At 67.8% G+C, this 53,824-nt stretch carries 59 protein-coding genes and 1 tRNA gene (2 of these 60 running past the window's edge); 33 read left to right on the top strand and 27 right to left on the bottom strand.

Translation table 11 applies throughout. The features are described 5' to 3' along the window. On the bottom strand, positions 1–286 hold the start of the coding sequence (locus RMP06_RS01660; RefSeq protein ID WP_310460039.1) for an MBL fold metallo-hydrolase. The gene continues 638 nt to the left of window position 1, outside the view; the window shows 286 of its 924 coding nt (coding positions 1–286); its start codon is at positions 284–286; its stop codon lies beyond the left edge, outside the window. Positions 287–408: 122 nt separating this feature from the next. Here RMP06_RS01660 and RMP06_RS01665 point away from each other — a divergent pair, with 122 nt between their 5' ends. Further along, the gene (locus RMP06_RS01665; protein WP_310460040.1) at positions 409–2,856 is read left to right on the top strand and encodes a hypothetical protein; all 2,448 of its coding nucleotides are present in this window, start codon (positions 409–411) and stop codon (positions 2,854–2,856) included. A 5-nt stretch (positions 2,857–2,861) separates the two neighbouring features. Next, positions 2,862–3,983 carry a hypothetical protein gene (locus RMP06_RS01670; protein ID WP_310460041.1) on the top strand — a complete coding sequence of 374 codons (1,122 nt, stop codon included), beginning with the start codon at positions 2,862–2,864 and terminating at the stop codon, positions 3,981–3,983. A gap of 22 nt (positions 3,984–4,005) precedes the next feature. On the opposite strand, the gene miaB is transcribed toward RMP06_RS01670, so the two are convergent. Beyond that, positions 4,006–5,403, bottom strand: a complete 1,398-nt coding sequence (gene miaB / locus RMP06_RS01675; protein WP_310460042.1) for a tRNA (N6-isopentenyl adenosine(37)-C2)-methylthiotransferase MiaB — start codon at positions 5,401–5,403, stop codon at positions 4,006–4,008. A gap of 533 nt (positions 5,404–5,936) precedes the next feature. On the opposite strand from miaB, the gene RMP06_RS01680 reads away from it, so the two are divergent. From RMP06_RS01680 to RMP06_RS01720, 9 genes are all read left to right on the top strand, one after another. Beyond that, on the top strand, positions 5,937–6,326 hold the full coding sequence (locus RMP06_RS01680; RefSeq protein WP_310460043.1) for a bactofilin family protein: 390 nt from the start codon (positions 5,937–5,939) through the stop codon (positions 6,324–6,326). A 35-nt stretch (positions 6,327–6,361) separates the two neighbouring features. Then, positions 6,362–6,985: a hypothetical protein gene (locus RMP06_RS01685; protein WP_310460044.1), complete on the top strand. Its 624-nt coding sequence runs from the start codon at positions 6,362–6,364 to the stop codon at positions 6,983–6,985. 92 nt (positions 6,986–7,077) lie between these two features. Next, positions 7,078–8,676 carry a hypothetical protein gene (locus RMP06_RS01690; RefSeq protein WP_310460045.1) on the top strand — a complete coding sequence of 533 codons (1,599 nt, stop codon included), beginning with the start codon at positions 7,078–7,080 and terminating at the stop codon, positions 8,674–8,676. A 5-nt stretch (positions 8,677–8,681) separates the two neighbouring features. Then, positions 8,682–9,218, top strand: a complete 537-nt coding sequence (locus RMP06_RS01695; RefSeq protein ID WP_310460046.1) for a GTP-binding protein — start codon at positions 8,682–8,684, stop codon at positions 9,216–9,218. Between the two features lie 21 nt (positions 9,219–9,239). After that, positions 9,240–9,881 carry a hypothetical protein gene (locus RMP06_RS01700; RefSeq protein WP_310460047.1) on the top strand — a complete coding sequence of 214 codons (642 nt, stop codon included), beginning with the start codon at positions 9,240–9,242 and terminating at the stop codon, positions 9,879–9,881. A gap of 53 nt (positions 9,882–9,934) precedes the next feature. Further along, positions 9,935–10,297 carry a roadblock/LC7 domain-containing protein gene (locus RMP06_RS01705; RefSeq protein ID WP_310460048.1) on the top strand — a complete coding sequence of 121 codons (363 nt, stop codon included), beginning with the start codon at positions 9,935–9,937 and terminating at the stop codon, positions 10,295–10,297. A 30-nt stretch (positions 10,298–10,327) separates the two neighbouring features. Beyond that, positions 10,328–10,822, top strand: coding sequence for a PAS domain-containing protein (locus RMP06_RS01710; protein ID WP_310460049.1), 495 nt, complete (start codon positions 10,328–10,330; stop codon positions 10,820–10,822). Continuing rightward, positions 10,819–11,568 carry a phosphate/phosphite/phosphonate ABC transporter substrate-binding protein gene (locus tag RMP06_RS01715; protein ID WP_310460050.1) on the top strand — a complete coding sequence of 250 codons (750 nt, stop codon included), beginning with the start codon at positions 10,819–10,821 and terminating at the stop codon, positions 11,566–11,568. Before RMP06_RS01710 ends, RMP06_RS01715 begins: the two co-directional genes overlap by 4 nt. Positions 11,569–11,576: 8 nt before the next feature. Further along, positions 11,577–12,623, top strand: coding sequence for a FimV/HubP family polar landmark protein (locus tag RMP06_RS01720; RefSeq protein ID WP_310460051.1), 1,047 nt, complete (start codon positions 11,577–11,579; stop codon positions 12,621–12,623). Between the two features lie 25 nt (positions 12,624–12,648). On the opposite strand, the gene RMP06_RS01725 is transcribed toward RMP06_RS01720, so the two are convergent. The 3 genes from RMP06_RS01725 to cysM all read right to left on the bottom strand — a co-directional run bounded on the left by RMP06_RS01725 (position 12,649) and on the right by cysM (position 15,732). After that, on the bottom strand, positions 12,649–13,407 hold the full coding sequence (locus tag RMP06_RS01725; RefSeq protein WP_310460052.1) for a hypothetical protein: 759 nt from the start codon (positions 13,405–13,407) through the stop codon (positions 12,649–12,651). Between the two features lie 4 nt (positions 13,408–13,411). Next, entirely contained in the window at positions 13,412–14,626 is a 1,215-nt protein-coding gene (locus tag RMP06_RS01730; RefSeq protein WP_310460053.1) for an ammonium transporter, read from the bottom strand. 200 nt (positions 14,627–14,826) lie between these two features. Continuing rightward, on the bottom strand, positions 14,827–15,732 hold the full coding sequence (gene cysM / locus RMP06_RS01735) for a cysteine synthase CysM (protein WP_310460054.1): 906 nt from the start codon (positions 15,730–15,732) through the stop codon (positions 14,827–14,829). 140 nt (positions 15,733–15,872) lie between these two features. Between cysM and RMP06_RS01740 the strand changes: the two genes are divergently transcribed. Continuing rightward, positions 15,873–15,960: transfer RNA gene (locus tag RMP06_RS01740), tRNA-Leu, on the top strand. 61 nt (positions 15,961–16,021) lie between these two features. Further along, positions 16,022–16,627 (top strand): rhomboid family intramembrane serine protease, encoded by a 606-nt coding sequence (locus RMP06_RS01745; RefSeq protein ID WP_310460055.1) that lies wholly within the window; start codon positions 16,022–16,024, stop codon positions 16,625–16,627. A gap of 25 nt (positions 16,628–16,652) precedes the next feature. Here the strand turns inward: RMP06_RS01745 and RMP06_RS01750 are convergent, their stop codons facing one another. Beyond that, entirely contained in the window at positions 16,653–17,585 is a 933-nt protein-coding gene (locus tag RMP06_RS01750; RefSeq protein ID WP_310460056.1) for an SDR family oxidoreductase, read from the bottom strand. A gap of 89 nt (positions 17,586–17,674) precedes the next feature. Here RMP06_RS01750 and RMP06_RS01755 point away from each other — a divergent pair, with 89 nt between their 5' ends. Beyond that, the gene (locus RMP06_RS01755) at positions 17,675–18,700 is read left to right on the top strand and encodes a CDP-6-deoxy-delta-3,4-glucoseen reductase (protein ID WP_310460057.1); all 1,026 of its coding nucleotides are present in this window, start codon (positions 17,675–17,677) and stop codon (positions 18,698–18,700) included. Between the two features lie 70 nt (positions 18,701–18,770). On the opposite strand, the gene rpsT is transcribed toward RMP06_RS01755, so the two are convergent. After that, positions 18,771–19,079 (bottom strand): 30S ribosomal protein S20, encoded by a 309-nt coding sequence (gene rpsT / locus RMP06_RS01760; RefSeq protein WP_310460058.1) that lies wholly within the window; start codon positions 19,077–19,079, stop codon positions 18,771–18,773. Positions 19,080–19,164: 85 nt separating this feature from the next. Between rpsT and murJ the strand changes: the two genes are divergently transcribed. From murJ to RMP06_RS01805, 9 genes are all read left to right on the top strand, one after another. Beyond that, complete coding sequence (murJ, locus tag RMP06_RS01765) at positions 19,165–20,724, top strand: murein biosynthesis integral membrane protein MurJ (RefSeq protein WP_310460059.1); 1,560 nt, start codon at positions 19,165–19,167, stop codon at positions 20,722–20,724. A gap of 48 nt (positions 20,725–20,772) precedes the next feature. Continuing rightward, entirely contained in the window at positions 20,773–21,513 is a 741-nt protein-coding gene (locus tag RMP06_RS01770) for a SirB1 family protein (protein WP_310460060.1), read from the top strand. Positions 21,514–21,518: 5 nt separating this feature from the next. Then, complete coding sequence (locus RMP06_RS01775) at positions 21,519–22,577, top strand: AI-2E family transporter (RefSeq protein ID WP_310460061.1); 1,059 nt, start codon at positions 21,519–21,521, stop codon at positions 22,575–22,577. 48 nt (positions 22,578–22,625) lie between these two features. After that, positions 22,626–23,309: a DnaA regulatory inactivator Hda gene (gene hda / locus RMP06_RS01780; protein WP_310460062.1), complete on the top strand. Its 684-nt coding sequence runs from the start codon at positions 22,626–22,628 to the stop codon at positions 23,307–23,309. 39 nt (positions 23,310–23,348) lie between these two features. Further along, positions 23,349–24,032, top strand: coding sequence for an HAD family hydrolase (locus tag RMP06_RS01785; protein ID WP_310460063.1), 684 nt, complete (start codon positions 23,349–23,351; stop codon positions 24,030–24,032). Then, a complete protein-coding gene (gene pcnB / locus RMP06_RS01790) occupies positions 24,029–25,627 on the top strand; it encodes a polynucleotide adenylyltransferase PcnB (RefSeq protein WP_310460064.1) in 1,599 nt (532 codons plus the stop codon). Before RMP06_RS01785 ends, pcnB begins: the two co-directional genes overlap by 4 nt. Continuing rightward, positions 25,611–26,132 carry a 2-amino-4-hydroxy-6-hydroxymethyldihydropteridine diphosphokinase gene (folK, locus tag RMP06_RS01795; RefSeq protein WP_310460065.1) on the top strand — a complete coding sequence of 174 codons (522 nt, stop codon included), beginning with the start codon at positions 25,611–25,613 and terminating at the stop codon, positions 26,130–26,132. The genes pcnB and folK overlap by 17 nt, the downstream gene beginning before the upstream one ends. A gap of 101 nt (positions 26,133–26,233) precedes the next feature. Further along, a complete protein-coding gene (locus RMP06_RS01800) occupies positions 26,234–26,881 on the top strand; it encodes a DUF47 domain-containing protein (protein WP_310460066.1) in 648 nt (215 codons plus the stop codon). Positions 26,882–26,900: 19 nt separating this feature from the next. Further along, on the top strand, positions 26,901–27,911 hold the full coding sequence (locus RMP06_RS01805; protein WP_310460067.1) for an inorganic phosphate transporter: 1,011 nt from the start codon (positions 26,901–26,903) through the stop codon (positions 27,909–27,911). 4 nt (positions 27,912–27,915) lie between these two features. Here the strand turns inward: RMP06_RS01805 and RMP06_RS01810 are convergent, their stop codons facing one another. Beyond that, on the bottom strand, positions 27,916–28,371 hold the full coding sequence (locus RMP06_RS01810; RefSeq protein ID WP_310460068.1) for an NINE protein: 456 nt from the start codon (positions 28,369–28,371) through the stop codon (positions 27,916–27,918). After that, on the bottom strand, positions 28,368–28,940 hold the full coding sequence (locus RMP06_RS01815) for a GNAT family N-acetyltransferase (protein WP_310460069.1): 573 nt from the start codon (positions 28,938–28,940) through the stop codon (positions 28,368–28,370). The genes RMP06_RS01810 and RMP06_RS01815 overlap by 4 nt, the downstream gene beginning before the upstream one ends. 224 nt (positions 28,941–29,164) lie before the next feature. Here RMP06_RS01815 and rpsP point away from each other — a divergent pair, with 224 nt between their 5' ends. From rpsP to RMP06_RS01845, 6 genes are all read left to right on the top strand, one after another. Next, positions 29,165–29,437 carry a 30S ribosomal protein S16 gene (gene rpsP / locus RMP06_RS01820; RefSeq protein ID WP_310460070.1) on the top strand — a complete coding sequence of 91 codons (273 nt, stop codon included), beginning with the start codon at positions 29,165–29,167 and terminating at the stop codon, positions 29,435–29,437. Between the two features lie 35 nt (positions 29,438–29,472). Then, entirely contained in the window at positions 29,473–30,066 is a 594-nt protein-coding gene (gene rimM, locus RMP06_RS01825; protein WP_310460071.1) for a ribosome maturation factor RimM, read from the top strand. Between the two features lie 16 nt (positions 30,067–30,082). Then, a complete protein-coding gene (gene trmD / locus RMP06_RS01830; protein ID WP_310460072.1) occupies positions 30,083–30,832 on the top strand; it encodes a tRNA (guanosine(37)-N1)-methyltransferase TrmD in 750 nt (249 codons plus the stop codon). 85 nt (positions 30,833–30,917) lie between these two features. Further along, the gene (gene rplS, locus RMP06_RS01835; RefSeq protein WP_179632712.1) at positions 30,918–31,271 is read left to right on the top strand and encodes a 50S ribosomal protein L19; all 354 of its coding nucleotides are present in this window, start codon (positions 30,918–30,920) and stop codon (positions 31,269–31,271) included. Between the two features lie 101 nt (positions 31,272–31,372). Further along, entirely contained in the window at positions 31,373–32,077 is a 705-nt protein-coding gene (locus tag RMP06_RS01840) for a CoA pyrophosphatase (protein ID WP_310460073.1), read from the top strand. Positions 32,078–32,136: 59 nt separating this feature from the next. Further along, a complete protein-coding gene (locus tag RMP06_RS01845) occupies positions 32,137–33,126 on the top strand; it encodes a CobD/CbiB family protein (RefSeq protein WP_310460074.1) in 990 nt (329 codons plus the stop codon). Here RMP06_RS01845 and RMP06_RS01850 read toward each other — a convergent pair whose 3' ends face one another. Beyond that, a complete protein-coding gene (locus RMP06_RS01850; protein WP_310460075.1) occupies positions 33,127–33,747 on the bottom strand; it encodes a LysE/ArgO family amino acid transporter in 621 nt (206 codons plus the stop codon). Between the two features lie 75 nt (positions 33,748–33,822). Between RMP06_RS01850 and RMP06_RS01855 the strand changes: the two genes are divergently transcribed. Next, on the top strand, positions 33,823–34,725 hold the full coding sequence (locus tag RMP06_RS01855; RefSeq protein ID WP_310460076.1) for a LysR family transcriptional regulator ArgP: 903 nt from the start codon (positions 33,823–33,825) through the stop codon (positions 34,723–34,725). Here the strand turns inward: RMP06_RS01855 and rsgA are convergent. Further along, positions 34,719–35,633: a ribosome small subunit-dependent GTPase A gene (gene rsgA / locus RMP06_RS01860; RefSeq protein WP_310460077.1), complete on the bottom strand. Its 915-nt coding sequence runs from the start codon at positions 35,631–35,633 to the stop codon at positions 34,719–34,721. The genes RMP06_RS01855 and rsgA overlap by 7 nt on opposite strands. Then, positions 35,620–36,888 (bottom strand): M48 family metallopeptidase, encoded by a 1,269-nt coding sequence (locus RMP06_RS01865; RefSeq protein ID WP_310460078.1) that lies wholly within the window; start codon positions 36,886–36,888, stop codon positions 35,620–35,622. Before RMP06_RS01865 ends, rsgA begins: the two co-directional genes overlap by 14 nt. Before the next feature lie 56 nt (positions 36,889–36,944). Between RMP06_RS01865 and orn the strand changes: the two genes are divergently transcribed. Beyond that, a complete protein-coding gene (orn, locus tag RMP06_RS01870; protein WP_310460079.1) occupies positions 36,945–37,529 on the top strand; it encodes an oligoribonuclease in 585 nt (194 codons plus the stop codon). Here orn and vapC read toward each other — a convergent pair. The 12 genes from vapC to RMP06_RS01930 form a co-directional block, all read right to left on the bottom strand. Next, positions 37,519–37,923: a type II toxin-antitoxin system tRNA(fMet)-specific endonuclease VapC gene (gene vapC / locus RMP06_RS01875; RefSeq protein ID WP_310460080.1), complete on the bottom strand. Its 405-nt coding sequence runs from the start codon at positions 37,921–37,923 to the stop codon at positions 37,519–37,521. The two genes, orn and vapC, sit on opposite strands and share 11 nt — an antisense overlap. 19 nt (positions 37,924–37,942) lie before the next feature. After that, positions 37,943–38,176 (bottom strand): type II toxin-antitoxin system VapB family antitoxin, encoded by a 234-nt coding sequence (gene vapB, locus RMP06_RS01880; RefSeq protein WP_310460081.1) that lies wholly within the window; start codon positions 38,174–38,176, stop codon positions 37,943–37,945. An 83-nt stretch (positions 38,177–38,259) separates the two neighbouring features. Further along, positions 38,260–39,168, bottom strand: coding sequence for a DMT family transporter (locus RMP06_RS01885; RefSeq protein WP_310460082.1), 909 nt, complete (start codon positions 39,166–39,168; stop codon positions 38,260–38,262). Then, positions 39,165–39,626: a MarR family winged helix-turn-helix transcriptional regulator gene (locus tag RMP06_RS01890; protein WP_310460083.1), complete on the bottom strand. Its 462-nt coding sequence runs from the start codon at positions 39,624–39,626 to the stop codon at positions 39,165–39,167. The genes RMP06_RS01885 and RMP06_RS01890 overlap by 4 nt, the downstream gene beginning before the upstream one ends. 35 nt (positions 39,627–39,661) lie before the next feature. Next, positions 39,662–41,458 carry an acyl-CoA dehydrogenase family protein gene (locus tag RMP06_RS01895; protein WP_310460084.1) on the bottom strand — a complete coding sequence of 599 codons (1,797 nt, stop codon included), beginning with the start codon at positions 41,456–41,458 and terminating at the stop codon, positions 39,662–39,664. A gap of 30 nt (positions 41,459–41,488) precedes the next feature. Continuing rightward, on the bottom strand, positions 41,489–42,238 hold the full coding sequence (locus RMP06_RS01900) for an ABC transporter ATP-binding protein (RefSeq protein WP_310460085.1): 750 nt from the start codon (positions 42,236–42,238) through the stop codon (positions 41,489–41,491). 4 nt (positions 42,239–42,242) lie between these two features. After that, a complete protein-coding gene (locus RMP06_RS01905; RefSeq protein WP_310460086.1) occupies positions 42,243–44,021 on the bottom strand; it encodes a branched-chain amino acid ABC transporter ATP-binding protein/permease in 1,779 nt (592 codons plus the stop codon). A gap of 3 nt (positions 44,022–44,024) precedes the next feature. Next, positions 44,025–45,062, bottom strand: a complete 1,038-nt coding sequence (locus tag RMP06_RS01910) for a branched-chain amino acid ABC transporter permease (protein ID WP_310460087.1) — start codon at positions 45,060–45,062, stop codon at positions 44,025–44,027. Positions 45,063–45,151: 89 nt separating this feature from the next. Beyond that, positions 45,152–46,288, bottom strand: a complete 1,137-nt coding sequence (locus tag RMP06_RS01915) for an ABC transporter substrate-binding protein (RefSeq protein ID WP_310460088.1) — start codon at positions 46,286–46,288, stop codon at positions 45,152–45,154. Between the two features lie 81 nt (positions 46,289–46,369). Next, positions 46,370–47,140 carry an SDR family NAD(P)-dependent oxidoreductase gene (locus RMP06_RS01920; RefSeq protein WP_310460089.1) on the bottom strand — a complete coding sequence of 257 codons (771 nt, stop codon included), beginning with the start codon at positions 47,138–47,140 and terminating at the stop codon, positions 46,370–46,372. 19 nt (positions 47,141–47,159) lie between these two features. After that, positions 47,160–49,016 (bottom strand): feruloyl-CoA synthase, encoded by a 1,857-nt coding sequence (locus RMP06_RS01925; protein WP_310460090.1) that lies wholly within the window; start codon positions 49,014–49,016, stop codon positions 47,160–47,162. Beyond that, positions 49,013–49,840, bottom strand: a complete 828-nt coding sequence (locus tag RMP06_RS01930) for a crotonase/enoyl-CoA hydratase family protein (RefSeq protein ID WP_310460091.1) — start codon at positions 49,838–49,840, stop codon at positions 49,013–49,015. The genes RMP06_RS01925 and RMP06_RS01930 overlap by 4 nt, the downstream gene beginning before the upstream one ends. Positions 49,841–50,034: 194 nt before the next feature. Here RMP06_RS01930 and RMP06_RS01935 point away from each other — a divergent pair, with 194 nt between their 5' ends. Both RMP06_RS01935 and RMP06_RS01940 read left to right on the top strand, forming a co-directional pair. Continuing rightward, positions 50,035–50,898, top strand: a complete 864-nt coding sequence (locus RMP06_RS01935) for an amidohydrolase family protein (protein WP_310460092.1) — start codon at positions 50,035–50,037, stop codon at positions 50,896–50,898. 194 nt (positions 50,899–51,092) lie between these two features. Then, positions 51,093–51,398, top strand: a complete 306-nt coding sequence (locus tag RMP06_RS01940) for a c-type cytochrome (protein ID WP_310460093.1) — start codon at positions 51,093–51,095, stop codon at positions 51,396–51,398. 144 nt (positions 51,399–51,542) lie between these two features. Here RMP06_RS01940 and RMP06_RS01945 read toward each other — a convergent pair whose 3' ends face one another. The 3 genes from RMP06_RS01945 to lptM form a co-directional block, all read right to left on the bottom strand. Beyond that, on the bottom strand, positions 51,543–52,313 hold the full coding sequence (locus RMP06_RS01945; protein ID WP_310460094.1) for a ferredoxin--NADP reductase: 771 nt from the start codon (positions 52,311–52,313) through the stop codon (positions 51,543–51,545). 79 nt (positions 52,314–52,392) lie between these two features. Continuing rightward, positions 52,393–53,679, bottom strand: a complete 1,287-nt coding sequence (lysA, locus tag RMP06_RS01950) for a diaminopimelate decarboxylase (RefSeq protein WP_310460095.1) — start codon at positions 53,677–53,679, stop codon at positions 52,393–52,395. Beyond that, positions 53,676–53,824, bottom strand: the 3' portion of a protein-coding gene (gene lptM, locus RMP06_RS01955; protein ID WP_310460096.1) for an LPS translocon maturation chaperone LptM. The gene runs 25 nt beyond the window's last position; the window shows 149 of its 174 coding nt (coding positions 26–174); its start codon lies off the right edge, out of view; the stop codon is at positions 53,676–53,678. Before lptM ends, lysA begins: the two co-directional genes overlap by 4 nt.

Genomic DNA, 53,824 nt, shown 5'->3' on the forward strand with positions numbered 1-53,824 from the left:
CGTCGGCGTGCCCCGGTGCGATCCAGACCGAAGCGCCGTGGGCCGCCTGCAGCGCGGCGTTGCCGCCGCAGTGGTCGGAGTGCAGATGGGTGTTGACGATGCGCACGAGCGGCTCGCTGTCCAGCGCCTGCGCCACCAGCGCCACGGTCTGCGCGGCGTGGACGCTGTGGCCGGTGTCGATGACGGTGGCGCCTTCGCTCGGGGCGCCGTGCAGCACGAGGTTGTTGGCGGACAGCCAGCCGCGCTCCAGAAGGGTCAGGTCGTTGGGGAGGCGTTCGGTCGTCATGCCGCCGATTCTCGCCATGAAACGATCTGGCCGCTTATCCAGGCCAGTTGGCCGGATCGCATCCCGGGAGCGTCGATATGGTCGGAGGTTGTTCCGTCCCATCCCAACCTCCGGGAGTTCCCTTGAAAAACAGCCATTCCTTGCACCGCCTGGTGCTGCCGCTGACGTTCGTTGCCGCGGCTTGTCTGACCGCCTGTGGCGGCGGGGGCAGTGATGCCGTCACGCCGGCCACCACCACCAGCAGCATCTCCCTGGACGGCGTTGCTTCCAAAGGCCTGATGGCCAATGCCGACGTGAAGGTCCACCCGGTGCGGGCCGATGGCGGCGTCGATACCGCGAGCGTGCTGGCCTCGGCCACCACCGACACCTCCGGCCACTACAGCCTGAGCTTCAACGGCACGGCGGCCCAGCCCTACGTGATCCGCGTCTCGGCCAAGGCCGATGGCTCGACCACCCACCTCGACGAGGTGACCGGCACCGCCCAGCCGCTGCCGGTCGGATTTGCCATGCGCACGCTCTTCACGCCGACCCAGACCGGCACGGCCACGGCCAGCGCCAGCATCACCCCGTTCAGCGAGATGGCCGTGTCGGCCGCCGAACGCGCCACCGGCGGCGTGACGGCGGCCAACGCCGCGCAGGCGGTGTCGACCGTGACCCAGTTGCTCGGCTTCGACCCGACCACGGTCACCGCCAGGAGCGCCGGCACGGCCTCCACCGACGACGAGAAGAAGCTGGTCGTGATGCTGGCGGCGGTCTCGAAAATGGCGGCCAGCGACCAACTGGGCTGCACGACCGGTGACGGCGGCGACAAGACCACCTGCGTCGTCGGGAAGCTGGCCGCGTCCGCCAGCGCCTCGTCACTGAAGCTGTCGAGCAGCGGCGCGTCCTCGTCCGGCGATGTCTCCTCGGCGCTGAGCACGGCGCTGACGGCGGTGCTGACCGACAACAAGCTCAGTGGTTCGCTGCCGAGCACGGCGCTGGCCAGCATCGTCACCAACCTCGGCTGTGCGGCGACCGCCTGCACGCCCGCCGCGACCGGCACGACCCCCACCGCCGATCCGGTGGCCACCGCCATCGCCGCGGCCCGCCTGCTGTTCACGGAACTCAAGAGCGACTGGACCACGCTGTTCAGCCAAGGCGGCGCCAGCGCGCTGGCCTCGGGCGCGGCCAACGTCGAGGCCTACAAGTTCCGTACCGCGATGACCGACATCCAGGTGCCGGTGGACGTGCTGGCCAAGGACGCGGGCACGATGGTGCTGGGCATCGACCTCTACAACGACTTCAAGTCGGGTCGCACCACCCTGAACAGCCGGGGGCGCGGCGAGGACATGACCTCGAACAACGGGGCGGGCAACTTCTCCACCTACACCACTGCCAACTGCGGCCTCTACACCGACACCAGCAACACGACGCTGGCGACCACCGCCGCCGCCGTGGCGTCGATCGGCTGCAAGGCGGCGTACCACGTCACGCGCACCACCACGCCGACCGCGACGGTCACCACCGAGTGGCGCCACGGCTTCACGATCCTGCCCCAGGCGGACGGCTCCTTCTCGTACACGAGCCGGGCACGCAAGCGCGTGACGAGTTGCCCGACCGCCGGTGGTCTCTGCACGACCGACGCCAACGAAGCCCTGCAGTCCGAAGCGTCCGCCGGCAAGGTGACGGTCACGCTGGACGCGCCGCAGGGCAGTATCCAGGGGTTTGCGATCAATGGCGACCTGCCGGGGGCCTTCCGCAAGGGCGCCACTACGCTGTTCAACCACCACCACACCATCGCGGTCACCGGCACCAAGGCCACGGCAGCCGATGGCGTGACCGCGTCCAGCACCAGCGAGACGTCCTCGATCACCGGCACGCTGAAGGCCTACGCCGACGCGACCACCGAGACCGGCACGCTCACGCTCAAGAGCGGCAAGATCGCGATGTCCACTGCCCGGCTGGACAACAAGCCGGTCGGCACGCTGGTCGATCTGGACCTGGCCTGGACCACGCCGACCGCCGAGTTCGAGGGCGTGCTCAAGCTCGGCGACGTCGTGCTGACCAAGCCCGGCACCGACTACCGGCCCACCCGCGGCACGCTCAGCGGCGCGCTGCGCACAGTCGCCAGCGGCACGGTGACCGAGTTCCTGAAAGGCACGCTGACGGCCACGCTCACCGGCGTGGCCAACTACGATGAACGCCTGGACGACAGCACGACCAACTACCTCACCGGAGGGCTGACCTTCGTCGGCACCGTCACCGCCCCGAGTCGGCCGACGCTGGAGTTCACCATCGGCACGACCATGAAGAGCCACGAGAGCGACGCGGCATCGGTCAACTTCCAGTACCGCACGCTGGTCGCCGGCACGCCGCGCATGGTCATCTCCGGCTCGTCCACCCGCGCCGCCGATGGCACACGCCAGTTCGCGCTGAACGAGGCGACCAACCAGCTGTCGATGTCCTGGACCGGCTCGCCCACCACCGCCACCCTGAAGCGCAATTCGACTGTCATCGGCACGATCGATGCCAGCACGAAGATGCTGACCTTCTCCGACCAGTCCTTCCTGTCGCTCGACATGGGGCTCTGAGTCCGATGGGCCGCCGCTTCGGGGCGGCCGCCACCAGGGCGGCGGCTGCAGGTGCCGTATTCGCCGTGGCGGTGGCCTGCGCACAGGCGCAGGTGCCGGTGCCGGCGGGAGGCTGGACGGTGTCGGTGCAGTCGGACCGACACCTCGATGCGCTGCCGCTGCGCTATCTCGGCGACGCCGCCGCCTGGGAGCAACTGTCGGTGCGGCCCGGGCGCCAGCTCGGCTATCTGCTCGACGAAGTACGGCTGTCGCGCACCGACGCGGCGCAGTTCACCTGGACCCTGCTGGCCCGCCAGCGGGCGGTGGCCGTGGCCAGTGAAGGCGCGCTCGACCTCGCGCGCCTGGCCGCATCGTCCGCCGATCCGGCGGGGGATCGGCGCTGGCGGGTCGATCTCGACTACCTCGGGTTCTCGGGCATCGGCCTGGAGGCGGGGCGGCAGGTGGATCTGGGGCATGGCTGGCAGGTGGATCTGGCCGTGCAGGCGCTGTCGCTCCAGCGCCTGACGTCCCGCAGCGTGCACGGTCAGGCGGCCTACAGCGCCCCTGCGCAGACCTACAGCGCCGACCTGTCCTCGCACGAGGCCGACAGCCGGCTGGCGTTCCCGTTCCAGCAGCCGATGGCCGGTCGGGGGCTGGCGGTGCTGCTGCACGGGGGCGTGCGCTGGGAAGCGGATCGCTGGCAGGCCAGCCTGCGCTGGCGGGATGCGGGACAGTTGCGCTGGCGCGGTCTGCCGCAGCAGAACTCCGCGCTGTCCACCGACCTGCAGACGGTCGATGCCGACGGTTTCGTGGTCTACCGCCCGCTGGTCGAGGGGCACAATCGCCAGCCACTCTACCGCCGCACGCTCGCACCGGTCACCACGGTGGACCTTGCCTGGCGCGCGCCGTCGCTTGGGCGGTTCCATGCGGGGGCGGCTTGGCTGCCCGGCTGGGGGGCCTTGCCGGTCGTGGGGTGGCAGCAGCCGTTCGGCGGTGTCGTCGTGTCGCTGGACGGATACCTGCACGAGCGCCGTGTCGACATCGGCTTCGCCCACGGGGCCTGGCAGTGGCATCTGGCCACCGATGGACGCGCCGCTGCTTCGCGGTCCACGGCGTTCGGTCTGACCTGGCGCAGCGGCGCGAACTGACCCGCGCCGCGCGCTTGCTGCGTCAGCGCACGACCACTTCGCCCCGCAGCGAGTGCGGCATCGCGCTCACGATCGCCACGTCGAGCATCTGCCCGACCAGCCGCGCCGGGTTCGGTCCGCCGGGGAAGTTGACGATGCGGTTGCATTCGGTCCGCCCCATCAGCTCCATTGCGTCCTTGCGGCTCGGGCCTTCGACGAGGATGCGCTGCACGGTGCCGACCCGGCTGGCGCTGATGCGGCGCACGTTCTCTTCGATCGTGGCTTGCAGGTGCTGCAGACGCTTGAGCTTCACGTCGGCTGGCGTGTCGTCGTGCAGGGCGGCGGCGGGCGTGCCGGGGCGCGGGCTGAAGATGAAGCTGAAGCTCGAATCGAAGCCGATGTCCTCGATCAGCTTCATCGTGCGGGCGTGGTCGTCGTCGGTCTCGCCGGGGAAGCCGACGATGAAGTCGGTGGAGATGCTGATGTCCGGCCGCACCGCGCGGATCTTGCGGATCGTGCTCTTGTACTCCAGCGTCGTGTAGCCGCGCTTCATGCCGGACAGGATGCGGTCGCTGCCGTGCTGCACGGGCAGGTGCAGGTGGTTCACGAGCTGCGGCACCTTGGCGTAGACATCGACCAGGCGCTGCGTGAACTCGTTCGGGTGGCTGGTGGTGTAGCGGATGCGCTGGAGGCCGGGGATCTCGGCGACGTACTCGATCAGCATCGCGAAGTCGGCGATCTCGGCCGTGCCGCCCATCTTGCCGCGGTAGGCGTTGACGTTCTGGCCGAGCAGCGTCACTTCCTTGACGCCCTGGTCGGCGAGCCCGGCCACCTCGGTCAGCACCTCCTCGAACGGCCGGCTGAATTCCTCGCCGCGCGTGTAGGGCACGACGCAGTACGAGCAGTATTTGCTGCAGCCTTCCATGATCGAGACAAACGCCGAGGCGCCATCCACCCGCGCCGGGGGCAGGTGGTCGAACTTCTCGATCTCGGGGAAGCTGATGTCCACCTGCTGGCGACCCAGCGTCTTGCGGCGCTCCAGCAGTTGCGGCAGGCGGTGCAGCGTCTGCGGGCCGAACACCACGTCCACATAGGGTGCGCGCTCGATGATGGCGGCCCCTTCCTGGCTCGCCACGCAGCCGCCCACGCCGATCATCACGCCCTTGGCCTTCAGGTGGCGCACGCGGCCGAGGTCGCTGAACACCTTCTCCTGTGCCTTCTCGCGCACCGAGCAGGTGTTGAAGAGGATCAGGTCGGCTTCCTCAGGGTCATTGGTGGGCGTGTAGCCCTCGGCGGCGTGCATGACGTCGGACATCTTGTCCGAGTCGTACTCGTTCATCTGGCAACCGAAGGTGCGGATGTAGACCTTCTTGCCCGGCGACGACGGGGTGGCGACGGTGGAGGAGGGTGCAGGAATGGGGGCGAGGGTGTCGGTGGTCATGGTGTAGATCCAGCGGCCGAAAGGGACGCGATCTTACCGGCTGGGCCTGGGGTCGCCTGGGTCCGCGTGGTACTGCCACAAGTACCGGTTCGTTCCATGAAGGGGTCTTGATGGTACCAATTCGTGTCAAGGCGTAGCAAAAGTGACGATCAGGCTCAATAAGTGAGCCAGTCAGCGGTAGATTCGCGGACGCCGCATGTTCAAATCACGGCTGTATGTGGGATTTGATGCATATTTGAAAAAATCGGCAATGCGGGTCCGGATGATCTTGCAACCGCCTGTGGTATGGGTTGGTCGCATTTTTTCGCCGTGGAGTTTCCCCGGTTCGTGGGGCAGCAGGGTGTGATGGGCGGGTTGGGCCGACCGCCCATGGCTACCATCGGCCGCAGGCAACGGCATCCGCATTCCGTCCCATTGCGCCCGGTGGTGCTCTGGGGGCACCCTTGGTTCCAAACTCTGCAGTCCTGGATGAAGTTGCCGATATGAACAGGTCACACAACGCTCAGCAGCAGCCACGATGGGGGCACAGCGCCATGCGATTCGGTCGGACGAAACAGCGGGGCGACCCCGTGCAGGAACGCATCGACTGTCTGGTGGGCTCCGGCACCACCGTGACGGGCGACTTGACCTTCGCGGGCGGGTTGCGCATAGACGGACATGTCGAGGGGGACGTGATCGTTTCGCCCGCCATTCCGGGGACGCTGGTGATCGGAGATGGGGGCAGTGTCGCGGGCGATGTGCGGGTGTCGCACCTGATCGTGTTCGGTCGGGTGCTGGGCACGGTCTACGCCAGCGGATTGGTGGATCTGCGCATCAGCGCCCAGGTGGACGGGGACGTCCACTACGGCGCGATCGAGATCGAGAAGGGCGCGGTGGTCGAGGGCCATCTCGTCAAACACAAGACGGCGGGTGCAATGCAATGAGCGGTGTTCAGTCGGTGACCGGGGGATCGGACCCCATGTTCGTGTTCGCCCGCGCAGGGCGTCTGGACTGCCCGTCGAGCACGGATGTGCAGGACGCCTGGCGCCATTTCTCGACGCAGATCGCGCGCGATCCGCTCGACATCGAGGCCCACGCGCGCCGGGTGCTGCTGGCCAGTCGCCCGCCGCTGACGGACCGGGCCTTCGGGGCGCTGGTCGACCTGTTCCTGGCGCTCGGCGATAACGGCCGGGGCCTGCGTCGGCAATTGTTGGAACAGGCGGCGCCCTGGCTCGATCCCGACGACGCGCACTTTCTGCGTACACACCTTGACATCCGCCTGCCCCGTGGCGCGCAGTTGCCGACGCAGCGCTGGTCGATGCTCGACACCGCGGTGCTCGGTTCGCTGAACATGGTTGGATTGCAACGCCGGGAGGTTGCGCAGGAGACGCCGTTCCAGCAGGCCATGTCGTTACTGGAATATGGAGATCTGGCGGGCGCCCGTGGCATGCTTGAGGCCGCGCTGCTGGAAGAGCCTGACAATGAGGAGGTTAACCGCGAGTTGCTGGCCATCTACCAGCACAGCCGGGATGACGCAGGCAAGGCCGAAATGGCCGACAAGCTCGTGGCACGCCACGGCGCGCTGCCTTCGGGTTGGTCTTGAAACGTCTCCGGACGTTCCATGCAGACATCCCAGCCGATCGATCTATGACCTTGAGCCTGTAGTCAGTGGAAGCCACCAAGCTGCAAACCCGATTGAAGGTAGTCCTTCTTTCTCTACCTCCACGCACCCAGGCGGTGCTGGATTTCTTCTTTTCGAGCACAGGGCGCAGCAGCTTCGCGCCCTCGACTGAAGACACGGCCGACGTGGCCATCTTCGATTTCGACACGCTTGAATCCCGCCAGCACTGGGCAGCCTGGCATGGCCGCCGGGGTGGTCCGGGCATTGCGCTGTCGACCCAGTCGCAGGAGGTCGCCTCGGCGATCTGGGTGCAGAAGCCCGTGACGCCCGCCGCCTTGCTGGCTGCCGCGGCCGAGCTGCGCACGCGGCGCTGGAGCAGTCCGGTGGCGTCTGCTCCCGTCGCTGCACCGGTGGTCGTGCAGGCGCCGCCCGTGCCTGCGCCTGCCACCGCGCATGTCCCAGCCATCGCGGAGCCGTCCACCTGGACGGAAAGTCCCGCACCTTCGCCGGCATCTGCATCAGTTCCTGTAGCGGTCGTCCGACCTGCTGCGGCGCGTCCGGCGCCTGTGCCGATCCGCGCCCCCGTAACTGCGCCTGCATCCAGCGGGGGGCTGGGTGGGCTGATTCGGCGCTTCTTTGGCAAGGACGCACCGGCGCCTGCACCCGTGCCAGTGCCCGCGCCGACTGTCTTGGCTGCTGTGCCTGCACCCGCAGTTGCCCTCCCCGTGGTTGCGCCCGATCCAGCCCCTGCGCTTACCCCCGCTGCGCCCACCCCCGCTGCGGCTGTCTCCGTGAAACCCGTGGTCAAGGCTGCCCCGCCGCCCGCCCTGGCGCCCGTGGTCAAACCGGCTCCAGCGCCAGCGCCAACGCCAATGCCGGCCGCCTCGGTGCCCTTGCCTCCAGCGCCAGCGCCAGCACCCGCCGCGGTGGCTCCACCGGCCCATGACGCCCACGGCCACCGCCGTCCCCGGCCCGAGGAACTGGTGGACGAGGCCCGCTACTGCGGTACGCGCACCGATGTGGCAGACGCGGCGCAACTGGCCGATGGCAGTATCCGCTACGACCCGGCCCAGCACCTGGTCGGTGTCCTCAAGGATGCGTACCTGGTGAGCTGCAAGTGGCAGGTGCCGACGCACTTGGACAGCGCGGTCGGCCGCATCACCGTCGACGGCACCACCAACCTGATCTATTGCGAATTCACCGCCGACCAACTGGCCGGCCTGATGAACAAACCGCTCGACAAACGGCCCAAGACGCGTGCGTTCAGCCGTCAGGAGTTTGCCGATCTGCAGGGCACGCTGGAGCAGAAGGCGCTCGTGCAGCGGCTCGACCATGTGCTGTGGCAGACCGCGCTGGAAACCTCGGCGGGCCGGCTGCCGGTTGGCGTCGATCCGGTGGTACCGGTCTACCTCAAGCAGTGGCCGAACCTGACCCGGCTGCACCGCACACCGCACGCGCTGCGCATCGCGGCACTCTGGACCACCAAGGGCGCCGGGCTGCTGGAGACCGCCCAGACGCTCAAGATCGCCCAGCGGCATGTGTTCGCGTTCTACAACGCGGCATTGGCGCTGGACCTGGTCACGGAGGATGGCGCGCAGGTCCGCAGGGCACAGCGCAAGACCAAGAACAACCGCGGTCTGCTGACCCGCTTGTTCGGTTGGCTGAACAAATAAGCAACATGGCCCACACCGATCACAAAATCATCTTCACCGGCCCCGTCGGTGCAGGCAAGACCACGGCCATCGCTTCGATCAGCGACATCGAGCCGATCCGCACCGACGAACACGCGTCGGACATGACCCAGAAGCGCAAGTCCGCCACCACCGTGGCCATGGACTACGGAATGATCCGTCTGGGCCCGAAGGAGAAGGTTCACCTGTACGGCACGCCCGGCCAGGAACGCTTCGACTTCATGTGGGACATCCTGACCAAGGGCGGCATCGGTCTGGTGCTGCTGCTCGACAACACGCGCCCGACGCCGTTCGAGGACATGCGCTTCTACATCAAGGCGTTCAAGGAATTCATCGACGGTACCCGGCTCGTGATCGGCGTGACCCAGATGGATGCCCGCCCGACGCCCACCATCGACGAGTACGTGCGCCAGCTGGCCGAGCTGGACGTGTCCGCGCCCGTCTTCGAGGTGGATGCCCGCCAGCGTACCGATGTCTCGACGCTGATCGAGGCGCTGTTGCTCCAGATCGATCCGACCCTCTGACCCGGGAATACCGCGCCCTCCATGGACCACTACACGCTCACCGGCGAGTTCTTCCTCCACCCGACGCCGGCGGGTGCCTACTACGCCGCCAGCCGGCCCACCCGTGACCCGGCGCGCTTGTTCCTGCAGCGGCTGCTGCGCGAATCGGAGACACCGCGCCTGACCGCCGACCTCGTGCAGGACTGGATGTCGATGAGCCAGCAGGACGCGCTGGAGTTCATCTACCGCCTGCAGTCCTCCGGCTTCGTGCAGGGGTTGCCGATGCACGTGGAGGTGCCGCCCGATTCGATCGAGGCGATGCTGCCGCCGTTGCTGTCGCAGTTGTCCGACGAGGGCAAGGCGATCCTGGCCGACAAGCGCGGCCTGTACCTGGGCACCGCCGGCTTTGCGCACGAGACGGCCGAGGAACTCGCCGCACTCGGTGGTGACCTGGCCAGTGTCCACGAGCGCCACTCCCGTTTGCTCCACGGCAACATGCGCCTGCGCAGCGACGGCTGGGGCATGGTGAACGCCTCCGGCTATTGCGAGGTGGGGTTCTGGCCGCTGTACTTCGGCGACGACTACTTCATCCTGATCGTCAACGGCATGCCGCGCTTCAACCAGGAAGCCTTCACCACGTTGGTGTGGACCCTGGGTGTGCGCTACGGCAACACGGCCTTCTGACCTTCTGATTTCCCTCCCCCGATCTCCCCTTTTTCTCTCGAAGGAACTGCCCCATGCGTGAAGAGCTGCTGAACTCGATCCTGAGCGAACTCAACGGATCCACCGCCGACATCGAAGCCTCCGCCGTGCTGTCCACGGACGGTCTGATGATGGCTTCCATGCTGCCTGCTGGCATGGACGAGGACCGTGTGGGTGCGATGAGCGCCGCCATGCTGTCGCTGGGTGACCGCACCTCGCGTGAACTTGCCCGTGGCGAGCTGGAGCAGGTGCTGGTCAAGGGCGCCAAGGGCTATGTGCTGATGACCTATGCCGGCAGGGATTCGGTGCTGACGGCGCTGTGCAAACCGAATTCGCGCCTGGGCCTGATCTTTCTCGACGTCAAGCGTGCGGCGGACGCCATCAGCAAGGTCATCTGATCGGTCTGTCGAGATCGAGGGAAATCGATGATGACCGACATGAAAGAGGTGGATCTGGTCCCCACGGCCCCGCACCGCGAGCTGACACTGGGCTACCACGACGGACGCACCCGGCGTGTGCTGGTGATCGACGAGGAAGTACCGTATCCGGACGGCATGCTGATTGTTTCGCGCACCGATTCCACCGGCATCATCACGCACGCCAACCAGGCCTTCGTGGACCTGTCGGGCTACGAGCGTGATGAGCTGATCGGCGAGAACCACTGCATCCTGCGCCACCCGGACATGCCGGCGGCGGCGTTCCGCGATCTGTGGGACACGGTCGGCCGTGGCGCCAAGTGGCAGGGTTATGTGAAGAACCTGCGCAAGGATGGCGCCCACTACTGGGTCTTCGCGACAGCGATCCCCAATGTGCGCAAGGGCCGTGTCGTGGGCTACACCTCCGTGCGCCGCAAGCCTTCGCGCGCCAAGGTCAACGAATGTGCCGCGCTGTACGCACGGATGCGCGCCGAGGAGCTGAAGTGACCTTGGAACTGACCGTCAGCCCCGACTTCTCGCCCGAGCACATCGCCGGCTGGTATGTCTTCAATACCTGGCTGCAGCGCAAGCTCGGTGTGCGCATCCACCTGGAGCTGTACGAGGACTTCTCTGCCCAGCGCCAGGCGATTGCCGCCGACAAGGTGGACCTGATCTACGCCAATCCCTACGACGCCGCGATGCTGGTGCGCGAGAAGGGGTTCGTGGCCATTGCAGCGCCGCGCGACAAGCCGGACGAGGTGGTGATCGCCGTGCCGGTCGACTCGCCCGTGCAGTCGGTCGAGGATCTGCTGCCCGGCCTGCGGCTGGCCGTGACCCGTGATCCGGACGTCAACCTGATCGGCATGATTCTGCTGGAGTCGGCCGACCTGAACCGCGACAACACCCGGACGCAGCAGGTCTCGACCTACATCGTGCTCGCCCGAGCCTTGCTCCAGGGCAAGGCCGATTGCGGCTTCTTCCTCAAGGAGGCGTTCGATGACCTGAGCGCCCCGATCCGTCGGCAGCTGCGCCCGGTGATGACCAGCCAGATCAGTCTGGTGCACCACGTGCTGCTGGTCGGGCCGCGCTGTGCCGAGCTGCGCGAGTCGCTGCAGACGCTGGTCCTGGGCATGGCCGAGCCAGGCTCGGACGGTCGTGCCACCTTGCAGGCGCTGGGTCTGAGTGGCTGGGACAGGCAGGACCAGGAAGACACCGAATTCATGATCGACCTGATGGACACCTTGATGGTGTGAAAACGCACATGTTCCCACCTCCCCTGAAGCGTCATCTCCTCACCCTTGCGCTGGCCTTGTCGGCCGGGCCGGTCCTTGCCCAGACCGCGGCGGCAGTCGCGGGCGCGCCCCTGCCTGCGCAGCGCACGACGGTGGAGCAGGACAATCTCTGGGACATCGCCGGTCAGCAGGCTCCTGCGCTGGGTGCCACCCGCCAGCAGTACATGGTGGCGGTGCTGCGCCGCAATCCGGAGGCCTTCGTCAAGGGCAACATCCACCGCCTGCGCAAGGGTGTGCCGCTGACACTGCCCGGCCGGGACGACGTGCTGGCCGAGGACCGCGCCGGCGCCGTCGCGCTGGTGGCGGACCATCTGAAGGCCATGCGTGGCGGCACGGTGCTGGCGCCGCTGACGCCGCGTGCGGTTACCGCTGTAACGCCTTCCCCATCGGCTCCAGTTCCACCGGCACCTCCCCCGCCAGCTTCTGCACCGGTGATTGCTCCTGTGCCTGCCGTGCCGGCGTCGGTGCCTCCATCACCACCACCGCCGCCACCGGTAGAGAAACCAGCCTCGGCGGTCGAGCCTGTCGCGTCGTCGCCGGTTGTCGGTGCTTCCGACTCTGCCAGTGCGGCCGTTGGTGGTGCAGGGGGATCGGCGTCGCGGATCCTGCCCTGGCTGCTGGGGTTGGGTGGTGTGGCCGGTGGTGTGATCCTGTGGCGCCGTCGGCGTGCCGGGTTCCAGCCGGATGCTGCGCCGCAGGATTTCACCAATACGCTGAGTGCCACGCGCACGGGCGGCCCACGGGTGTTCGACATCTCGAACGCTGCGGCCGAGATGGCCCGTTCGGTGGAAACCTCGCAGGTGGCCACCCAGTTGGTGCGCAATGAGGCGGCACCTGACGATGATGTGGACGTGTCCCGTCTGGCGGAGCAGGCGGCGATCAAGCTTGACATTGCCCGCGCCAGCCTCGAACTCGGCCGCATGGACGCGGCAAGGACGCTGCTGCAGGCGGTGATGCGTGAGGGATCGGGTCGCCACGCGGCCGAAGCTGCGGAGATCCTCGCGCGCATGGGCTGACGCGCCAGGCGCCAGGGCCCATGGCTCAGATCAGTTTTCGAGGAGAAAACTGGCGGGCCGCGGGAATCTGCTCCGCCGCGCGCACAGCGCGGGTCAGCACCTGATCGGCGTCGACCGGCCCCAGCGCCTCGCACAGCGCCACATAGAACTGATGCACCAGTTGCGAGAGTTCCGCGGGCGTGCCGTCGATCACCCAGGTCGCCTGCATCGGCTGGCCCCAGGCTTCACGCGCCTGCTTGCGCACCGGTTGCGATAGGCCACCCTGGTCGATCTGCTGCAGCGCGCTGCTGCGCAGGTCTGTCATTGACGTGCTGTGAAAACGCTGCACCTCGGCCATTGCGCTGCGCAGCAGTTCCCCGCAGACCGCCCGGTCTGGCGTGGCGGGCGGTCCGGCAGGCGCCGCCGGCAATGTTGGCGCTGCGGCCTGCATCGCCGCGGCCACGGGCTCCAGGGCCGCGGCAGACACGGGTGCCGGCGCGACAGGTGCCGGCGCTGGCGCAGCGGGTGTGCCGATCTGCATCAGCGGCCAGGGGTCCATCGGCAGCTCGCCCTCGGGCTGCTTCAGGGCCTTGAAGTAGGCTTCGTAGAGCTTCTTGCGGCTGGCGGCGTCGATGTTGTGGCGTGCGGCCACCTGGTCGATGTAGCCGATGATGTCCGATACCGAATCACCCCGCATCGACAGGTGCTGCATCCGCAGGGCATCCAGCAGGGCGTCTTCTTCCAGCAGCGGCGACAGCACGGCGTAGGCGGCGCGGCGCCGCAGGGACAGGGCTTGGGTGGCCATCGGGTCAGGCTTCCTTGTGCAGCTGGCCCGGCGAGTTCTGGAACTCGGGGTAGCCGATCTCGTGGTGCTCGGTGTAGTCGAGGCCGCGCTGCTCGTTGAGCGTGGGGGCACGCAGGCCGATCAGCTTGTCCACCAGCTTGAAGCAGACGTAGGCCATCGGGAACGCCCAGGCGAAAGCCGCGACCGCGCCGAGCACCTGCACCATCACGCGGCTGCCGTTGAACAGGTCGCCCTCGAAGAACAGGCCCGCGGCGATCAGGCCCCAGGTGCCGCCGAGGCCGTGCACTGCGATGGCATCCACCGTGTCGTCGATGCGGCGCTTGCGCAGGGCTTCCGCACCCCAGGTGCACAGTGCGCCTGCGATCAGGCCAGTGACGATGGCGGTGACGGGGTTCAGCGTGGCGGCGCCGGCCGTCAGTGCGACCAGTCCGCACAGGCTGCCATTGACCGAAGCACTCATCAGGATCGGGCGACCCGTGAAATGCATGAAGGCCAGCGCGCCGATGCCACCGGCACAGCCGCCGAGGTAGGTGTTGAGCAGCACGGTGCCGAGCTGGCCGCTTTCCACGCCCGCGATCGAGCCACCGTTGAAGCCGAACCAGCCCAGCCACAGGATGAAGCCGCCGAGTGCCACCATCGGCAGGTTGTGGCCGGGGATGTCGCGCACCTCGCCGTTCTTGCCGAAGCGGCCCAGGCGCGGTCCGAGGGCCAGCAGACCCGCCAGTGAACACCAGGCACCCACCGAGTGCACCGCACCGTCACCCGCCAGATCGACGAAGCCCATGGTCTTGAGCCAGCCGCCCGGGTTCCAGGCCCAGTGGGCGTAGACCGGGTAGATCACCAGCGCCATCAGCGCTGCAAAGGTCAGGTAGGCCCCGTAGCGCATGCGCTCGGCCACCGCGCCGGAGACGATGGTCACTGCGGTCGTGGCGAACATCATCTGGTAGAGCAGACCAACCGCGTCGGTGGCGCCGAGTTTCTGTGGCGCGAAGCTGCCGCCGCCAATCAGGCCTTCGATGGAGGGGCCAAAGGCCAGACCGTAGCCGATCACCCAGAAGCTCACCCCGATGAAGCAGGTGCCGAGGTAGATCTTCATGATCACGTTGATCGAGTTCTTGGCGCGCGAGAGGCCGCCCTCGACCAGCGCGAAGCCGGCCTGCATGAAGAACACGAGGGCGGTGCAGATGCCCACCCAGACGAGGTTGATCAGTTCATTCATTGGCGCACGCCCCGCTATTTTGAGTGCCGGCAAGACGCAAGGGTGATGCCAGGAAGATCAGTGACTTGCTGCGGCTTGAAGTGAAAAAATCACGGCACAGGGGGTGCAAATAGTCACGACCGCACACGCCATGCAGCGGTTTGTCGCAGGCAAATGCACCATATGCGTGAGTCTGCATATGGTGCATGCACCAATGAAGATCAGGCTGGAAAGACGCCGGTTGACAGGTAGCGGTCGCCCCGGTCGCAAACGATGAAGACGATGGTGGCGTCGCGCACCTGCTGCGAGAGCTGCAATGCAGCCCAGCAGGCGCCTGCGGCCGAAATGCCAGCGAACAGACCTTCCTCACGGGCCATGCGGCGGGCCATGTCCTCGGCATCGGCTTGGCTGACCAGCACCAGTTCATCCACACGGCGTGGCTCGTAAATCTTTGGCAGATAGGCTTCTGGCCATTTGCGGATGCCCGGAATGCGCGAGCCCTCGGACGGCTGCGCCCCGATGATGCGCACCGCAGGATTCATCTCTTTCAGGTAGCGCGAGGTGCCGGTGATGGTGCCGGTGGTGCCCATGGCGCTGACGAAGTGGGTGATCTGGCCGTCGGTGTCCTGCCAGAGTTCGGGGCCGGTGGTCTCGTAGTGGACGCGCGGGTTGTCCGGGTTGGCGAATTGGTCGAGCACGCGGCCCTTGCCGTCGCGTGCCATCTGCTCGGCGAGGTCGCGGGCGTATTCCATGCCGCCCGCCTTGGGGGTGAGCACGAGTTCAGCGCCGAAGGCCTTCATGGTCTGGGCGCGTTCGATCGAGAGATCCTCCGGCATGATCAGCACCATGCGGTAGCCGCGCACCGCTGCCGCCATGGCCAGCGCAATGCCGGTGTTGCCCGAGGTGGCTTCGATCAGGGTGTCGCCAGGCTGGATCTCGCCACGCTCCTCGGCACGCCGAATCATGCTGATGGCGGGGCGGTCCTTCACCGAACCGGCCGGGTTATTGCCTTCGAGCTTGGCCAGGAGGACGTTGCCGCGCTCGGCGGCGTCGGAGCCGGGCAGGCGCTGCAGGCGCACGAGCGGCGTGCGGCCGATCACGTCTTCGATGGTCTGGTAAGCGGGCATGAGGGGTGTCTCCGGGGGTGGCACAGGACCGATGTGGCACATTTTGGCAGCATGGCGGCCCGCGTGCTGCCGACTGTCGACGCGGCGTTCACCCATGCCATAATCGCGGCTTCGCGCCGTACGCAGCGCGACACCCACCTGCCGGAGTGGCGAAATCGGTAGACGCAGCGGATTCAAAATCCGCCGCCCTCAACAGGCGTGCCGGTTCGAGTCCGGCCTCCGGCACCAGTGCTTCAACCGCTGAAGACACTGCAGACACTTCTCTCTCCCTCTGTCAGAGAGTTTCCCCATGCCCCAGATCCCACCCGTCACCAAGGCCTTGATGCTGATCTGCACGGCGATGTACTGCCTGCAGATGCTGGCGGGGTACTGGGTCGAGCTGTGGTTCGCCTTGTGGCCGGTGGGCAGCGGCCCGTTCATGCCTTGGCAGCTGATCACCTATGCCTTCCTGCACGGCAGCATCGGCCACCTGTTCTTCAACATGCTGGGCCTGTGGATGTTCGGCGCCGAGCTGGAATCTGTCTGGGGTCGCCAGCGCTACCTGCAGTTCCTGGCCGCCAGTGCGCTGGCCGGTGGGGTGGTGCAATTGCTTGTGGTCAGTCTGGGGTTCACCGGCGGAGGCCCTACGCTGGGTGCGTCGGGGGCACTCTACGGCCTGCTGATGGCCTTCGGGATGATGTTCCCGGACCGCACGATCATGCCGCTGTTCCCTCCTATCCCGATGAAGGCCAAGGTTTTCGTGCTGGTGTTCGGCGGGATGGAGTTGCTGTTCGGTTTGGCTGGCGGAGGAGGAGTTGCCCACTTCGCGCACCTCGGCGGCATGCTGGGCGGCTGGTTGACGCTGCGCTTCTGGCGTGGTTTGCCGCCGTTTCCGCCCAGGCAGCGCCGCCGCTGACCCTTGACCGCCCGGTGCCGCTGCTTCAGGCCAGCAGGCCAGTGGTGACGTCCGGGTAACGCAGCGCAATTCGCAGTTCCCGCTTCATGCGCCGGTTGTCGAGTCGGCGCGATTCGCTCATGAAGCTCAGCAGCATCGGGCTGAGCTGCATGCGGGCTTCCTCGCGCGAGATGCGCCGCGGCACGGGCAATCCGCAAAGCCGTGCTGCCAGGTCGAAGTAATCCCCCATCTTCAGTTCGGTGTCGTCGCAGGCGTGCCAGATGCGCTGCGGCCGTCCGCGCAGCAGCGCCGCCACGCACAGGCGTGCCAGATCGTCGGCGTGGATGTGGTTGGTGTAGACATCGTCCTCCGCGCGCAGCACTGGGGTGCCACGGGCCAGCCGCTCGCGGGGATGGCCGCCGGGCCGGTTGCCTGCGTAGATGCCGGGAATGCGCAGGATCGATGCCGTCACACCCTGTTCGATGGACCACCGGCGGATCTCCGATTCGGCGGCGACGCGACGCAGCGCACGGGCATTGACGGGTGCCACCGGACGGGTCTCATCGAATCGTGCCCCGCCCGTGTCGCCATAGACACCAGTGGTGCTGCCGTAGACGAGGCGTTTGCAGGCGTGGTGCCGCCCGAGTGCCTGCAGCAGATGGCGGGTGCGTGGGTCCGTGTCACCGTTGCCGGGAGGGGGGGCCAGGTGCAGGATGCGCGGAGCCAGTGCGCCCAGGCGGTGCAATGCATCGGGTGTGTCCAGATTGCCAACCAGCGGCGTGATGCCTTGCAGGCGCAGCGAGGCAGCGCGTTGCGGCTGCGACGTCAGCGCGCGCACGGTCCAGCGATCGCCAAGCGCACGCGCGGTCCGCTGGCCGATATCCCCACAGCCAACGATCAGCAGGCGTGGGCGGCGCATGCGGCGCAGGGGCTTCAGGGCTGCGGCACGGGCGGCGCACAGGCGGGCAGGGTTGGGCATGGGTCATTTCTTTCGGATCGGTGCGGCACAATCTCGCCCGCGGCGACATCGCCAGCAACAGCGCCAGGACGGCCCAGAGGATACGAGCAATGACTTTCACGGTGACAGTGCAGCCCGCGGGCCGCAGCTTCGAGGTGGCGCGCGACGAGGCGATGCTGCCGGCGGCCATCCGCCAGGGCGTCGGCCTGCCCTACGGCTGCAAGGATGGGGCCTGCGGATCGTGCAAGAGCCGGTTGCTGGAAGGGCGCGTGATCCACGGCGCCCACCAGCTCAAGGCGCTCAGCGAAGCGGAAGAAGCGGCGGGCCTGGTCCTCACCTGCTGCGCCACGCCGCAGACGGATTGCGTGGTCGAGTCGCGGCAGGTGACCTCGGTGGGACAGTTCCCGATCCTGAAGATGCCGGTGCGGGTCACGACCATCGAGCGCCGTGCGCCGGACGTGGTGGTGCTGACGCTGCAGTTGCCGGGCAACCAGGTGTTCCAGTACCACGCCGGGCAGTACATCGAATTCATCCTGCGCGATGGTGCCCGGCGCAGCTACTCGATGGCCAGCGCGCCCGAGACAGCGCAGGGGCAAATGGAACTCCACATCCGCCACATGCCCGGCGGGCGCTTCACCGACCACGTGTTCGGCGCGATGAAGGAGCGGGAGATCCTGCGCGTGGAGGGGCCGTTCGGCAGTTTCTTCCTGCGCGAGGACAGCACGAAGCCGGTGGTGCTGCTGGCCTCCGGCACGGGCTTTGCACCGATCAAGGCGCTGATCGAGCACATGCAGGCACGCGGCATGGTGCGCGAGGCGGTGCTGTACTGGGGTTGCCGCAGCGAGGCCGATCTCTACCTGCACGACTGGGCGCTGGAGATGGCGCGTACGCTGCCGTGGTTGCGCTACGAACCGGTGCTGTCGGAGGCGGGAGAGGGCTGGCAGGGGCGCACGGGGTTCGTGCACCGGGCGGTGATGGCGGATCTGCCGGATCTGTCCGGGTACCAGGTCTATGCCTGCGGGGCGCCGGTGATGGTGGCTTCAGCCCAGCGGGATCTGGTGGTGCAATGCGCGCTGCCGGAAGAGGAGTTCTACGCCGACGCGTTCACCAGCGAGGCGGACAAGCACGGGAGCTGATCACGCGGGGTTGACCAATGCAAAAGGCCCGCAGAGCGGGCCTTTGCGATTGATCCACCCGGATCAGTCTTCAGGCAGCGGCAGCAACCGCCAGGGCCTTGACCTTGGCAGACAGGCGGCTCTTGATGCGGGCGGCCTTGTTCTTGTGGAAGATGCCCTTGTCGGCGATCGAGTCGATCACGGCCTGGGCGGACTTGAACGTGTCACCGGCCTTGGACTTGTCGCCACTGGCAACAGCCTTCAGCACGCCCTTGACGGCGGTGCGGAACTTCGAGCGCAGCGATGTGTTCGCGGCGTTCAGCTTGACGTCCTGGCGGACGCGCTTGCGGCCGGAGGCAATGCGGACGGTCTTTTTCTTGGCTTTGGAAGCGGTGGCCATAAATGTGTCTCGTGTTCCGGGTGGAGGAAAGCCTAGCACTATAGCATGGATAATCGCAGGCTTTGCGACCGAGAACCCCCTGCCCATGAGCCTGCTTCGATCTGCCTCTGTCGTGTCTGCGCTCACGCTGGCGTCCCGGATCACCGGATTGGTCCGCGAGCAGCTCATCGCGGCGGCCTTCGGGGCGAGCAGCGCCACCGATGCGTTCCAGGTCGCCTTCCGCATTCCGAACCTGCTGCGCCGGCTGTTCGCCGAGGGTGCGTTTTCGCAGGCGTTTGTGCCCATCCTCGCCGCGTCGCGCACGACCCATGGCGACGCTGCCACCCAGACCCTGATCGACGCGGTGGCCACGGTGCTGATGTGGTCGCTGGTGGGAGTGTGCGTGGCGGGCGTGGTCGGCTCGCCGCTGCTGGTGTGGCTGATGGCGTCGGGGCTGCCGGCCGAGGCGCAGGACTCGGCCACGGTGATGACGCGCCTGATGTTTCCCTACATCGGCTGCATGTCGCTGGTGGCGCTGTCGGCGGGCATCCTGAATTCGTGGAAGCGCTACGCGGTGCCGGCTGTCACGCCTGTGCTGCTCAACCTGAGCGTGATCGCTGCGGCCTGGCTGCTGGCGCCGCAGTTCACGCGCTGGGGCATTCCACCGGTGTACGCGCTGGCGGTGGGCGTGATGCTCGGCGGGATGCTACAGCTGGGTGTGCAGTTGCCCGCACTGCGCAGCGTGGGCGTGATGCCGCACCTGGGGTTCACGGTCGCGGCCTTCCGGCACGCTTGGGCGCACGAGGGCGTGCACCGCATCCTGAAGCAGATGGCGCCAGCCCTGCTCGGCGTGTCGGTCGCGCAGTTGTCGCTGCTGGTGAACACGCAGATCGCGTCGCACCTGGCGGCGGGTTCGGTGTCGTGGCTGACGTATGCCGACCGGTTGATGGAGTTCCCGACCGCGTTGCTGGGCGTGGCGATGGGCGTGGTGCTGCTGCCCCAGCTCTCGGCGGCACAAGCCAAGGGTGATACCGAACAGTATTCCGCCCTGCTCGACTGGGGCCTGCGGCTGGTGGTGTTGCTGGCACTGCCGTGCGCGCTGGCGCTGCTGGTGTTTCCGCAGCCGCTGGTGGCCGTGCTGTACCACTACGGCGCCTTCACGGCCGAGGATGTGCGCCAGACCGTGGTGGCGCTGATGGGCTACGGCGCCGGCCTGATGGGGCTGGTGGCGATCAAGGTGCTGGCGCCGGGCTTCTATGCCAAGCAGGACATCCGCACGCCGGTGCGCATCGCCATCACCGTGCTGGTGCTGACGCAGGTGATGAACGTGGTCTTTGTGCCGCTGCTGGGCCATGCGGGGCTGGCGCTGTCGATCGGACTGGCGGCGCTGGTCAATGCGACCTGGCTGCTGATCGGTCTGCGCCAGCGGGGCAGCTACCGGCCGTCGCCTGGTTGGCTCGGATTCGGCCTGCGGGTGGCGGCGGGTTGCGCCGTGATGGCGAGTGGCCTGGCCTGGGCGGCGCGTTCGATCGACTGGGTCGGGATGCAGGCGCATGCCGGGCTGCGGGTCGCGATCCTGGCCGGTGTGCTGGCGGCTGCGGCGGTGGTGTATTTCGGGGTGCTGCTGCTCGCCGGGGTGAACTTGCGGCAATTTGCACGGCGCTGAGGCACGACCGATACACTTTCCACCATGGAGTGCCCTTCACCATCCCCGTTGGACTATTTCGCTGCCCTCGTCAGCGATGATGACAGCCTGTCGCTCACCGAAGCCGCGGGCGCGATTGCACTGGCCGAGCACCCGGCGCTGGACCTCTCGGCCCTGCAGACCGAGCTGGACGAACTGGCCCAGCGCCTGCGCCAACGCCTGCCGGCCGATGCCGGTGCGTTGCAGCGGGTGCGTGCGTTGCACCAGTTTTTCTACCGCGACCTCGGCTTCGGTGGCAACGTGAATGACCTGCGCGACCCGGACAACAGCCACCTGCACGCCGTGCTGCAGCGCCGGCGCGGGTTGCCGATTGCGCTGGCCGTGCTCTACCTCGAACTCGCGGGGCAGCTCGGGCTGCAGGCGGATGGTGTGTCCTTCCCGGGCCATTTCCTCATCAAGTTGCACCTGCCGCTGGGCGAGGCAGTGATCGACCCGGTCGATGGCCGTTCGCTGACGCGTGCTGAACTGGAGGAGCGGCTGGAGCCCTACCTCAGCCACGAGATGCGCTTCGACCTGGAATCCGGCATGGGCCTGGGCGAGCTGCTGGGCGATTACCTGCAGCCAGCGTCCGGGCGCGAGATCCTCGCCCGCATGCTGCGCAATCTGGCCGTGCTGCACCGCGAGGACGGCGATCTGCTGCGCTTGCTGCAGGTCCAGCAGCGGCAGGTCGTCCTGGAGCCCCTGGACGTGGCGCTGCGCCGTGCGCTTGACCGCACGCGCATGGTGCTGGATCAACCGGAAGGCGAGTGAACCGCATGAAACTGTCCCTGACCCAACGGCTGATGCTCGCCTGGCTGGCCCTGGCGCTGGTGTCGGTGTTGCTGGTGCGCCTGCTGGCGCCGGTGCTGACGCCCTTCCTGACGGCCGCGGTGCTGGCCTATGTGCTGCAGCCCGCGGTCGATCGGCTGTCGCGCCGCCTGCCACGGGCGCTGGCGGCGGTGCTGGTCGAACTGGGGGCGATCGCGGCCTTGCTGGGAGTGGCGCTGCTGATCGTGCCGATCATTTCGCGCGAGCTGCCGGTGCTGCGCGACCAGATCCCCGTGCTGGCGGTGCGGCTCAACGACCATGTGGCACCCTGGCTCACCCAGCACGGCTTCGCGGTCAAGCTCGACACGGAGAGCATCAAGGCGTTTGTCGTCAAGTATCTCGACGCCAATGGCGACGGCTGGCTGTCCGCGCTGCTCAGCTCTGCGCGCATCGGCGGCAGTTTCCTGCTGGCCATCATCGGCAACGCGGTGCTGGTGCCGGTGGTGACGTTCTACCTGCTGCTCGACTGGCACGACCTGCAGCGCCGCCTGTGCCGCATGGTGCCGCCGCGTTATCTGGAGGCGGTGCTCGACTTCGCGCAGGAGTGCGATGCCGTGCTCGGACAGTACCTGCGCGGCCAGTTGATGGTGATGCTGATCCTGGCGGCCTACTACACGGTGGCGCTGGCGCTGGGGCGCTTCGATCTGGCGTTGCCCGTGGGCATCTTCACGGGGCTGGCGATCTTCGTTCCCTACCTGGGCTTCGGCATCGGTGCGGTGCTGGCTCTGCTGGCGGGTGTGTTGCAATACGCCAATCTGTACGGGGTGGGGGTTGTGGCGGTGGTGTACGGTGCAGGCCAGGTGATCGAGAGCTTTTTCCTCACGCCGCGGCTGGTCGGCGAACGCATCGGTCTGCACCCGCTGGCGGTGATCTTCGTGCTGCTGGCCTTCGGGCATCTGTTCGGATTTGTCGGCGTGCTGCTGGCGCTGCCGGCGGGTGCGCTGGTGCTGGTGGCGCTGCGGCGCTTGCGCACGGGCTATGTGGCCAGTCGGCTGTACCAAGGATGAACCTCTCGAATGTCTCGCGGAATGCCTCGTGACCGGACACCACCGCTGATGCGGCAGGTACCGCTCGCCTTCGGGCCGGAGCCGATGCTGCGCTTCGATACCTTCCTGCCGGGCGGCAACGCGCAGTGGGAGCAGGTGCTGATGGCGCTGCTGTCGCCGAGTCCGTCGATGCCGCTGTACCTGTGGGGTCCGCCCGGCAGCGGCAAGACGCACCTGCTGCACGCTGCGGTCAGCCAGGCGCAGTCGTTCGGCTTGCGCACCATGAAATTCGACCTGACCTCGCCCACGCCCTGGGAGTACGACGAGGACGCGCGCCTGCTGCTGCTCGACGACTGCGACCGCTACGACGCCGAGCGCCAGCACGAAGCCTTCCGCATGTTCATCGAGGCGACGATCGCGGGTGTGCCGATCATCGCGGGCGGGCGGCTGCCGCCGGTGGATCTACCGGTGCGCGACGACCTGCGCACGCGGCTGGCGTGGGGGCTGGTGTACCGGCTGGTGCCACCCACCGACGAGCAGGTCTGCGCACTGCTGCACCGCGATGCACAGCGGCGTGGCATCCCCTTGAGCGACGAGGTGCTGGCCTGCCTGCTCAGCCACAGCGAGCGCGACCTGACCCACCTGATGGAGCTGCTGGGCCAGCTCGACCGCTACGCACTGGCGGCCAAGCGGCCGGTGACGCTGCCGCTGCTGCGCCAGATGCTGGCCGAGCCGGACCTGCACACCCTCTGAGACCGAGACGACTCTTTCGACGCCCTTGACCCCTTCCTGATGCCTCAGAACGACCGCCACCTCTGCCTGTTCGACCTCGACGGCACACTGATCCCCATCGACTCCGACCATGCCTTTGGCGAGTTCATGGTCTCGATCGGCTGGGCCGACGGCGACACCTTCCGCCAGCGCAACGACGCTTTCTACGCCAACTACCAGGCCGGCACGCTCGACCTGCCGGCCTACATCGCCTTCACCACCGCGGCCTGGCGCGACCGCTCGCTGGCCGAATCGACCGCCGTGCACCAGCGTTTCATGGCCGAGGTGCTGCGCCCGAACGTGCAGCCGCAGGCGCTGGAACTGGTGCGCTTCCACCAGCAGCGCGGTGACCTGGTGGCCATCGTCACGGCGACCAACGAATTCGTCACCACCCCGATCGCCGCCGAGTTCGGCGTCGATCACCTGCTGGCCGTCCAGCTCGACCGTGATCCCGACGGGCGCTGGGCGGGTACCATCCGCGGCACGCCCACCTTCCGCGAAGGCAAGGTCGGCCGGGTCCACGACTGGCTCGCCGGTCTGGGCCACCGCCTGAGCGACTTCTCTGGCATCAGCGTCTACAGCGACTCGCCCAACGACCTGCCGCTGCTGGAATTGGCCACCGAACCGGTGGCGACCAACCCGAGCCCTGCGCTCGAAGCCACTGCCCGCGAACGCGGCTGGCGCATCCTGCGGCTCTTCCCATGATCAAGAAATTCATCGACAAGTTGCTCGGCAAATCGGCCAGCAAGACGACCCCCGGCCCGCAGACGCCCGCTGGCACCGAACCCGAGGCCGGCGTGCCGGTCGGGCCGGTGATCGGCGTGCGGGTGGAGGTGCCCGTGTCCGAACACGGCATCAACCCGGCGTTGCTGGACGACCGCGCCATCAAGGTGGTCACGACGCTGCAGGACGCCGGCTACGAAGCCTACGTCGTCGGCGGTGCCGTGCGCGACCTGCTGCTCGGCCACCGGCCCAAGGACTTCGACGTCGCGACCAGCGCCACACCCGAGCAGGTGAAATCGCTGTTCCGGCGCGCCTTCATCATCGGCCGGCGCTTCCGCATCGTTCACGTCGTGCATGGCCGTGGCCGCGAGCACGAGGTGGTCGAGGTGTCCACCTTCCGTGCCTACCTCGACGCCTCGGCTGCCGAGCAGGTGGCGGGCAACGAGAAGACCTCGAAATCCGAACTCGCCGGCAAGAGCCACGTCGTGGACGCCAGCGGCCGCGTCTTGCGCGACAACGTCTGGGGGCCGCAGGACGAGGACGCCGCGCGCCGCGACTTCACCGTCAACGCGCTCTACTACGACCCGCGCCGCCAGATCGTGGTCGATTACCACCACGGCCTTGTCGATGCCAAGAAGCGCCTGCTCAGGATGATCGGCGACCCGGTGACGCGCTACCGCGAAGACCCGGTGCGCATCATCCGCGTGGTGCGCTTCGCGGCCAAGCTCGGCTTCGAGATCGAGCCCGGCACGCGCAAACCCATCCGCGCCTGCGCCGACCTGCTCGCCAACGTGCCGGCAAGCCGGCTGTTCGACGAGATGATCAAGCTGCTGCAGACCGGGCATTCGCTGGCGAGCCTGGAAGAGTTGCGCAAGCAGGGCCTGCACAAGGGCATTTTCCCGATCCTGGATGCCGTGCTCGACGACGCGCACCAGCATGATGGCCGCGAGCAGTTCATCCAGCGTGCGCTGGCCGATACGGACCGCCGTGTCGGCGAGGGCAAACCGGTGGCGCCGAGCTTCATGCTGGCCTGCATGCTGTGGCACGACGTGCTGCGCCGGACAGAACAACTGCGCGCCAAGGGCGAAGGGCCGACCGCCGCGATGCAGACGGCCACCGACGCCGTGTTCGACGCCCGCATCGGCGACATCTCCGGTCGCGGCAAGCTCGCGGCCGACATGCGCGAGATCTGGTTGATGCAGCCTCGTTTCGAGCGGCGCACGCCCTCGTCGGCGCTGTCGCTGGCCGAGCAGGCGCGCTTCCGGGCAGGTTTCGATTTCCTGCGCCTGCGGGCCGATGCGGGCGAGGCCGATGCCGATCTGGCGCGCTGGTGGGAAGATTTCTCCACCGCGAACGAGGCTGAGCGCGAAGACCTGCTCGACGAAGCCCGTGTGCAGGACCTGGCCCGCCGTGCAGCGGGGGGCACTCCGACCGTCCGCACTCGGGCGGTCGGTGAAGGCGATGGCGATGGCGCTACGGCCGGCGTCCCGGCGCCCGCCGCCCGCAAGCGCCGCCGCCGCCGCAAGCCGGCCGGCGACCGCTCGGCACCCCCTGCGGCGGATGACGCCGCGGGCTGACGCACCGGCGCTGCTGGCCTGCATCGGGCTGGGCGCCAACCTCGGTCACGCGGCGGTGACGCTGGATGCGGCCTGCGCCGCACTGGCTGCGCTGCCCGAAACGCAATGGGTCGCCGCATCGGGCCGCTGGCGCAGCCGCCCGGTGGACGCCAGCGGCCCGGACTACCTCAACGCCGTGGCCTGCTTGCGCACCCGCTTGTCGCCAGAGGCGCTGCTGGACGCCCTGCAGGCCATCGAGAACGCCCATGGCCGCGAGCGTCCCTATCCCAATGCGCCGCGCACCCTGGATCTGGATCTGCTGCTCCACGGTGACCTGCGGTGCCACACCGCGCGGCTCACCCTGCCGCATCCACGCATGACCGACCGGGCGTTCGTGCTGCTGCCGCTGCTGCAGTTGTGGATGGCCTTGCCTGGGCAGATCGTGCTGCCGGTCGGGATGGACGCAGCCGACTGGCCTGCACGGGCGCAGCGCCTCGCGGCGGAGCAGGGTATCGCGCCGGCCTGAATCCGTTCGGGCTCGATCGGGTTTCTCTGCGGCGTGAATTCTTGACCCCTGCGGCTAAACTCGCCCGTCCCATTGTTCCGAAGTCCCCCTGGAGTCTCACCATGTTGTTCGGCAAGCTGCTGCCGCGCGAAGGCAATTTCTTCGAGCTTTTCAATACGCATGGCGAAGCCATCGTCACTGGTGCCCGCGCGTTCCTGGCCATGGTCCAGAACTATGGTGACGTGACGCTGCGCGAGAAATACGCTGCGGAGGTCGATGACGCCGAACACACCGCCGACAAGATCACCGCCGAGGTCAACCGCCTGCTGCACAAGACCTTCATCACGCCGATCGACCGCGAGCAGATCCACGGCCTGATCAACGCGATGGATGACATCCTCGACCTGCTGCAGGACACCTCGGAGACGATGTCGCTCTACGACGTGCGCCACATGACCGAGGACGTGCTGCGCCTGAGCGAGCTGTCGGCCAAGTGCTGCGTGCGGGTGGCGCACGCGGTGACGCTGCTGTCCAAGCTCAGCCAGAGCAGCGTGGCCGAGGCCACCATCAAGACCTGCGAGGAAATCGACCGGCTGGAGTCCGATGCCGACCGGGTCATGCGCTCGGCGATGTCGCGCCTGTTCCGCGAAGAGCAGGACATCCGCGAGCTGATCAAGCTCAAGGCGATCTACGAACTGCTGGAGTCGATTTCCGACAAGTGCGAGGACGTGGCCAACCTGATCGAGGGCATCGTCCTCGAAAACTCCTGAGCCGCGGAGTCCGGACAACATGGACGGCGTACAGGTCGGTTTCTGGGTGATCGCGCTGCTGGTGGTGCTGGCGATCGGCTTCGATTTCATGAACGGTTTCCACGACGCGGCGAACTCCATCGCCACGGTCGTGTCCACGGGCGTGCTCAAGCCGCAGCAGGCGGTGCTGTTCGCGGCGTTCTTCAACGTGATCGCGATCTCGATCTTCCAGCTCAAGGTGGCCGCCACGGTCGGCAAGGGCATCGTCGAGCCGGGCATCGTGGACCACCACGTCGTGTTCGGCGCGCTGATCGGGGCGATCACCTGGAACGTGGTGACGTGGCTCTACGGCATTCCGTCCAGCTCGTCGCATGCGCTGATCGGCGGCATTGTCGGCTCGGTCACCGCCAAGGCCGGTGTCACCGCATTGATTGGTGCGGGTGTGTGGAAAACGGTGGCGTTCATTCTGGTGTCGCCGATGCTGGGATTTCTGCTGGGTTCGCTGCTGATGGTGCTGGTGGCGTGGATCTGCCGGCGCACGCCGCCGTTGCGGGTGGATAAATGGTTCCGGCGGCTGCAACTCGTCTCGGCGGGGCTGTACAGCCTGGGGCATGGCGGCAACGATGCGCAGAAGACCATCGGCATCATCTGGATGCTGCTGATCGCCACCGGCTACGCGCAGGCTGGCGACAAGATGCCGCCGAGCTGGGTGATCTGGTGCTGCTACATCGCCATCGGCCTGGGCACGATGTTCGGTGGCTGGCGCATCGTCAAGACCATGGGCCAGAAGATCACCAAGCTCAAGCCCGTGGGCGGCTTCTGTGCCGAGACGGGCGGGGCGATCACGCTGTTCCTGGCGACGGCGCTGGGCGTGCCGGTTTCGACCACGCACACGATCACCGGGGCCATCGTCGGCGTTGGCTCGGTGCAGCGCGCGTCGGGCGTACGCTGGGGCGTGGCGGGCAGCATCGTGTGGGCGTGGATCTTCACGATCCCTGCGTCGGCCACGGTGGCCGCGATCGCCTACTACGCGGGTACCCGCCTGTTCTGATGCCTCAGCGGCTGATCTGGTGCGCGGCCTCGACCTGGGCCTCGAAGTAGCGTTGCAGCGTGAAGGTGATCGATGACAGCAGGATCGTCGCGCCGATCAGCAGTGCAGCGATCACGCCGAGGACTGCGCCCCAGCCACCCGCGGGTGATCCCTTGCCTGCGGGCAGGTCCGGGTTGTGGCGCGCGTCCCAGCGTTCATCCGTGCTCAGGCCACAGAGGATCGCCGCGAGCATGCCGGCGACGATCGACAGCCCGCCCAGCGGCAACAGCCACGGGGCAGCGGTGTCGTCCAGACCGAAGGCGGCCATGCGCTGCATTCCGGCCATGCCGAGCAACGTCAGCGGCACATGCACCCAGCCCCACACATCGCGCAGGCCGTGCAGATAGAACCGGTGCAGCCCGAAGCCGCCCCCTACCACGGCGAGCCAGGTCGCCAACGTTTTCGATTTCACGGCGCTCATGTCGAGGCTCCAGCGTGTCCAGGGAAGGCGATGGTGGGGGCAAGCGCATCGCCCGCACCCAGCATGCGTTGCATCATCACAACATCGAGCCAGCGGTCGAATTTCCAGCCCACCGAGCGCATCACGCCCAGCGTCTCGAATCCGCAGGCGCGGTGGACGCCGATGGAGCCGAGGTTGTCCGAGTCGCCGATCACCGCGAGCAACTGCCGAGCGCCGAGCGCCGTGCAGCGCGCCACCAGCTCCGCCAGCAGCAGCCGACCCAGGCCCAGGCGGTGGGCGCGCGGCGACAGGTAGATCGAATCCTCCAGTGCGTAGCGCCAGGCGGGGCGGGCGCGGAAGTGGTTGGCGTAGGCGTAGCCCAGTACCTCGGGGCCACGGCCGATGTCGTGTTCGACGACGGTCCAGGGCAGGCCCTTGCCGAGCACATCCGCACGGCGGCGGGCCATCTCGGCGAGGTCTGGCGCGTCGATCTCGAAGGTGCCGGTACCGTGTTCGACATTGGCGGCGTAGACCGCGGTGATGGCCGGCAGGTCAGCATCCTGGCTGGGGCGAATCGTGGGAGCGTTCATGGGGGTCTGGGAAAGTTTATAATCCGCGGTTTTCCGACGACGGCTGAACGGCAGCATGCCACGCAGCGCGATCTAACGGGGTCGGGAAGAATGTGGTTGTCGCTTGCAGGGCTCAGGAAATCTTCCGGTCTTGCGCACGGCATTGTCTGATCTGCTGGCCTGAGTGTCTCCTGGTCGCGTGGGTCTCTGGTTTTGCCTTCTATACCTTTGATCAAGGAAACATCATGGTCGTGATTCGTCTTTCCCGTGGCGGCGCCAAGAAGCGCCCGTTCTACAACCTGGTCGTGGCCCACAGCCAGAACCGCCGTGACGGCCGCTTCATCGAGCGCGTCGGCTTCTACAACCCGGTGGCTTCCGGCCAGGCCGAAGCCCTGCGCGTCTCCTTCGACCGCGTGGACTACTGGACCAGCGTCGGCGCACAGCTCTCGCCCACCGTCGAGCGCCTGATCAAGCAAGCCAAGTCCACGGTCGCTGCGCCTGTCGTCTCCGCTGCCTGATTGCCATTGCCCTGACCGCCCCGAGCACCCCCACCATGACCGTGACCACCACCGATGACGCCGTGGCCTGGCCCGATGACGCCATCGAGGTCGCGCGGGTGGCCGATGCCTGGGGCATCAAGGGCTGGCTGCGGATCCAGCCCTATGCGGCGGATCCGCAGGTCGTGCTCAAGGCACGGCACTGGTTCCTGCAGCCACCCGTCGGCAAGCCGCGCGCCAAGGATGCGCCCGCCCTGCCCAAGGTGCTGAACGTCACGCTGGCCAAGGAGCACAGTGACGGCATGATCGCCTCCGTGCGCGAAGTCGCCGACCGCAACGGCGCCGAAGCGCTGCGCGGGGCCCGCATCTTCGTGTCGCGTTCGATCTTCCCGAAGACGGACGACGGCGAGTACTACTGGATCGACCTGATCGGCCTGAACGTCGTCAACCGCGACGGCGCAGGGCTGGGCACGGTCGCCGAAATGCTCGACACCGGCGCCCACAGCGTGATGCGCCTGACCGCCGAGAGCGTCGATGAAGCGGGTGTGCCCCGTGCCGTCGAGCGCCTGATTCCCTTTGTCGCGGCCTACATCGACGACGTCAGCCTGACCGAGCGGCGGATCATCGCCGACTGGGGTCTGGACTACTGATCCCGCTGCGCCTGCTGTGCGCTTCGACGTCGTCACCCTGTTTCCCGAACTCTTCGACCCTTTCCTGAAGGTCGGCGTGACGCGCCGCGCCTACTCGACCGGGCAGGTGGACGTGCGCCTGTGGCCGCTGCGCGACCACGCCGACAACACCTACCGCCGCATCGATGACCGTGCCTATGGTGGCGGTCCCGGCATGGTGATGCTGGTCGAGCCGCTGGAGCGTGCGCTGGCAGCCATCCGCCAGGACCGCGCCGAGGCGGCGCCCGCGGCACCCGTCATCCTGTTCAGTCCCGCCGGCACCACGCTGACGCAGTCGCGGGTGCAGGCGCTGGCCGCCAGCCACGGCGCGATCCTGGTTTGTGGCCGCTACGAGGGGCTGGACCAGCGCTTCATCGACCGCCATGTGGACGAGGAACTCAGCCTGGGCGACTTCGTGTTGTCCGGCGGCGAGCTGCCCGCGCTGACGCTGCTGGATGCCGTCACGCGGCTGCAACCCGGCGTCCTCAACGCCGCGGCCTCGCACGAACAGGACAGCTTCTCCGACGGCCTGCTCGACTGCCCGCACTACAGCCGCCCCGAGACGCTCGGTGACGACGCTGTGCCGCCCGTGCTGCTGTCGGGCCACCACGCGCACATCGCCGTCTGGCGCCGCGAGCGGCAACTGGAGCTGACCGCGCGCCGCCGACCCGACCTGATCACCGCCGCCCGCCAGGCCGGCCGCCTCAGCCGGGCCGATGAGCTGTATCTGTCAAAAATCCGGCTATAATCTCGGGTTTTGATCCTCTGCCTGAAGGTAGTCGAGTGTTCGACATGAACATGCGCCCTTGCAAGCACGATCGCCTGGAGCTCCCATGAACCTGATCCAAGAACTTGAGCAAGAAGAAATTGCTCGCCTGAACAAGACCATCCCCGTCTTCGCCCCCGGCGACACCGTGATCGTCAGCGTCAACGTCGTTGAAGGCACCCGCAAGCGCGTGCAGGCTTACGAAGGCGTCGTGATTGCCCGCCGCAACCGTGGCCTGAACAGCAACTTCATCGTCCGCAAGATCTCCAGCGGCGAAGGCGTGGAACGCACGTTCCAGCTCTACAGCCCGCTGATCGCCAACATCGAAGTCAAGCGCCGCGGTGACGTCCGCCGTGCCAAGCTGTACTACCTGCGCCAGCGCAGCGGCAAGTCGGCACGCATCAAGGAAAAGCTGGCCTGATCGCTGGCTCACCCGCCGACCCAGGCATCCTGCACGCGGGATGCCTCGATCACCAAGCCGCCTCTGGGCGGCTTGGTCGTTTTCGGCCTATCCTGAAACCCATGTCCCGACGCCCCTCCCTCATCCGCGATCCACGCGCTGTGCCGGTGGCCCGTGCCGACCACCACCTGCCCGCGCTGACCAGCGATCGCCTCACCCCGGCACAGCTCAAGGCCCGCTTTGCCGCGCCACCCGACTGGCTGCCGGAGTTTCGTGGCGACGGTGGTGGCCCGCTGGCCGAGCGGGCGCCCGCCGCTGCGGCGGTGCTGGTGGCGCTGGTGGCACGTGAGGACGGTCTGCGTGTCCTGCTGACGCGCCGCACCGACCACCTGCGCGACCACGCCGGGCAGATCAGCTTTCCCGGTGGACGGGTTGATCCCGGTGAGGTCGATCCTGTGGTGACGGCATTGCGCGAAGCCCGCGAGGAGATCGGTCTGGCCGCCCGGCACATCGAGGTGATCGGCGCGCTGCCGACCTACACCACCGTCACGTCCTACGTCGTGACACCGGTCGTGGCGCTGGTGCATCCACCGTTTGCGCTGGAGATCGACGGCGGCGAGGTGGCCGAGGCGTTCGAGGTGCCGCTGGCCTTCCTGATGGCGCCCGCCCACCACCAGGTCCACGTCTTCGACACATCCGACGAGCGCCGCCAGTTCCTGTCGATGCCCTGGCGCGGCCCGTCGGCCGATGGGGATGAGCGCGACTACTTCATCTGGGGTGCCACGGCGGCGATGCTGCGCAACCTCTACCACTTTCTGGCAGCCTGATGGCGGACCCGGGTGAAGGCTGATGCCGTGTCGTTGTTCACGCCGTTATCATTGACGGCATGAGTTTCCTCGCCGTCCTGCTGGCTTTGATCGTCGAACAACTGCGGCCCCTGCCGCAGGGCAATCCCGTCCATGAAGCCCTGATCGACTGGGCACGCTGGACCGCGCGCAACTTCGATGCCGGGCGCGAGCACCACGCCTGGGTGGTCTGGGCCGTCACGGTCTTCACGCCGGCCTTGCTGGCCTGGGGTGCCTTCGCGCTGCTGCACCAGCAAAGCCTGCTGCTGGCACTCGGCTTCAACCTGTTGATCCTCTACCTGACGCTGGGCTTCCGCCAGTTCAGCCATTACTTCACCGACATCCGCGACGCACTGGAGCAGGGCGACGAGGACCGCGCCCGCCGCGTGCTGCAGGAGTGGCGCCACCTCGACGCCAGCGAGTTGCCCCGCACCGAGTTGCTGCGCCACGTCATCGAGCACGCACTGCTGGCCGCCCACCGCCATGTCTTCGGTGTGTTCTTCTGGTTCGTGCTGGGGTCGGCGCTGGGGCTGGGACCGGTGGGTGCCGTGGTGTACCGGATGTCCGAGTTCTGCGCCCGCTATTGGGCATTCAAGATCCGCGCGGAAACGGCACCTGTCAACGGGGCGCTGATGCAGCGCTCGCAAGCGGCGTTCGCGGTGCTCGACCATGTGCCGGCGAGGCTGACAGCGGCCGGCTTCGCCGTGGTTGGCAATTTCGAGGAGGCTGTGGACTGCTGGCGGCAGTGCGCGGGCCTGTGGAAGCAGTCGAACGACGGCATCCTGCTGTCGGCGGCGGCCGGTGCCTGCGGTGTTTCGCTGGGTGGTGCCGATGCACCGACGCTGGGTGCCGGTGCGGCTGGCTACGCCGTGGCCTTGCCTGGCGAATTGCCCGTGGACGGTCAGGGCAGCACCCCCGGCGCGCCGCCGGCCCTGTCCCACCTGCGTACGGTCGTCGGGCTGGTGTGGCGCTCGATGGTGCTGTGGATGATGCTGCTGGCGCTGCTGTCGCTGGCGAACCGGTTGGGTTGATCAGCCCTTCAGGGTCTGCAAGGTCAGGCCACCCGCCAGCCCGATCATCATCATCGCCACTGTGGCGTCGAACACGCGCCAGGTGTGTGGCCGGCGGAACAGTGGCGCCAGCCGGCCCGCTGTCCACGCCAGCAGCGTGAACCACAGCAGGCTCGCCGTCATCGCTCCCGCCGCGAAGACCCAGCGGTCGTCACCTTGCGCATTGGCCAGCGAGCCGAGCAGCACGGTGGTGTCGAGCCACGCATGGGGATTGAGCCAACTGAATGCCGCTGCCTGGACCAGCGCGGCCGACAACGCCAGCGGCGCCCCCCCTTGCGGGTCGAGTCCTTGCCCCGCAGGGCGCCACGCACGCCGCGCCGCTTGCATGCCGTAGACCGACAGGAACAGGATGCCCGCGACCGTCAACAGCGGAATCGCCAGCGGAAAGCGCGTGGACGCCGCGCCGATGCCTGCGGTGCCGAGCGCGATCAGCGCTGCGTCCGACACGGCACACACGGCGACCACCGCCGCCACATGCTCGCGCCGGATACCTTGGCGCAGGACAAACGCGTTCTGAGCGCCGATGGCCATGATCAGACCGGCGCTGGCGGCCATGCCGAGGAAGTAGGTGGAGGTGTTCATGCCGTGCAGCGTAGGGGGCGCCCGGTGTGCAGTACAGCTAAACTTCCTAACCATGATTAAGTTGTACTTCATCGAATGATCGACCTCGTCGCGCTGCGTGCGCTGTCCTGCGTGCTGCGGCTGGGCAGCTTCGAGCGGGCGGCGCGGGAGCTGCACGTCACGCCGTCCGCAGTGTCGCAGCGGGTCAAGGCGCTGGAGGAGCGGCTGGGCTGCGTGCTGCTGATCCGCTCGGCGCCCGTCACGGCCACGCCAGAAGGGGCCCGTCTGTACCGCCATTACCTGCAGATCGAGATGCTGGAGGCCGACCTGCAGCACGACCTGCAACCGCTGGCCGAGGCGGGCAGCGCCGCCGCTCGCCCGCGCAGCATTCCCGTGGCCGTCAACGCCGACAGCCTGGCGACCTGGGTCGTGCCGGCGATGGTCGATTTCCACGCCCGCAGCGGCGACACGCTGGCGCTGCACGTCGATGACCAGGACCACACCCGCGAGTGGCTGAAGAACGGCACGGTGTTTGGCGCCGTGACGGCGGCCGCCGAGCCGGTGGGTGGCTGCCGGGTGGATCCGCTCGGTTCGATGCCTTATCTCGCGGCGGGCAGCCCGGCGTTTGCACAGCGGTATTTCTCTGGCGTGACGCTTGCGGAAGGGTTTCGGCGTGCGCCGATGCTGGTCTACAACCAGAAGGACCAGATGCAGCACCGCTTCCTGTCACAGGTGATCGGCGAGGACTGCACCCCGCCGCAGTGGTGGGTGCCGTCGGCGCAGGGGTTTCTCGATGCAGCCGTGGCCGGGCTGGGCTGGGGGCTGCAGCCGATGCCGCTGGCTGCGGCTGCGCTGGCGTCGGGCGCGCTGGTGGACCTCTGCCCGGGGCACAGCGTGTCGGTGGCGCTGTACTGGCAGAGCTGGCGGCTCGATTCGGCCAGCGTACGCACGCTGCGGGAGTGTGTCTGGCGGGCCGCATCCGCCGTGCTCGATCAGTAGTGCGTGCGCCCCAGCTCGTCGCGCACTTCGAGGTAGATCCGGTGCCGCGACGGCGCGATGTCCCCGCGTTCCAGCGCTGCCAGCACCGCGCAGCCCGGCTCGTGGTCATGGCTGCAATTGGCGAAGCGGCACTGGCCCAGGTACGGTGACAGGTCCGGCATCCATGCCGCGAGGTCTTCCACCGGGATGTGGCGCAGGCCGAATTCCTGGAAGCCCGGCGAGTCGATCAGCGCGCCTTTGTGCGCGTCGTCGAGCCAGTACCAGCGGGTGTGCGTTGTCGTGTGGCGGCCGGAATTCAGCGCCACCGAGATTTCGCGCACCGGCGCCGCAGCGTCCAGCCCGAGCAGGTTGACCAGCGTGCTCTTGCCGGTGCCGGACGGGCCGAGCACCAGCGTCGAGCCGGTGGCGAGCAGGTCGGTCAGGCGGGCGCGGGTCTCGTCCGGCTGGGCCTTGATCGCCACCTCGATCACGTCGTAGCCCATCTTCACGTAAGGGGCCAGCCGGGCGCGGGCGAGCTGCGCCGATTCGATCAGGTCGATCTTGTTCAGGAGAATGCTGACCTTGATGCGCGCCTGTTCGGCCGCGATCAGCGCACGGGCGAGCTGGCTTTCACTGAACACCGGCTCGGCGGCGACCAGGATCAGCAGCCGGTCCAGATTCGCGGCGAAGGACTTGGTTTTCCACTCGTCCTGGCGGTAGAGCAGGTTGGTGCGTGGCTCCAGCGCCTCGATCACGCCCTCGTTGCCCAGCGTGTCGGTGGGCTGCCAGCGCACGCGGTCGCCGACGACGAGCTGGCTTTTCTTGCCCCGCGGGCTGCATTTGATCTCGCGGCCCTCCGGTGTCTCGACGGTGTAGTGGCGGCCGTGGCCGGCGATGACGAGGCCGATGTCGAGTTCAGGAGTGGGCATGGAGGGCGGCAAGGCGTTCGGACGCGGGTGGGTGGGAATAGTGGAAGCGCACGTACAGCGGATCGGGGGTCAGCGTGTTGGCGTTGTCCTCGAACAGCTTGAGCAGGGCAGATTTCAGGTCGGTCGCTTGCGCCTGCTGGCTGGCGTAGGCGTCCGCCTCGAACTCGTGGCGGCGGGACACGGCGGCCGTGATCGGCGTGATGAAAAAACCGAACACCGGCCCTGCGAGCGTCAGCAGCAGCAGCGCGAGGCCGTGGTTCGGCGCCATCAGGTTGGGCTGCACACCCAAGCCCGTGTAGAACGCTGGCTGGTTCATCAGCCAGCCCAGCAGCGCCAGGCTCGCCAGCCACACGCCCATCACCGTGACCAGCCGCTTGGGCACATGGCGGTGGTGGAAGTGGCCGAGTTCGTGGGCCAGCACCGCCTCAATCTCCTCGGGGGACAGGCGGGCCAGCAGCGTGTCGAAGAAGACCACGCGCTTGCTGCTGCCGAAGCCGGTGAAGTAGGCGTTGGCGTGGGCCGAGCGCCTGGATCCGTCCATCACGTACAGGCCCTGTGCCTTGAAGCCGCAGCGTTGCATCAGCGCCTGCACGCGGCCCTTGAGCGCCTCGTCGGCCAGTGGGTGGAACTTGTTGAACAGCGGCGCGATGACCGTCGGGTAGAGCACCTGCATCAGCAGCGTGAATCCGGCCAGTACCGCGAACGCCCACAACCACCACAGCGCCCCCGCCGCCGCCATCAGCCACAGCACCAGCGCCAGCAGCGGCACGCCGACCGCGACACCCACGACGGTGCCGACCAGCGCGTCCTTGAGCCACAGCGCCCAGGTCATGCGGTTGAAGCCGAACTGCTGCTCGATGCGGAAGGTGCGCCACAGGTCGAAGGGCAGATCGATCACGCTGCCGATGGCGCTCACGGCCATCAACAGCGCGATCTGGTAGCCGAGTGCGCCCCAGCGCGGCAGCGCCCAGTCCAGCACAACGGCATTGACCGCGTCCAGCCCGCCCAGCAAGGTCCAGCCCAGCAGCATCGCACCACCCCAAGCGGTCGTCAGCAGCTCGAAGCGCTGGCGGGCGATGGTGTAGTCGGCGGCTTTCTGGTGGGCCTCCAGCGACACCACGTCGGCGAAGGCGGCGGGCACGGCACCGCGGTGCTGCGCCACGTGGCGGATCTGGCGGCTGATCAGCCACAGGCGGGTGCCGAGCATCGCCACGAGGGCGGCGGCAAAGGCGAACGTCACGGCGAGCGAATTCATCCGCGGATTCTCGCCGATGGCGCGTGGGAAAATCGCCGCTTCTCCTGGAGCCCCTGATGACCGAGCCGATTGCCGCTGAAGCCCCCGTCCCGACCCTGACCCGCAACGACCAGAACCTCGTCTGGATCGACATGGAAATGACCGGGCTCGACCCGGCGACCGACCGCATCATCGAGATTGCCGTCGTCGTCACCGATGCGCAACTCACCGTGCGCGTCGAAGGCCCGGTGATCGCCATCCACCAGTCCGACGCCGTGCTGAACGGCATGGACGCCTGGAACAAGGGCACCCACGGCAAGAGCGGCCTGATCGACCGCGTGAAGGCCTCGACCGTCACCGAAGACGACGCGGGTCAGCAGGTGATCGCCTTCCTGAAGCAGTACGTCAGCGCCAAGGTCTCGCCGATGTGCGGCAACAGCATCTGCCAGGACCGCCGCTTCATGGCCAACTACATGAAGAAGCTCGAAGCCTTCTTCCACTACCGCAACGTCGATGTCTCCACGCTGAAGGAGCTGGCGCGCCGCTGGCAACCGGGGCTGGTCGAAGGCTTCAAGAAGCACCAGAAGCACACGGCGCTGGCCGACATCCACGAGTCGATCGACGAGCTGCTGTACTACCGGGCGCACATCCTCAAGGTGTGAGCCAGTTTTCCGTCAACAACCCCTCGACCCGATCGAACTCGCGCAGGTTGTTGCTCACCAGCGTGAGACCCTCGCTGCGTGCATGGGCGGCGATGTGCAGGTCATTGACGCCGATCGGCAGCCCGCGCCGCTCCAGCGCGGCACGGATGCTGCCGTAGTGCTGTGCGGACTTCAGTCCGTAGGGCAGCACGTCGAGCCTGCTGCAGAAGTCCTCGACCACCCGCAGGTTGCGGGGTACATCGGCGCTTTTCTCTGCACCGTGCAGCAGCTCCGCCAGCGTCACGGCCGAGATCGCCATGCGTCCGTGGTGGTGGTTGAATACTTCGCGCACCTCGGGCGGGCGGTGCTTGATGACGTAGATGACGATGTTGGTGTCGAGCAGGTACTTCAACATGGTCGTTGGGCGTCGGTCCTCAGAAGCTGTCCCGAGGCGACTGTCCCTGCGAGGCCCGCTCTGCCATGAAGTCATCGGTCGCCTGCGGGCCGTCCAGGAAGAAGCTGTCCCACGCGGCGTTCAGCGGGGCAATGATGCGTTCCTTGCCCACGACGCGAACGTTCACCAAGCGGGTCTCCGCCGGAAAACGCACGTCAGCGGGCAGGCGCACGGCCTGGGTGCGGTTGTTCGTGAAGACGGTGCTGGCGGTCATGGGTCACCTCGGCGGCAGACTGCATTGCGTGCGGTACACGTTGACTATATACCGCGCGTTTGCCCCTTGGCCGCTCTACCGTCTCATTTCCTGGCCAGATAGACGCCCGCCATCGCGATCGCCATCCCCACCATCGCCAGCGGACTGAGCGCCTCGCCGAACAGCGCCCACGCCACCACCGCCGTGCAGGGCGGCACCATGTAGAACAGGCTGGCGACGTTCACCGCGCTGCCCGAGCGGATCAGCAGGTTCAGCAGCCCGACCGCGCCCAGCGAGAGCACCAGCACCAGCCACCCCAGCGCGAAGACGAAGGCATCCGAGGACCAGTCGATCGCGCGGTCCTCGGTCCACCAGGCCAGCGCGCCGGTGACGAGCAGGCAGGGAACAAACTGCGCCACTGCCCCGGTGCGGAAATCGAAGCGCGGGCAGAAGCGCTTCTGGTAGAGCGTGCCCGCCGTGATGCCCAGCAGCGCGAACAGTACCGCCGGCAGGCCGGGCAGGTGGACGAGGTGGCGGAACGTCTGCAGATCGAACCCTGCGCCCGCCAGCCGCGACGACAGCACCAGCACCACGCCCACCAGCCCGAGCACGAGGCCGAGCCACTGTTTCGGCCGCACCGCCTCGCCCAGCACCCAGCCGGCGCCCACCGCGGTCAGCAGCGGTTGCAGCCCGACGACCAGGCTGGACACGCCTGCCGGCAGTCCTTGCGAGATGCCGGTGAACACGCCGCCCAGGTAGACCGCATGGACCAGCAACCCGGCCACCGCCAGATGTCCCCATGCGCGCGCACCTTGCGGCCACGGCGCCCGCACCCACAGCGCCGCCAGCGCCATCAGCGCGACGACCAAGGCATAGCGTGCCGCCAGGAATCCCAGCGGCGGTGCGTGCGGCAGGCCCAGCTTGGCGCCGATGAAGCCGGTGCTCCACAGCAGCACGAACAGCAGCGGTGCGTGGCGCACCCAGCCCGTTGCGGGCACGGCGGTGCTGGTCATGCCGGGCGGTGCCGAGCGATCTTGTCGAGCAGCTCAATCAGCAGTGCCCGTTCGGCGCGGCTCAAGCAGCCGTCGAGGTCGGCCTCCATCGGCGGGGTCAGCGCCCGGGCCTGCTCTGCCAAGGCACGACCAGCGTCGGTGAGCATCACATGCTGCGAGCGCCGATCGACCTCGCTGCGCACCCGCTGGAGCGCACCGCGGACCTGCATCCGGTCGAGCAGGATGGTGAGGTTCGGCGCGGACAGGGCCAGCGATTGCGCGAGCTGCTTGGGCGTGAGCTGGGCATTGGCCAGCAGCAGCATCAGCAAGGAGTACTCGACCGGGCGCAAGTCGAGCGGCTGGCCGATGTGCTGAATGAACGTGACATGGGTCGTTACCCGCGCGCAGGCCAGGTGGTGACCGACGACGTTGTCCAGCACGCCTTGCGCCGGACCCTGCTTCTTGGTACTGCTGCTCATCACCGCATGATGCCCGCCCGCGCGCGATGTGCCCATCACGCGGGGAGCCAGCCCAGCGCCAGTGTCGCGTCCGCCACACGCTGCCAGCGCCAGCGCGCCGCGGGCAGCAGCCAGGTGCGGCCGTGCTCGGTGACGGTGTGGAGCCAGTCGCGGCGGGTGGTGTCGGTGTCGTTCAGGGCGGCCCGTGCCAGCCGCGCCCAGCTCCACGCCAGCAGGCTGTGGCCGAGCGCGTGCAGGTAGTCGTCGGCGACGAGGAAGGGCCGGTCCGGCGCTGCAGCCCGGCCGGCCTGCAGCGCAGCGGTGGCGGCGACGATGGTCTCGACCTCGTCGGTGAGCGTGGCGGCCCAGGTGCGCAGCGTGCCGGCCGCGTCGTCCGGTGCGGCCCGCAGCATGTCGATCTCGACGCGGAATGCGTCCAGCAACAGATCCAGCCGCTGCGGCCGGTCCAGCACCTTGCGCAGCAGCAGGTCGATCGCCTGGATCTCGTTGGTGCCCTCGTAGATCATCGCGATGCGGCTGTCGCGCACGTGCTGCTCGATGCCCCAGTCGTGCACGTAGCCGTGGCCGCCGAGCACACCCAGCGCCTCGTTGGTGCCGTGGTGACCAAGGTGGGTCAGGAAGGCCTTGAGGATCGGGGTGAGCAGGGCGACAAGTTCGTGCCGCTCCTTGCGCACCGCGGTGTCGGGGTGGTGTTCCGATTCGTCGAGCAGGATCGCGGTCCAGTACGCCATGACGCGGGCGCCTTCGCACTGCGCGTGCAGGTCGAGCAGCGTGCGGCGCATGGCGGGGTGCCAGGCGATCGGGTCCGGGCCTTTGTGCGCCGCGTCGGCGTCGGCCGGGCGGGCCGGGGCGCGCAGTTGCAGCCGTTCGCGGGCGTAGCCGGTGGCGATCTGGCAGGCGGCCTCCAGATGGCCGAGGCCCTGCATCCCGACGTGCAGCCGCGCCGAGTTCATCATCAGGAACATCGCCGCCAGCCCGGCGTTCGGCTCGCCCAGGATCCAGCCCTCGGCGCGGTCGAAGCGCATCTGGGCGGTGGCGCTGCCCTTGATGCCCATCTTCTTCTCGATGCCGTCGCACCACGCGCCGTTGCGGCGGCCATCCGGCATCCACTTGGGCACGAGCACCAGCGTCAGGCCCTTCGTCCCCGCGGGGGCACCGGGCAGGCGGGCGAGCACGAGGTGGACGATGTTGTCCGTCATGTCCTGGTCGCCGCCGGAGATGAAGATCTTGTTGCCCGTGACGGTGACCGCGGCGCCATTGACGACCGGCGCGTCCGGATCGACCGGCTCGCAGCGGGTGCGCGTCAGGCCCAGGTCGCTGCCGGCCTGCGGCTCGGTCAGGTTCATCGTCGAGAGCCATTCGCCGCTGACGACCTTCGGCAAATAACGCGCACGCAGCTCGGGCACGGCGTGGTGGCGGATCGCTTCATACGCGCCGTGCAGCAGGCCGGGGTACATCGTCCAGGCGTGGTTGGCCGAGACGAGCATCTCGTAGAGCGCCGCGTTGAGCAGGCTCGGCAAGCCCTGGCCGCCGTCCTCGGGCGCGCAGGGCAGCGAGGGCCAGCCGCCTTCGACAAACGCTTTCCAGGCGGCGGGATAGCCGGCGGGTGTCGTCACGGCGTTGGCCTGCCAGCGGCAACCCTCGGTGTCCCCGGAACCGTTCAGCGGCGCGATGACCTCGTGCGCAAAGCGGCCCGCCTGCTCCAGCACCTCGCGGGCGGTGTCGGCGTCGAGGTCGGCGAAGTCGGGCTGCTGCTGCCACGAGGTGGGCGCGTCCAGCACCTGCTCGATGACGAACTGCATGCGCTGCAGGGGCGGGGTCCAGGTGCTCATGGAGAAGGGTCAGGAAATGGTTTCGATGGATTACTTCTTCTGCGCGCCGAGGTAGGTCTCGATCACGCGGGCATCCCCGGCGAGCTGGCGGGCCGGCCCTTCCAGCGCGATGGCGCCGGTCTCCAGCACATAGCCGTAGTCGGCGACTTCGAGCGCGGCGCGGGCGTTCTGCTCGATCAGCAGGATGCTCACGCCCGTCTCGCGCAGCTTGGTGATGGTGCGGAAGATGTCGCGCACGATCAGCGGCGCGAGGCCCAGGCTCGGCTCGTCGAGCATCAGCACCTTGGGCTGGCTCATCAGCGCCCGCCCGACGGCCAGCATCTGCCGCTCGCCGCCGGACATCGTGCCAGCGTGCTGGTCGCGGCGCTCCTTCAGGCGCGGGAACAGCGTGTAGACGACATCGAGCTGGTCGCGCCAGGTGCCGTTGCCGCCGCGCATCTGGCGCCAGCCGCCGAGCACGAGGTTGTCCTCGACTGTCATCGTGGAGAACAGCTCGCGCTTCTCCGGCACCAGCGCGAGGCCGGCCATCACGCGGTCTTCGAGCGTGACGTTGGCGAGGTCCTGGCCGTCGAAGAGCACCTTGCCCGTCGAGGGCAGCACGCCCATCAGCGCGTTCAGCGTGGTGGACTTGCCGGCGCCGTTCGGGCCGATCACGGTGACGACACTGCCGCGGGGCAGCGTCAGGTTCAGGCCCGAGAGCACCTCGGCCTTGCCGTAGCCGGCGTGCAGGCCGGTGACGGACAGCAGGGGAGTGGGGGCGTTCGTGGAGTGCGTCGTCATGGTGTCAGTGCTCCGTGCCGAGGTAGGCGGCGCGCACGACCGGGCTGGCCTGCACTTCGGCGGGGGTGCCCTCGATCAGCTTGGTGCCGAACTCCATCACCACGATGCGGTCGGTCAGGTTCATCACGAAGTCCATGTCGTGCTCGACCAGCAGCAGGCTCATCCCTTCGGCCTTCAACTGGCGCAGCACGTCGGCCAGCGCCTGCTTTTCCTTGTGGCGCAGGCCGGCGGCGGGTTCGTCCAGCAGCAGCAGCGCCGGGTCGGTACACAGCGCACGGGCGATTTCCATCATCCGCGCCGGGCCGAGGGCGAGGTTGCCGGCGAGTTCGTGCATCTGGTCCTGCATGCCGATGCGCACCAGTTGCCGCTCGGCTTCGCGGAAGAGCTGGCGCTCCTCGGCGCGGTCGAGCCGCAGCATCGCCGTGACCGTGCCGGACGAGCTGCGCAGGTAGCCGCCCAGCGCCACGTTCTCCAGCACCGTCATGTCCGGCAGCATCTTGACGTGCTGGAAGGTGCGCGACAGGCCGCGCTCGGCGATCTCGCGCGAGGACAGCCCCGAGACATCCTGGCCGCGGAACTGCACCCGCCCGGAGGTCTTGCTCAGCACGCCCGAAACGAGGTTGAAGGTCGTGGACTTGCCGGCGCCGTTCGGCCCGATCAGCCCGACGATGTCGCCGGTGCGGATCTGGAAGCTCACGTCGTTCACCGCCACCAGCCCGCCGAACTGCTTGCGCACCTTGTCCACGTCGAGCAGCAGCTCGCCCGCGGCCGGCTTGCTGCGCTCGGGCAGCGGCGCGGCGTCGGCCCAGTCGCGCACCCGCTGGCGCGAGGGCAGGAAGCGGGCGAACAGCTTCTCCAGGTGTGGCCAGAGTCCTTCGGGCGCGTACTTGAGCACGACCACCAGCACCACGCCGAAGATGATGCTTTCGTAGTTGCCGCTGGAGCCGATCAGGCGCGGCAGCCAGGTCTGCAACTGCTCCTCGATGACCTTGACCAGCGCCGCACCCGCGAAGGCGCCCCAGACATTGCCCACGCCGCCGAGCACGGCCATGAACAGGTACTCGATGCCCTTGCCAAGGGCGAACGGCGACGGGTTCACCGTGCGCTGGAAGTGCGCGAACAGCCAGCCCGAGATGGACGCCAGCATCGCCGCGAGCACGAAGGCCAGCACCTTGTAGCGGTAGGTCGAGATGCCCATGGCCTCGGCCATCGTCACGCCGCCCTTGAGCGCGCGGATGGCACGACCCGTGCGCGAGTCCAGCAGGTGGACCACGCCGACGGCCGCCAGCAGCGCGACGATCCAGATCACGTAGAAATAGCTGCGCCCCGACGCCAGGCTGGTGCCGAACAGCGTCATCGCCGGCACGCCCAGGATGCCGTCGTACTTGCCCAGCCACTCCATGTTCGACATGGTGTAGTAGAGCGACAGCGCCCAGGCGATGGTCGCCAGCGGCAGGTAGTGGCCCGACATCTTCAGCGTCACGGCGGCCAGGACGAGCGCCACGACCACCGTGATGGCCAGACCGATGAACACGGTCAGCCACGGCGACAGGCCATGGTTGACCGACAGATAGGCTGCCGTGTAGGCGCCGACGCCGACAAACGCCGCCTGACCGAAGGAGGTCAGGCCGGCCACTCCGGTGAGCAGCACGAGGCCGAGCGAGACGGTGGCGTACAGGCCGATGTAGTTGAGCTGGGTGATCCAGAACTCCGGCACCGGCAGCACTGGCAGCAGGGCCAGCAGCGCGGCGAAGAACAGGAACCAGCGAGTGCGTGCCGCCACGGGTCAATCCTCCTCAGTATGCGGGTCACGCAGCGAACGCCACAGGAGCACCGGCAGGATGGAGGTGAACACGATCACCTCCTTGAACGAACTGGCCCAGAACGAGCCGAACGATTCCAGCAACCCGACCCCGACCGCGCCGACCAGCGCCAGCGGGTAACTCGACAGTCCGCCGAACACGGCAGCGACGAAGCCCTTGAGGCCGATCAGGAACCCGGAGTCGTAGAACACGGTGGTGGTCGGGCCGATCAGCAGCCCCGACAGCGCGCCGATGAAGGCCGCCATCGTGAAGCTGAGCCGGCCGGCCTGCACCGTCGAGATGCCCATCAGCCGGGCGCCGAGGCGGTTCACGGCGGTGGCGCGCAGCGCCTTGCCGTAGAGCGAGCGCTCGAAGAACAGCCACAGCAGCACGATCAGCGCCGCCGAGGCCAGGAAGATGATGATGGTCTGGCCCGTCAGCATCAGCGGGCCGGCGTTGAAGCGCTCGTCCCAGAAGCTCGGGTTGCGGTAGCCCTCGGCGCCGAAGAACAGCAGCCCCACCCCCGTGAGCGCGAAATGCACCCCCACCGACACGATCAGCAGCACCAGCACCGTCGCGTCCGCCAGTGACTCGTAGGCGAGCCGGTAGGTCAGCCCGCCCAGCGGCGTGACGATGGCCAGCGTCAGCAGTGCCTGCACCACCAGCGGCAGGTGCATCGGCGCGGCCACCATCGCGACCGTGGCGATGGCCAGCGGTGCGGCCAGCGTCAGCACCGCCGATTTGGCCACCAGCCCGACCGGCCGGCGCTGGCGCCATCCGTGGACCGCCTCGACCACGGCCGCCACCGCCGCCATGATCAGCAGCAGCCAGACCGTGCCCGGCACCTTGCCGGTCTGCAGCACGGCCAGCGTCAGCGCCCCGTAGGCGACGAATTCGCCCTGCGGGATGAAGATCACCCGCGTGACGGCAAAGAGCAGCACCGTCGCGGTGGCCAGCAGCGCGTACACCGCGCCGTTGGTCACCCCGTCCAGTGCGAGGATGCTTGCAATCGAGAAGTCCATGGAGGGTCTCTGTACTCGGCCTGCCCGTGCTGACCGGTCTTGCTCCCCCTCTCCCGCAAGGCGGGAGAGGGGGCTGGAGGGTGAGGGTCTTACTCGACCTTCCAGTCGCCATTCACCACCTTCAGGATCACGCCGGTCTCGGTCGTGAAGCCCCAGTGGTTGTCCTTCGAGTAGGTCAGCACGCCGTGCGAGACCACCGTGCGGCCCATGGTCTCGGTGGCTTCCTTCAGCGCGGCGCGGAACTCGGGCGTGCCGGGCTTGCCCTTCTTCAGCGCCACCGGAATGATCTTTTCCAGCACCAGCGCGGCGTCATAGGCGTGGCCGGCGAACTGGTTGCGCGAGCCAGCGCCGTTGGCCTTCTCGTACTTCTGCACGAAGTCGATGGCGACCTTCTTCGACGGATGGTCATCCGACAACTGCTCGGCGATCACGCAGGGGCCGGAGACGACGTAGGCGCCCTCGACATCCTTGCCGCCGATGCGCATCAGGTCGCGGGTGGCGGCGGCGTGGGTCTGGTAGACCTTGCCCTTGAAACCGCGCTCGATGATGGCCTTGTGCGGCATGGCGGCGCCCGAACCGGAGGCGACGATCAGCATCGCGTCCGGGTTGGCGGCCGTCAGCTTCAGGGCCTGGGCGGTGACGTTGGTGTCGGCGCGGGCGAAACGCTCGGTGGCGATGATCTTGATCGGCAGGCCCATGGCGGTGGCCTCGGCCTGGAAGTCCTTGAGCCAGCTTTCGCCGTAGGCGTCGGTGTAGCCGAGGAAGCCGACCGTCTTCACGCCCAGCTTGCTCATGTGCTTGAGCATGGCGTGCGACATCACCGCGTTGGACTGCGGCAGGCGGAAGGCCCAGTTGTCCTTGCCGGCTTGCAGCACGGCGGGGGAGAACATGAAGTGCGGTGTCGTGGCCTCGGCGACCGTGTCCGACATGGCGATGGCGACCGGTGTGGCAGCCGAGCCCATGATGATGTCGGCCTTGTCCTGGGTGACGAAGCGCTTGGCGTTCTGCACACCCTTGGTCGGGTCGGATCCGTCGTCGAGCACGATGACGTTGAGCTTCTCGCCCGCGATGCTGGCGGGCCAGAGCTTGATGCCGTTCTGCATCGGGATGCCCAGGCCGTTGGCCGGGCCGGTCAGCGGTAGGCTGACGCCGATGGTGATGTCGGCCTGTGCGGCACCCGCGGCCCACAGGGCGGCGCAGGCGATGAGGGTCTTGTTCAGCTTCATGGGGTCTGTCTCCGTGGGGTGTAGATCAACGTTCAAGGATCAAGGAACGAAAGACGCAAGTGTGTGAGCGTGGCAGATCGGTCAGCGCGGCGCCATCCGCAATGCCCCGTCCAGCCGGATCACCTCGCCGTTGAGGTGGCCGTTCTGGACGATGTGGGCGGCCAGCGCGGCGAACTCGTCGGGCTGGCCCAGGCGCTTCGGGAAGGGGATCGATGCCGCGAGCGATTGCTGCACCGCTTCGGGCAGCTCGTTCATCAGCGGCGTGGCGAACAGGCCCGGCGCGATGGTGCAGACGCGGATGCCGAACTGCGCCAGGTCACGCGCCAGCGGCAGCGTCATGCCGACCACGCCGCCCTTGGACGCCGAATACGCTTCCTGCCCGACTTGCCCGTCGAAGGCGGCGACCGAGGCGGTGTTGACGACCACGCCACGCTCGCCCGACGTGCCTTCCAGCGGCTCGGCCTTGGCCAGACGGGCGGCGGCGAGCCGCACCACGTTGTAGGTGCCGATCAGGTTCACGCGCACGACCCGCTCGAAATCCTCCAGCGGCGCGGGCGAGCCGTCGCGCTGGATCACGCGCTTGGCGCTGCCGATGCCGGCGATGTTCATGACGATGCGCGCCGTGCCGTGGGCGGCTTCGGCGGCGTCGAGCGCGGCGGTGACGCTGGCGCTGTCGGTGATGTCGCAGCGCAGCGCGAGGCCGCCGATGTTGGCCGCCACGCGCTCGGCGCTGGCCTGGTTCACATCGAGCACCGCAACCTTGGCGCCCAGCCGGGCGAGTTCGCGGGCGACGGCCTCGCCGAGGCCCGAGCCGCCGCCGGTGACGATCGCGGCGTGTCCTTGGATCTGCATGGTGTTGTCCTTCGTGCGTTCAGGCTTTGCGCGGCAGGACCACGAACGGGTCGCCCTCGCGGCTGTCGTGGAGCTGCTCGACCAGGGCGGCGCGGTGCAGCAGCACGGCGCGCTGGTTGATCGAGCCCTTGTCGGTGACCTCGCCCTTGTCGATCGACGGCGGCTCGGTCATGACGTGCAGCCGGGCCGGGCGGTTGGCGCTGCCAGTGCCGGCGCGCCAGAGGCAGTCGGCCAGCGTCTGGAAAAACGCCTGCACGGCCTCCGGGCCCTCGCGCTCGGCGAGCTTCCTGCACTCGTCCGGCCGGGCAAAGACCAGCAGGCCGATCTCGTCGCGGTTCAACCCGGTGACGACCACGTCCTGCACGCAGGGATCGCCCGCCAGGATGACCTTGGCGCGCAGCGGGCCGACGCTGACGAACGTGCCGGTCGAGAGCTTGAAGTCCTCGGCGGTGCGGCCATCGAACAGCAGGCCGCGGGTCGGCTGTGCGGGGTCGATGAACTTCACGGCGTCGCCCGTGCAGTAGAAACCGTCCTCGTCGAAGGCGTCGGCGGTCTGCCCGGGGGCGCGCCAGTAGCCGGGCATGACGTTCGGGCCGCGGAAGCGGATCTCGGTCTTGGCCGTGTCGCCTTCGCCATCCGGCACCAGTTTGACCTCGACGCCCGGCACCGGCAGCCCGATGTGGCCCGAGCGCACGTCGGTGCCGACCGCGAAGGTGCAGGACGGCGCGGTTTCGGTCATGCCCAGGCCCGTGATGATGCGCACGCGCTCGCCGGTCTCGGCCTCGCCATGCGCGTCGAGCTTGTCCCACACCGCCTGCGACAAGCCGGCCCCAGCGAACATGAACGCCTGCGCACGGGCGAACAGCGAGCGGCGCAGCACCGGGTCGCGGTCCATCGCGAAGGCGATTTCCTCGAAGCCCTTGGGCACGTTGAAGTAGATCGTCGGCGAAATCTCGCGCAGGTTGCGCAGCGTCTCGGCCATGCCTTTCGGCGTCGGCTTGCCTTCGTCGATGTAGAGCGTGCCGCCGTTGTAGAGCACGAGGCCGACGTTGTGGTTGCCGCCGAAGGTGTGGTTCCACGGCAGCCAGTCCACCAGCACCGGCGGCTCTTCGGCGAGGAAGGCCAGGCACTGCCGCAGCATCTGCTGGTTGGCGCACAGCATGCGCTGCGTGTTGATGACCGCCTTGGGCAGCTTGGTCGAGCCGGAGGTGAAGAGGAACTTGACGATGGTGTCGGGGCCGACCTGCGCGTGGGCGGCATCACCCGAGGCGCTGGGTTCGGTGGCTAGCAGCGTGGCGAAAGGCGTGATGGAGTGGCCGTCGATGGCGCCCTCGGTCAGCACCACTTCCACGTCCGTGCCGAACACGGCCGTGATGGCCTTGCCATACGCGGGTGAGGCGGCGAAGACCAGTCCCGGCGTGACGGTCTCGGCGATGTGGCGCAGCTTGCCGTAGTCCTGCGAAATCAGCGAATACGCCGACGACACCGGCGTCACCGGCACGCCTGCCCACATCGCGCCGAGCACCAGCGTGAGGTGTTCGAGGTCGTTGTCCGACAGGATGGCGATCGGGCGGTCGGCGGACAGGCCGCGGTCGGTCAGCGCCTGGCCCACGGCGCGGGCGCGCTGCAGCATCTCGGCATAGGAGATGCGCCGCCAGTCGCCGCCTTGGCCCGCAGGCAGGCGCTTGGCGACGAAGGTGCGGTCTGGCGCCTCGGCGGCCCAGCGTTCGAGGGCGTCGGTCAGCCGCAGCGGGTAGTCGCCCAGCGGCTCGGTCGAGCGCAGCACCTGCAGGCCATCGGCGCGGGTGTCGAGGACGGCGTCGGTGCAGCCGCCGACGCGGATGTCGCGGTAACGGGGTTGGGGGGCGCTGCTCATGACTGCTTGACCACCTTGCCGGCCCGCCCTTCCAGGAAGGCGCGCAGGCGGTCTTGTGCTTCCGGGGTGTTGCTGGCCGCAGCAGCCATCAGCGACTCGGTGAACAGCCCTTCCGACGGCGACATCTCGACGATGCGCGGCAGCGCGTGCATCACGGCGAAGGCGGTCATCGGCGCGTTGCCGGCGATCTTGCGCGCCAGCTCGATGCCCTTGGCCAGCCCGGCGCCATCCGCGGTGCGGTAGTTGACGACGCCGTATCGCTCGCCCTGGTCGGCGTCGAAGACGCGGCCGGTCAGCATCATGTCGGTCATGCGCGCCATGCCCATCAGGCGGGGAATGCGCACCGAGCCGCCGCCGCCGACGAAGATGCCGCGCTGGCCTTCAGGCAGTCCGAAGTACGCGGAATCCTCGGCCACACGGATCTGGCACGACGCCGCCAGCTCCAGCCCGCCGCCGACCACCGCGCCATGCAGCACCGCGATCACCGGAACCTTGCCGAACTGAACCGCATCAAACGCGGCATGCCAGCCACGCGAATGCAGGATGGCGCCGTGGATGTCGCGCTCGACCAGTTCCGACAGGTCCAGCCCGGCGCAGAAGTGGTTGCCCGCGCCGCTGACCACGACCGCGCGTGTGTCCGCCGGCAGGTTGACGAAGGCGGTGTGGAGCTGGGTCACCAGCGTGTCGTTGATGGCGTTGCGCTTGGCGGGCCGGTTCAAGCAGATGTGGACGACCGGGCCGGATTGCTCGATCTGCAACAGGTCCAGTCCGGCCAGCAGGCCCGTGGCGGGTGCGAAGGTGGGGTCGGAGGCGGGAGTGGTCATGGCGTGAAGGGCAGCAGGAGCAACCGACGGAAATTTGATTCATAAATATAAGTATTAAGACCCTGCGGTGACCCCCATGAAAACCCTTTGTTGCGCTGCAACACGGCTTAAATCACTTCAATTTTGCGGGTAAACCCTAAACTGTGATGCTTGAATTGATTACAAAATTTAAGCAACTCATCCTGGTACTCACCATGAACACCAACGATCTCATCGCCATCGACATCCACACCCATGCCGAGGTGTCCTGCCGCAATCCCTTCGACAACTACGGCGAAGAGTACGACCGCGCTGCGGACAAGTTTTTCGGCTCCGACCGCCGTCCCACCATTGCCGAGACCGTCGCCTATTACCGGGAGCGCAAGATCGGGCTGGTGATGTTCACGGTGGACAGCGAGTCCCAGCTCGGCCGTCGCCGCATCCCCAACGAGGAGATCTGCGACGCGGCCCGCGAGAACAGCGACATGATGGTGGCCTTCGCCTCGATCGACCCCCACAAGGGCAAGATGGGCGCCCGCGAGGCGCGCCGGCTGATCGAGGAGCACGGCGTCAAGGGCTTCAAGTTCCACCCGACGGTGCAGGGCTTCCTGCCGTATGACCGGATGGCGTGGCCGCTGTACGAGGTGATCGCCGAGTACAAGCTGCCGGCGATCTTCCACAGCGGGCACTCGGGCATCGGCTCGGGCATGCGCTGTGGCGGCGGCCTGCGTCTGCAGAACTCGAATCCGATGCTGCTGGAGGACGTGGCGATCGATTTCCCCGACATCCAGATCGTCATCGCGCACCCGAGCTGGCCGTGGCAGGACGAGGCGCTGTCGCTGGCGCTGCACAAGCCGAATGTCTGGATCGACCTGTCCGGCTGGAGCCCGAAGTACTTCCCGGCGCAGCTGGTCCAGTACGCCAACACGTTGCTGAAGGACCGGATGCTGTTCGGCTCCGACTACCCGCTGATCACGCCCGAACGCTGGATGAAGGACTTCGACGAGGCCGGCTTCAAGGACAAGGTCAAGCCGCTGATCCTGAAGGAAAACGCCAAGCGGCTGCTGGGCTTCGTCTGAGCGGTGGCGCTCCAGGGCACAGCGGCGGGTGTCCCTGCCTTGCACAGTCGCCCGTCCCGGTTGTCCCAGGGTGGACGAAGATGCTGCGGGTTAACACGGGTCCGCGGCGCTGGCGCGCCGAGCGTTGACAGGAGGGCACGGCGTTTGCAACGGAGCGGCGCCCCCACCACCCCATACACCACCGAGGAGACCCCATGAAAGCTCTGCTGCCCGTTCTGGCTGCTGCCACTCTGACCCTGTCCGCCGGCCTGTCCCAAGCGGCCGACGGCAAGGATGTTTACAACCAGGCATGTGCCATGTGCCATGTGCCGGGGCTGGCCAATGCGCCCAAGTTCGGCGACAAGGAGGCGTGGGCGCCGCGGGTGAAAACGGGTCGCGAGGCGCTGCTGAATGCGGTCTTGAAGGGCAAGGGCGCGATGCCGGCCAAGGGCGGCAACCCCAAGCTGAGCGACGAGGATGTTGGCGCGGCGCTGGACTTCATGCTGGCTGCCGCAAAATGAGGCAATCTAGGCAAAGTCCTTTTGAATCAAGGACTTGAACGGTCATTCCTCCGCTCATCCCCAGGGTTATCCACAGCGGCTGTGGACAGCCAATAAAAAAGCGCGACCCGAGAGTCGCGCTTTTTGCTGGTCGAGACGACCGGATCACTGTTCGGCGAAGGCCCGCTCGATGACGAAGTCGCCCGGCGTGGTCGTGTTGCCTTCGGCAAAACCACGCTCTTCGAGCATCCGCTTGAGGTCACGCAGCATCGCGGGGCTGCCGCAGATCATGGCGCGGTCCTCGGCCGGGTTGAATGCCGGCAGGCCGAAGTCAGTCCACATGCGGCCGTCCTCGATCAGGTCGGTGATGCGGCCCTGGCGCTCGAAGGGCTCGCGGGTCACGGTCGGGCAGTAGACCAGCTTGTCGCCGATCAGTTCGCCCAGGAACTCGTGGTTCGGCAGGCCCTTGAACAGGTCCTGGTAGGCCAGCTCGTTCACGTGGCGGCAGCCGTGGACGACGATGACCTTCTCGAAGCGCTCGTAGGTTTCGGGATCCTGGATGATCGACAGCCATGGGGCCAGACCGGTGCCGGTGCCCAGCAGGTACAGGCGCTTGCCGGGGTTCAGGTAGTCGACCAGCAGCGTGCCGGTGGGCTTGCGGCCGACGATGACCTTGTCGCCGACCTGCAGGTGCTGCAGGCGCGAGGTCAGCGGGCCGTCGGGCACCTTGATCGAGAAGAAGTGCAGGCTTTCTTCCCAGTTCGGGCTGGCGATGGAATAGGCGCGCAGCAGCGGCTTGCCGTTGACGGGCAGGCCGATCATCACGAAGTGGCCGCTCGAAAACCGGAAGGCCGGGTCGCGCGTGGTGGTGAAGCTGAACAACCGGTCGGTCCAGTGGTGCACCGAGGTGACGGTTTCTTCGTTGAAGGCTTTCATGGCAGTCGCAGGCAGAGGCACGTGGCCAGCGCGGAGGGGTCGCGCGAAAGGGTCGAGGATACCTGATGGCGGCAGCAAGTCACAGATTGCCCTGCCCGTCAATCAGGCGTTCCCCGGCGAACAGGCTGGTGATGGTTTCCCGCGCACGGATCAGCGTGACCTGTGCGCCATCGACCATGACCTCGGCAGCCCGCGGACGGCTGTTGTAGTTGCTCGCCATCGTCATGCCGTAGGCGCCCGCCGACAGCATCGCCAGCGTGTCGCCGGGCTGCACGGCCATGGCGCGGTCGCGGCCGAGCCAGTCGCCCGACTCGCACACCGGGCCGACGACATCCCAGGTCTGCGCCGCGTCGTCGCGCTGCTGGCAGGGCACGATCGCCATCCACGCCTCGTACATCGCCGGGCGCGCCATGTCGTTCATCGCGGCGTCCACGATGCAGAAGTTCTTGTGCTCGCCGGGCTTGAGGTAGAGCACCTCGGTCAGCAGCACGCCGGCGTTGCCCACCAGCGAGCGGCCGGGCTCCATCAGGATCTCGCGGTGGCCGTGGCCGCGGGCGTCGATCTTGGCCAGCATCGCGCCGATCAGATCGCCGGCACTGGGCGGTTGCTCATCGGTGTAGGTGATGCCCAGGCCGCCGCCGAGGTCAAGGTGGTGGGCCGGGATGCCAGCCGCTTCGACCGCTTCCACCAGATCGAGCACGCGGTCGAGCGCGTCGAGGTAGGGGCTGACCTCGGTGATCTGCGAGCCGATGTGGCAGTCGATGCCGTGGACCGCAATGCCGGGCAGGCGGGCGGCGTGCTGGTAGACGGCCAGCGCGTGTTCGTGCGAGATGCCGAACTTGTTGCCTTTCAGCCCGGTGGAAATGTAAGGATGTGTCTTGGCGTCGACGTCCGGATTGACGCGCAGGCTGATCGGCGCGGTCTTGCCCATCGCGGTGGCGACCTCGGAGAGCACGTCGAGTTCGGCCTCGCTTTCGACGTTGAAGCAGCGCACGCCCGCCTCCAGCGCCAGCCGCATCTCGGCGCGTGTCTTGCCGACACCCGAGAACACCACCTTGTCCGCCGTGCCTCCGGCGGCCAGCACGCGCTGCAGCTCGCCCGCGGACACGATGTCGAAGCCGCAACCGGCCTCGGCGAAGGTCTGCAGCACGGCGAGGCTGGAGTTGGCCTTCATCGCGTAGCAGACGAGGTGGGGACGGCCGGCCAGCGCCTGGTGGTAGGTGGCGGCGGCCGAGCGCATGGCGTTGCGCGAGTAGACGTACAGCGGCGTGGAAAATTCGCGTGCGAGTTCAGCCAGCGCATGGCCTTCGAGCGTGAGGGTGCCGGCGGCGTCGCGGGCGAGGAAGGGGGAGCCGGGCAGGTTCATCGTGCGGGTGTCGAAGCGGAGGCGGCCACGGCCGCAGGAGGAGGAGGGGTGGTGTCCGGAGTCGGCAGCGTCAGCGGACCCTTCTGGCCACAGGCCGACAGCAGCAGGGCGCAGGCCACGGCGGCCCGCGGCGCTAAACTCGTTT

Source organism: Sphaerotilus sp. (assembly GCF_031429695.1).
Lineage (GTDB): Bacteria > Pseudomonadota > Gammaproteobacteria > Burkholderiales > Burkholderiaceae_C > Sphaerotilus.

What these genes read in the sequence shown, in the direction of transcription:
- RMP06_RS01800 (WP_310460066.1), top strand. Translation starts at nt 26,234, where the DNA reads ATGTTGTTCGGCAAGCTGCTGCCGCGCGAAGGCAATTTCTTCGAGCTT.
- rplS (WP_179632712.1), top strand. Translation starts at nt 30,918, where the DNA reads ATGAACCTGATCCAAGAACTTGAGCAAGAAGAAATTGCTCGCCTGAAC.
- RMP06_RS01850 (WP_310460075.1), bottom strand. Translation starts at nt 33,747, where the DNA reads ATGAACACCTCCACCTACTTCCTCGGCATGGCCGCCAGCGCCGGTCTG.
- RMP06_RS01930 (WP_310460091.1), bottom strand. Translation starts at nt 49,840, where the DNA reads ATGACCACTCCCGCCTCCGACCCCACCTTCGCACCCGCCACGGGCCTG.
- RMP06_RS01670 (WP_310460041.1), top strand. Translation starts at nt 2,862, where the DNA reads ATGGGCCGCCGCTTCGGGGCGGCCGCCACCAGGGCGGCGGCTGCAGGT.
- RMP06_RS01940 (WP_310460093.1), top strand. Translation starts at nt 51,093, where the DNA reads ATGAAAGCTCTGCTGCCCGTTCTGGCTGCTGCCACTCTGACCCTGTCC.
- RMP06_RS01865 (WP_310460078.1), bottom strand. Translation starts at nt 36,888, where the DNA reads ATGAATTCGCTCGCCGTGACGTTCGCCTTTGCCGCCGCCCTCGTGGCG.
- vapB (WP_310460081.1), bottom strand. Translation starts at nt 38,176, where the DNA reads ATGACCGCCAGCACCGTCTTCACGAACAACCGCACCCAGGCCGTGCGC.
- RMP06_RS01895 (WP_310460084.1), bottom strand. Translation starts at nt 41,458, where the DNA reads ATGAGCACCTGGACCCCGCCCCTGCAGCGCATGCAGTTCGTCATCGAG.
- RMP06_RS01775 (WP_310460061.1), top strand. Translation starts at nt 21,519, where the DNA reads ATGAAACTGTCCCTGACCCAACGGCTGATGCTCGCCTGGCTGGCCCTG.
- murJ (WP_310460059.1), top strand. Translation starts at nt 19,165, where the DNA reads ATGAGCCTGCTTCGATCTGCCTCTGTCGTGTCTGCGCTCACGCTGGCG.
- lysA (WP_310460095.1), bottom strand. Translation starts at nt 53,679, where the DNA reads ATGAACCTGCCCGGCTCCCCCTTCCTCGCCCGCGACGCCGCCGGCACC.
- RMP06_RS01695 (WP_310460046.1), top strand. Translation starts at nt 8,682, where the DNA reads ATGGCCCACACCGATCACAAAATCATCTTCACCGGCCCCGTCGGTGCA.
- RMP06_RS01730 (WP_310460053.1), bottom strand. Translation starts at nt 14,626, where the DNA reads ATGAATGAACTGATCAACCTCGTCTGGGTGGGCATCTGCACCGCCCTC.
- RMP06_RS01855 (WP_310460076.1), top strand. Translation starts at nt 33,823, where the DNA reads ATGATCGACCTCGTCGCGCTGCGTGCGCTGTCCTGCGTGCTGCGGCTG.
- RMP06_RS01810 (WP_310460068.1), bottom strand. Translation starts at nt 28,371, where the DNA reads ATGAGCGCCGTGAAATCGAAAACGTTGGCGACCTGGCTCGCCGTGGTA.
- RMP06_RS01840 (WP_310460073.1), top strand. Translation starts at nt 31,373, where the DNA reads ATGTCCCGACGCCCCTCCCTCATCCGCGATCCACGCGCTGTGCCGGTG.
- hda (WP_310460062.1), top strand. Translation starts at nt 22,626, where the DNA reads ATGCGGCAGGTACCGCTCGCCTTCGGGCCGGAGCCGATGCTGCGCTTC.
- RMP06_RS01925 (WP_310460090.1), bottom strand. Translation starts at nt 49,016, where the DNA reads ATGAGCAGCGCCCCCCAACCCCGTTACCGCGACATCCGCGTCGGCGGC.
- RMP06_RS01720 (WP_310460051.1), top strand. Translation starts at nt 11,577, where the DNA reads ATGTTCCCACCTCCCCTGAAGCGTCATCTCCTCACCCTTGCGCTGGCC.
- rpsT (WP_310460058.1), bottom strand. Translation starts at nt 19,079, where the DNA reads ATGGCCACCGCTTCCAAAGCCAAGAAAAAGACCGTCCGCATTGCCTCC.
- RMP06_RS01845 (WP_310460074.1), top strand. Translation starts at nt 32,137, where the DNA reads ATGAGTTTCCTCGCCGTCCTGCTGGCTTTGATCGTCGAACAACTGCGG.
- RMP06_RS01785 (WP_310460063.1), top strand. Translation starts at nt 23,349, where the DNA reads ATGCCTCAGAACGACCGCCACCTCTGCCTGTTCGACCTCGACGGCACA.
- RMP06_RS01745 (WP_310460055.1), top strand. Translation starts at nt 16,022, where the DNA reads ATGCCCCAGATCCCACCCGTCACCAAGGCCTTGATGCTGATCTGCACG.
- cysM (WP_310460054.1), bottom strand. Translation starts at nt 15,732, where the DNA reads ATGCCCGCTTACCAGACCATCGAAGACGTGATCGGCCGCACGCCGCTC.
- RMP06_RS01700 (WP_310460047.1), top strand. Translation starts at nt 9,240, where the DNA reads ATGGACCACTACACGCTCACCGGCGAGTTCTTCCTCCACCCGACGCCG.
- orn (WP_310460079.1), top strand. Translation starts at nt 36,945, where the DNA reads ATGACCGAGCCGATTGCCGCTGAAGCCCCCGTCCCGACCCTGACCCGC.
- rpsP (WP_310460070.1), top strand. Translation starts at nt 29,165, where the DNA reads ATGGTCGTGATTCGTCTTTCCCGTGGCGGCGCCAAGAAGCGCCCGTTC.
- RMP06_RS01725 (WP_310460052.1), bottom strand. Translation starts at nt 13,407, where the DNA reads ATGGCCACCCAAGCCCTGTCCCTGCGGCGCCGCGCCGCCTACGCCGTG.
- RMP06_RS01920 (WP_310460089.1), bottom strand. Translation starts at nt 47,140, where the DNA reads ATGCAGATCCAAGGACACGCCGCGATCGTCACCGGCGGCGGCTCGGGC.
- pcnB (WP_310460064.1), top strand. Translation starts at nt 24,029, where the DNA reads ATGATCAAGAAATTCATCGACAAGTTGCTCGGCAAATCGGCCAGCAAG.
- RMP06_RS01910 (WP_310460087.1), bottom strand. Translation starts at nt 45,062, where the DNA reads ATGGACTTCTCGATTGCAAGCATCCTCGCACTGGACGGGGTGACCAAC.
- RMP06_RS01900 (WP_310460085.1), bottom strand. Translation starts at nt 42,238, where the DNA reads ATGACGACGCACTCCACGAACGCCCCCACTCCCCTGCTGTCCGTCACC.
- RMP06_RS01885 (WP_310460082.1), bottom strand. Translation starts at nt 39,168, where the DNA reads ATGACCAGCACCGCCGTGCCCGCAACGGGCTGGGTGCGCCACGCACCG.
- miaB (WP_310460042.1), bottom strand. Translation starts at nt 5,403, where the DNA reads ATGACCACCGACACCCTCGCCCCCATTCCTGCACCCTCCTCCACCGTC.
- RMP06_RS01915 (WP_310460088.1), bottom strand. Translation starts at nt 46,288, where the DNA reads ATGAAGCTGAACAAGACCCTCATCGCCTGCGCCGCCCTGTGGGCCGCG.
- RMP06_RS01935 (WP_310460092.1), top strand. Translation starts at nt 50,035, where the DNA reads ATGAACACCAACGATCTCATCGCCATCGACATCCACACCCATGCCGAG.
- RMP06_RS01945 (WP_310460094.1), bottom strand. Translation starts at nt 52,313, where the DNA reads ATGAAAGCCTTCAACGAAGAAACCGTCACCTCGGTGCACCACTGGACC.
- RMP06_RS01685 (WP_310460044.1), top strand. Translation starts at nt 6,362, where the DNA reads ATGTTCGTGTTCGCCCGCGCAGGGCGTCTGGACTGCCCGTCGAGCACG.
- vapC (WP_310460080.1), bottom strand. Translation starts at nt 37,923, where the DNA reads ATGTTGAAGTACCTGCTCGACACCAACATCGTCATCTACGTCATCAAG.
- RMP06_RS01805 (WP_310460067.1), top strand. Translation starts at nt 26,901, where the DNA reads ATGGACGGCGTACAGGTCGGTTTCTGGGTGATCGCGCTGCTGGTGGTG.
- RMP06_RS01755 (WP_310460057.1), top strand. Translation starts at nt 17,675, where the DNA reads ATGACTTTCACGGTGACAGTGCAGCCCGCGGGCCGCAGCTTCGAGGTG.
- RMP06_RS01890 (WP_310460083.1), bottom strand. Translation starts at nt 39,626, where the DNA reads ATGAGCAGCAGTACCAAGAAGCAGGGTCCGGCGCAAGGCGTGCTGGAC.
- RMP06_RS01750 (WP_310460056.1), bottom strand. Translation starts at nt 17,585, where the DNA reads ATGCCCAACCCTGCCCGCCTGTGCGCCGCCCGTGCCGCAGCCCTGAAG.
- RMP06_RS01710 (WP_310460049.1), top strand. Translation starts at nt 10,328, where the DNA reads ATGACCGACATGAAAGAGGTGGATCTGGTCCCCACGGCCCCGCACCGC.
- rimM (WP_310460071.1), top strand. Translation starts at nt 29,473, where the DNA reads ATGACCGTGACCACCACCGATGACGCCGTGGCCTGGCCCGATGACGCC.
- folK (WP_310460065.1), top strand. Translation starts at nt 25,611, where the DNA reads ATGACGCCGCGGGCTGACGCACCGGCGCTGCTGGCCTGCATCGGGCTG.
- RMP06_RS01815 (WP_310460069.1), bottom strand. Translation starts at nt 28,940, where the DNA reads ATGAACGCTCCCACGATTCGCCCCAGCCAGGATGCTGACCTGCCGGCC.
- RMP06_RS01705 (WP_310460048.1), top strand. Translation starts at nt 9,935, where the DNA reads ATGCGTGAAGAGCTGCTGAACTCGATCCTGAGCGAACTCAACGGATCC.
- rsgA (WP_310460077.1), bottom strand. Translation starts at nt 35,633, where the DNA reads ATGCCCACTCCTGAACTCGACATCGGCCTCGTCATCGCCGGCCACGGC.
- RMP06_RS01680 (WP_310460043.1), top strand. Translation starts at nt 5,937, where the DNA reads ATGCGATTCGGTCGGACGAAACAGCGGGGCGACCCCGTGCAGGAACGC.